The sequence below is a fragment of the Pseudomonas palmensis genome (assembly GCF_049942755.1).
Classification (GTDB): Bacteria; Pseudomonadota; Gammaproteobacteria; order Pseudomonadales; family Pseudomonadaceae; genus Aquipseudomonas; species Aquipseudomonas palmensis.
Map to the genome: position 1 here is coordinate 3,943,677 of NZ_CP187958.1, position 57,671 is coordinate 4,001,347.

The window sequence follows — 57,671 nt, forward strand, 5'->3', positions numbered from 1 at the left end:
TCGCCCAGCGGCAGCGGCATTCACGGGCTGGTCTACAGCGCCGCGCAGGGCGAGGCCGGGCGGCGCCTGTCGCGCTACCGGCTGGTGCTGCGCCCGCAGCTGGCGTACCTGGCACACCGCATCAACCAGCGCATCTTCCAGCACAAGACGGTGCCGCAGATCATCGCCCAGGTGCTCGAGGAGCACGGCATCCTCGCCAGCGACCACCGCTTCGTGCTCGGCGCGGTGTACCCCGAGCGGGTGTACTGCGTGCAGTACGACGAGTCCGACCTGCACTTCATCCAGCGCCTGTGCGAGGAGGAGGGTATCCACTACCACTTCCAGCACAGCCCGCAGGGCCATGCGCTGGTGTTCGGCGACGACCAGACCGTATTCCCCACACTGGCCCCGGTGGCCTACCAGCAGGACACCGGGCTGGTGGCCGACGTGCCGGTGATCAAGCGCTTCGGCCTGCGCCTGGCCACGCGCACCAGCCGCACCACGCGGCGCGACTACGACTTCACCAAACCGCGCATCCAGCTTGAAAGCGACGCCGACAGCGGTGCCGCGCCGGACCTGGAAGACTACGACTACCCGGCCCGCTTCAGCGACCGCGCGCGCGGCAAGCACCTGGCCACCCGCGCCCTGGAGCGCCACCGCAGCGACTACCGCCTGGCCGAGGGCCGCAGCGACCAGCCGAGCCTGGTCAGCGGGCATTTTCTGAGCCTGACCGAGCATGCCAACCCGGCCTGGAACGACCTGTGGTTGCTCACCGAAGTGCTGCATGAAGGCAAGCAGCCGCAGGTGCTCGAGGAGGTGATCAGCAGCGACGTCACCGACCTCAAGGATGACTTCCACCAGGGCTATCGCAACCGCTTCTGCGCCACGCCGTGGGACGTGCCCTACCGTCCGCCGCTGAGGCATCCCAAGCCCAAAGTGCTGGGTGCACAACGTGCGGTAGTGACCGGCCCCGAAGGCGAAGAGATCTATTGCGACGAGTACGGCCGGGTCAAGGTGCAGTTCTTCTGGGACCGCGAAGGCCAGTCGGACGACAAGACCACCTGCTGGATGCGCGTGGCCTCCAACTGGGCCAGCCAGAGCAGCTTCGGCGCCATCTCGCTGCCGCGTATCGGCATGGAGGTGCTGATCACCTTTCTGGAAGGCGACCCCGACCAGCCGCTGATCACCGGTTGCCTGTACCACGGCGCCAACCTGCCGCCGTACCGGTTGCCCGACTTCAAGACCCTGGCCACGGTCAAGAGCAAGGAATACAAGGGCAGCCGCAGCAACGAGCTGCGCATCGACGACACCACCAGCGAGATCAGCATCGCGTTGCGCAGCGACCACGGCGCCAGCGCGATCAACCTGGGCTACCTGACCCATCCGCGCCCCTCGGGCGGCCAGCCGCGGGGGGAGGGTTTCGAACTGCGCACCGACCGGCATGGGGCAGTGCGCGCGGCGGCGGGCCTGCTGCTGACCACCGAGCCGCGCCATCACGAAGCCAAGCACCACAAGGACCTGCCCGAGACCGCCGAACGCCTGGCTACTGCCAGCGAGCAGCAGGACGGCTTCGGCCAGCAGGCGCGCGAGGTGCAGGCGCAGGAGTCGGGCGATCAGGACGAGGTGGCCAAGGCCCTGCATGCGCAGCACCAGGGCATCGTCGGCAGCGGCCCGACCAACCAGAGCGCCAACGAGTTTCCCGAGTTCAGCGAACCGCACCTGGTGCTGGCCAGCCCGGCGGGCATCGCCCTGACCACGCCGCGCTCGACGCATGTCGCGACCGGTGAACACCTGGCGTTGAGCAGCACCGGGCATACGAGCCTGTCGATCGGCAAGCGGCTGCTGGCCAGTGCCAGCCAGGGCATGCGGTTGTTCGTGCAGAACATGGGCTGGCGGCTGATCGCCGTATCAGGAGATATCGACTTCCGTGCCCTGAAGAACAGCATCAACCTGCTGGCCAAGCTCGACATCACTGCCAATGCCGACCGCATCACCCTCACCGCCAAGACCGAACTGGTGGTGCAGGGTGGCGGCAGTGCCACCACCTACAACGCCAGTGGCATCACCCACGTGACCACCGGGCCGTACACCGCGCACGCGGCGAACTTCGCCCATGTGGGGCCCAAGAGCCTGGCCGGGACCTTTCCCGAGCCGCCCAAACCGGGCAAGGGCAACCTGGAGCTGTTCAACCTGTACGCCAATGCCAAGGGCATCCAGGCCGGCGATTACGAAGTGACCGATGCGCTGGGCACGGTGCTCGAGGGCAGCCTCGATGGCCAGGGGTTCAATGCCGTGTCGGGGGTTGCGCCGGGGCCGGCGTGGGTCAGGTTTGGTCTCGATACGGTCAACACCTGGAGCCTTGGCAGTTTTACCAAGGGCCTGCCCTGGCCGAGCCTGTCGGCCTTCGAAGAGGGCACGCCGTCGATGCTCGGTGCGATGCTCGACAAGCTCAAGCCTGATCCTGGCGGCAGCCTGATCGAAGAGGCCAAGCAACTCGCCGGCAAGGGCATGCATGCAGCAAAGGCCGGCAGTGACTTGCTCAACACCGGCCAAAGCGCGCTCCAAGGCATGCAGCAGATGCGGGGCGCAATGCAGGGCGGCATGGGTGGGCTGGCACAGCGGGTCAGCGCTTCCAGTGCAGTCGGTTCTACGCTGCCTGCCGCCTCGGCGGCGCTGAGTGCGGCGGGCCTGGCCGGCCTGCCAAGGTTGCCAGTACCCAAGCTGGCTGAACTCAAGGCTCACAGCCTGAACACTGTTACCGATTTGCTGCCAGGTGAACTGATCTCATGACTGAACATACCTACGCTTGCGACGACCACTCCCGCGCCTCGCAGGTAGCCATCACCCCGCTTCGCGAAATCCAGATAGAGGACGTTGGTCGTGGCGCCGTGGTCTTCGATGCCTGGCTACGTGAGGTCAGTGCCAGTTTTGCCACCCTTGAGCGCATCAGCGGTGTCGCCGGCAGTGTGCCCATGGCAGGCAATATCATTGCCTTGGTCGACGCGCTGGGGGATGTTGTCGCGCTGGCGCGCAGCAACGTACCTGAGCCCTTTGATTGCGCGAGCTTCGGGCTCAACCTGATCGGTCTGGTGGCTTCCCCTGCGAGCATGACCGCAGCACGCATGGCCTTGCGCCCGATGCTGTTCATCGTGCGCCAGGAGGGCAAGCGGGCGCTGGGTGATGCGCTGATGGAGCTGATGGCGGGCCACTTGAATGCTGACATCGTCGGTAGCCTGGATGACTTCGTCGAGCAGTCCCAGGGCAATCTCAAGGAGGCGTTGGCCCAGGCAGCAATCCTGGGCGAACAGATCATTCTCGACATCGCCTCAGGCCTCGGTGCTTTGGTTGCCGGCACTGCTGTGGGTGTGGCCAGCCCGGTCTCGGCGCCAGCTGGAAGCCGGCTTGTCCACGACCCGACGGCGAGCATCGACAACTATCTCCGGGCAGCCTTTGATGCCTACAAGGCGGCCGGCAAAGGCATGACCAGTGCTGCTGTCAGCGTTGCACTGGGGGACGAGGGCAAAGCTGGCCTACTGGCGCAGATTGCGCGCCTGCGGGAACTGGCGCCACAGGTGCGTGCTGAAATCCTTGAACTTTCCGATCCCGGCCGCCCTTGCTCCATTGAAGGCCTGCGCATGAAGCTGGCCAGCAGCGTAGAGCAATGGCGCACGCGCAACCCCCAGGTTGTGGTGGCCAACGTCAAGACCGCAGCCATCAGCACGGCCCAGCACCAGGCTGCCGACGGTAAGGTCGAAACGCAGAAGATGCAGAGCCCGGCGAGCCTGGAGGCCAACCAGTGCAAGAATGGCGCGCCCACCAGCACGTGCAACCGCATCAACTTCGCCTCGGGTAGCGAGACGCTTCAGCACACCGACTTCAGCCTGCCGGGGCCGTTTCCGATCGTGTGGACGCGTACCTATCATTCGCGCCTCGATGCCCTCGACAGCGCCAGCCTGGGCGCACGCTGGATCACCGAGTTCACCACGTGCATCGATGTGCTGGATGACGGCGTGCTGTTCCACGACGTGGATGGCCGCAGCCATGCCTACCCGCTGCCCAAGATCGGTATGTCGCACTATGACCCGGTGGAGTACAACGCCCTGGTACGCACCACCGACAGTCAGCTGATTCTCATGCGCGGGCTGGGGCGCAAGGAAACCTATGAGCGGGCAGGGGAGCGCTTCCTCCTCACGCATATCGTGCTGCGCAGTGGCGCAGGAGCCACGCTGCATTACGAGCACCGTCATCAGGGGCGCCCGGTACTCTCGGACATCAACACCTACCAGGAGAATGACCCTGCCAAGGTACACCTGCAACTCGGCACCATGCTTGACGGGCATGGCCGTATCCAGGGGCTCTGGCAGGTGGTCGATGGCAAGCCGCTGCGCCAGCTCTGCGCTTATCACCACGATCGGCTTGGCGACCTGGTAAGCGCCCAGGACGAGCATGGCGCTGCCTGGCAGTACGCGTACCAGCACCACCTGATCACGCGCTATACCGACCGTACCGGTCGTGGTCTCAACTTGCGCTGGGACGGCAGCGGCCCTCGCGCCAGGGCCGTGCACGAATGGGCAGACGACGGCAGCTTCGAGACTCGTCTCACTTGGGATGAACACATTCGCCTGACAACGGTGACTGACGCGTATGGCCAGCAGACCCGTCACTATTACGATGCGCAGGGCTACACCTATCGTATCGAGTACCCGGATGGGCGCTCGGAGTGGCTGTTTCGCGACCAGCGCAAGAACCTGATTCGCCACCTTCATGCCGACGGCAGCCAGGATCGTTTTGCCTACGACGAGCGAAGCAACCGGCTGCAACACATTCGTGCCGACCATAGCGTGGTGCATTACGCGTACAGCGACGATGATCAGCTGATCAAGGTTCGGGATGCTGAAGGTGGGCTGTGGCGACGGGACTACGACGAGCGCGGCAACCTGGTAGAGACGGTCGACCCGCTGGGCAACAAGACCGAGTTTGCCTACACCGCCACAGGCCAGGTCAAGGCAATCAAGGATGCTCACGGCAACGAGAAGAAACTCGGGTACAACGAGGCTGGGCAGATGCTCGAATACACCGACTGTTCGGGCAAGACCAGCCAGTGGCACTACAACGAATTCGGGCAACTGGTGGAAACCGCGAATGCGGCGGGCGACAAGACGCAGTACGAATACAAGGCGGGGCAGTTGGCCAAGGTGATTCATCCAGACAAAACCGAAGAGCGCTTCGAGCGTGATGCCGAAGGGCGCTTGCTCGCGCACCTGGATGCGCTGGATCGCTGTACTACCTGGTCCTATACGGCTGCCGGTCTGTTGGCTGAACGGGTGGATGCGAAGGAGCACACGTTGCGCTACCAGTGGGACAGGCTGGGGCGGTTGCTCAGCCTGGAGAACCAGAACGAGCAGTGCGCGTTTTACCAGTACGATCCCATGGGACGTCGAGTGGCAGAAACCGGCTTCGATGGTGTGACCGTCCGTTATCGGTACGACCCCTGCACTGGGCGCCTGGCGAGCAGCCAGGTGGGGCAGCGCCGCATCGATTTGCACCACGACCGCATGGGCCGGTTGATCGAGCGCACAGCGCACCTTGGCGATCAGCGCCAAACAGAGCGCTTTGCCTACGACGGCAATGGCAAGGTGCTGCAGGCGATCAACGACTCCAGCACACTGCAATGGTTCTATGACGACGCGGGCAACCTGACCCGTGAGCACCAGCATTACCTGGCAACGGGTACGCCGATGGTAGCGGTGTGGCTGCACGAGTACGACGCACTCAACCAGCGAATCGCCACCACGCGCCCGGATGGCCACAAGGTCAGCTGGCTGACTTACGGCAGCGGCCATCTCTTGGGCATGCGACTTGACCAGCACGAAATACTGGCTTATGAGCGCGACGATCTGCATCGCGAAGTCGCCCGCCATCAGGGCAACAAACTGACGCAAACGCAGGTATGGGACGCGCTAGGGCGTCCGCAAGAACAGTTGCTCACCAGTCATGACGGCCAATCCATTCTGTGCAAGCGCGAGTATCAATACGACCCGACCGGTCAACTGACAGACATCCTCGATACCCGTCGTGGTCACCTGGCCTACCAGTACGATCCGCTAGGCCGCCTGCTGCAGGCCAACAGCCGCCTGGGTGAAGAAACCTTTGCCTTCGACCCGGCCGGCAACCTGACGGACAAGGCGCGGCAACTGCATCGCCCGCTGGATAACGATGCCAGCTCCCACAAGGTGATGGACAACGTGCTGCGCGAATACGCGGGCAACCACTACACGTATGACGAGCGCGGTAACCTTGTGCAACGCTTGCACAACGGTGTGCCTGCCCACTTCAGCTGGGACTTGTTCAATCGCCTGGTGCGCTACAGCGACGACAGGCTCAGTGTGGAATACAGCTATGACGCCCTTGGTCGGCGGTTACACAAGCATGCCGTCGCCCATTACAAGGACAAGCCCGAGGCCGGCACCGGCTGGAATGCAATGCAGCGCAGCAAGCGTCAGCGCGAGCTGCACTGCGGTTCCACGCTGTACGGATGGGACGGCGAAACCCTGGCCTGGGAAAGCGCATTGCCCCTCGACGAGGGCGACACAGGCCGTACCGTTCACTACCTCTACGAACCGGGTCGCTTCGTGCCGGTGGCTCAAGCGTTGCACAAGCGCTCGATACGCCTGCTCAGGCAACCCGACTGGCAGGGCCGTCAATACGACATCGACCAGGACCCGCTCTGGCAGGCACTGCCCACTGCGCCAGCGTTCGACGTCATTGCCTGGTACCACTGCGACCACCTGGGCACGCCAATGGAGATCACCGACCACAACGGCAATGTTGCCTGGACGGGGCAGTACAAGGTGTGGGGTGAGGTTCGTGAAGAGCGCTCGTCGTGGGCCGCGCAGCATGGCGTGGGCAATCCGATTCGTTTTCAGGGGCAATACCACGACCCTGAAACGGGGCTGCATTACAACCGATTCCGTTACTACGAACCCCGCATGGCGCGCTATGTGTCGAGAGACCCGATCGGGATGCTGGGTGGGTTGAACGTGTACAGCTATGTGAGCAACAAGCCTGTTATGCGGGCTGACCCGTTGGGGCTGTTCGACCTGAACATGCCCGGCGTCGCGGAGCGCGCTTCACTGGGAAGTTGGATGTTGCAGAATGGTGCGACACCGGATGAGGTTTCCCGGGCGATGGCGCCGCCGCGGGCCAAACCTATTATGACTGGGGAGTGTAGGGCTTCTGCTACTGCTGCGGTAGGCACGGGCGTCTCGTTCGGTATGAGTGCAAACGAAAAAACCGGTGCGGCGGGGCAGGTGGCTATACCCGTTATGAGTGTAGGTGCTCGTGCGACTGCTAGTTGCGGTTTCAAATTCTCTGATCCTGACTCGAAGTCGTTGCCGGCGGCGGCGGGAGTTGGGGTAGCGCTAGGTATCATCCAGATTGATGTCACGCAGACCTCGACGTGGCCAGAACTGTATGTAGGTTTCGGGGCAGGAGTGGGGCCTGAGATCAAGACGCCTGCCAGCCCCGCTGTTTCAATTCCATTGTTCTAGGTGGTTTATGTGTGATGTATTGCAGTTCTTCCGTATTTTTTTATTTGTCCTCGGTGGGGTGTTTGTGGCGGCATCCGTCATTTATGCCAATCATTGTTGCAAGAAAAAAGGTATCAATATGAATACCTTTTCAGGCCTTTTTGAAATGTGGGGCATGGTCTTTAGGTTTGAAAACAAAAAACTGTCGATATTGATGCTGACAGCCGCCTTTGGGGGGCTGTGCGTAGCAGTCATTATTCTCGTGTTAACTTTGTGGGGGCAGAGCCAGGGGTGCATTTTTCCAATCAATGACAGATCAATGCGTTAAGCATATGGACCGGAAGCCATCATGTGGTTTGGAGTTTTCTGATCCTGATGCAAAGGAGTCAACGTAGGTGTGGGAGTAGGAATGGCGTTGATTCAGGGTTGTTTTAGGCAACCCTCAACCAGTCCGAGATTTATGTTTATAGGGGTGGCCCTGAAGTTAAAGCTCCTGCCGGCCCAGGTGTTACGTTTTTTAGGTAGTAGGTTATGTGCGGCGTAATACAGTTCGTTCGGATTTTTTTGTTTGTTATTTGTTGGGTTTTGTTGGTTTCTGCTGTGTTGTATGCAAGCGCGTACAGTAAGAAAAATGGCATCAACATGAATACGTTCTCAGGTATGTTAGAGGTGTGGGGCAAGGTTTTTAAGTTTGAGAGCAGGAAGCTGTCCATCCTCCTGCTGACTGCGGCCTATGGGGGGGCAGCTATAGGTATCGTTATTCTTGCGTTGACAATATGGGGGCAGAGCCATGGGTGTGATTTTAAAATTAATTATAGATAAATACGGTAAGCAGGGTGCGAGATATTGACAGGGCCTGTAAAGCGGGCGTCGTACTTGCAAGGGAGTTACCGATCCTGTGCAAGCTTCAATTCAGCGTGAGGTGAATCTGGAGTGTGCGTTAGCTCGTAATGCTGTAAATAATCGATATTTCGCTGTTGGGGATAAACAGCACCGAGATGAAGCAATCAAAGCGTGGGAGAGTGTAGCGCTATGCGAGAAGAAGATTCCATGAAAATGGAACGGCGCAGAATTCGAGAACAAATAAAACTCGCTTTTAAGTGTACAGCGCCGCCGGAGGCCTCTCAGATTGTAGCGTCTTCTTATCCTGAGCCCCTTCAGATCAGGGATTTTTTCAAGGGTCGGAATTGGTGGGATGTTACGCTAGATATATTGGTAGATGAATATGTTGGAGATGCATCTGCATGTTTGTCATTTATGGCCCCCGTCGGGATGAGGTATTATTTGCCAGCTTACCTTTTTATCGCATGTGAGCAATATGATGAAGGTGATGTAATTTCCAAGGAACTGCCATCAAGGCTGCTGATGTATGCCAGAGATGATGATCTTTATAAGATAAAATGTATGGATGACGCGAAGCAGGCGGCGGTTGCGCAGGTGCTTGAGTTTCTGGTTCAGGCCTATGACGATGAGGATGCTTACGAAGCGTTAGAGTTTTTTTGGGGTAAGTTTCTATGATAGTTGAGCATGCCATTGGTGAAGGCTGGTGGTTTATGATTCAGTTTGTTTAGTTGATTATGAGGTCGCGGTGAGTCAGTCGCGCGTTTTGTTAGGTGTGAAGCTCGCTCTCGCTGTCATGGTAGTAATTGCCTATCTTGCTTTCTGTTTACTTGCACTGCTCGCGGGTCTGGATTCACCCACACCTATTGAAGTAATTCGGCATGCTATTTTTGTGACGGGCTTGGTTCCACTGTGTGCTTGGTTGCGGGTTATTTTTGTGCTAAGCGTCAAGGGTGATGAAAATGTTTCCGCTCGTGATGACTATCACGTTGTATCACTTCGTGCTTTTTGCAGTGTCAGCCCACTAGGATGGCTTTTCATACTGGGGGCCCAGCTTGGCGAGTTCGCACTGTCGTGGGGGCGCAGTGTAAGGCGAAAAACGAGAATGTTTTGTCTGTCGTGATGTACCAGCCCCATTATTCTAGGTGAGTTATGTGCGACACGATTCAGTTTTTCAGAATTTCCTTGTTTGCTTTTTGTGGTGTTTCAATGGCGGCGGCGGTGATTTATGCAAATCAATTTTGCAAAAAGAGAGGCGTCAATATGAACACTTTTTCTGGCATGTTTGAAATGTGGGCGATGGTTTTCAAGTTTGAGCATAAAAAGCTGTCATTCATCATGTTGACTGCAACCTATGGCGGGGCACTCATGATTGTCGCTATTTTCGTACTGACCCTTTGGGGGCAGAGTAAGGGATGTGTCTTTCCGATCAATGACAGGACGATGCGTTAAGCAAAGGACTTCATACATGGCAATGAGGGCATCAGGGGTACCGCGTCGAAGGCGCAACGCATTAAACTGCCGCCGACAACCGCCACAGCGACATAATCAAGGGACCCTAAAATGACGACATTCACTCACCAGGACGGCCAGTACGTCGAAGTTGCCGGGGCACGCCTCTATTGTGAACAGCAAGGCAACCCACAGGGCCCGGTACTGGTTTTTCTGCACGGTGGCTTTGGCGACATCGAAACCTTCAATGCCATCACGCCAGCTCTGGCCGAACGTTATCGCCTGATCGGCATCGACAGCCGCGGCCAGGGCAAATCGACCCTGGGGCACCTGCCGCTGACCTACCAGCGCTTGCAACTGGATGTGGAGGCGGTTGCCCGGCAGTTGGGGCTTGAGCGCTTCAGCCTCGTCGGCCACAGCGATGGCGGCATTGCAGCGCTGCGCATCGCGGCTGCCGGGAGTGCTGGCATCGACAAACTGGTGACGATCGGTGCCCACTGGCAACTGAAAGCGGATGATCCCGTGCGCGGCATGTACAGCCGCGTGACCGGCGCGCGCTGGCGTGAGCTGTTCCCGCACAGCTACGAGCGCTACCTGCAGTTGAACCCCGAACCCGATTTCGACCGCCTGGCCGTGGCGTTGCGCGAGCTGTGGCTGGATTCAGGCGAGCAGGGCTACCCGAATGAAACGGTGTGCGGCATCACCGCCGATTTGCTGGTGATTCATGGCGATGAAGACCGCCTGGTAACGCGGGCCAACGCCTGCGAGCTGGCCGATCGGGTGGCGAATGCGCAACTGCTGAACATCCCGTTTACCGGGCATTCGCCGCACGAGGATCACCCCCAGTGGGTAATGCCTGCGCTCAAGGCACTGCTGGGCCTGTAACATGACGCTGCCGTTTGCGCGCCGCGCGGCTTGATCCGGCCTTAAGTGTCAAGGAGCACCCACCATGCGAGGCTTCCATTGCGCCACCTGTGGCGAGTATCACGACGAGCTGCCCACCACCTTCGGCGCGCCAGCCCCTGCCGCCTGGTATGACCTGCCGGAGGCAGAGCGCGAGCAGCGTGCGCCACTGTCCAGCGATCAGTGCATCATCGATGACACCCACCACTTCGTGCTCGGGCGCCTGGAAATCCCGATCATCGGCTCACCCGAGCCGTTCGTGTGGCTGACCTGGGTGGCGGTCAGCGAGGCGGATTTCTACCGCACCAGCGAACTGTGGGAAACCCCAGGTCGCGAGCGCGAACCACCTTATGCGGCACGTGTGCAAAGTGAGTTCCCCTATGAGGTTTCGACGCTCAACCTCAAGGCTACGCTGCAGACCCAGGCCCTGGGCGAGCGCCCGCTGGTGTTCGTGGACGCGGGGGATCACCCGCTCACCCTGCAGCAAAACACCGGCATCACCCACGATCAGGCTCGGCAACTGGCCGAACGCTGCCTGCATCCGTGAACAGGCCAGCGCCCCACGCACTGTCAGTTACGGTCATTAACTTGTAACTTTCGGTCATTGAGCCTCACTTCCAGGCGCATTACTGTCCCTCACAGATAACCGACGGGCCCCGCTGCACGCAGCGAGGCGCCCGCATTCCGTGATCAGTTCGCTGTGGAGTTCACCATGACCGCCGCTCAATACCCGCACCTGCTTGCCCCGCTGGACCTGGGCTTCACCACCCTGCGCAACCGCACCCTGATGGGCTCGATGCACACCGGCCTGGAAGAGAAACCCGGCGGTTTCGAGCGCATGGCGGCGTACTTTGCCGAGCGCGCCCGTGGTGGCGTCGGCCTGATGGTCACCGGCGGCATCGGGCCCAACGAAGAGGGCGGGGTGTACTCCGGCGCGGCCAAGCTGACAACGGCCGAAGAAGCGCAGAAGCACCGTATCGTTACCCAGGCGGTGCACGAGGCTGGCGGCAAGATCTGCATGCAGATCCTCCACGCCGGGCGCTACGCCTACAGCCCCAAGCAGGTGGCCCCCAGCGCGATCCAGGCGCCGATCAACCCGTTCAAGCCCCGCGAGCTGGACGAAGAGGGCATCGAGAAGCAGATCCAGGACTTCGTCACCTGCGCCACGCTGGCCCAGAGCGCCGAGTACGACGGCGTCGAGATCATGGGGTCCGAAGGCTACTTCATCAACCAGTTCCTGGCCGCCCACACCAACCATCGCACCGACCGCTGGGGGGGCAGCTACGAGAACCGCATGCGCCTGGCCGTGGAGATCGTGCGCCGGGTGCGCGAAGCGGTCGGCCCGAACTTCATCATCATCTTCCGCCTGTCGATGCTCGACCTGGTGGAAGGCGGCAGCAACTGGCAGGAGATCGTGCAGCTGGCCCAGGCCATCGAGCAGGCCGGCGCCACGCTGATCAACACCGGCATCGGTTGGCACGAGGCGCGGATCCCGACCATCGCCACCAAGGTGCCGCGTGCCGCGTTCAGCAAGGTCACCGCCAAGTTGCGCGGCGCGGTGCAGATCCCGCTGATCACCACCAACCGCATCAACACCCCGGAAGTCGCCGAGCAGATCCTTGCCGAAGGCGACGCCGACATGGTGTCGATGGCACGCCCGTTCCTGGCCGACCCGGACTTCGTCAACAAGGCCGCCGCCGGGCGCGGCGACGAGATCAACACCTGCATCGGCTGCAACCAGGCCTGCCTGGACCACACCTTCGGCGGCAAGCTGACCAGTTGCCTGGTCAACCCGCGGGCCTGCCATGAAACCGAACTCAACTACCTGCCGGTGGCCCAGCCCAAGCGCATTGCCGTGGTCGGCGCCGGCCCGGCCGGCCTGGCCGCCGCTACCGTGGCCGCCGAGCGTGGCCACCAGGTGACCCTGTTCGACTCGGCCAGCGAGATCGGCGGGCAGTTCAACGTGGCCAAGCGCGTGCCGGGCAAGGAGGAGTTCTTCGAGACCCTGCGCTACTTCAAGCGCAAGCTGCAGACCACCGGCGTGGAGCTGTGTCTGAACACCCGCGTCAATGTCGAGCAACTGGTGGAGGGCGGCTACGACGAGATCATCCTTGCGACCGGCATCGCGCCTCGCCTGCCGGCCATCGACGGTATCGATCACGCCAAGGTGCTGAGCTACCTGGACGTGCTGCTGGCGCGCAAGCCGGTGGGGCAGAAGGTCGCGGTGATCGGTGCCGGCGGCATCGGCTTCGATGTGTCGGAGTTCCTGGTGCACCAGGGCGTTGCCACCAGCCAGGACCGCGAGGCGTTCTGGAGGGAGTGGGGCATCGACACCCGGCTCGAAGCGCGCGGCGGCGTGGCGGGCATCCAGGCCGAGCCCCATGCTCCGGCGCGCCAGGTGTACCTGTTGCAGCGCAAGAAGACCAAGGTTGGCGACGGGCTGGGCAAGACCACCGGCTGGATCCACCGCACAGGCCTGAAGAACAAGCGGGTGCAGATGCTCAACAGCGTCGACTACCTGAAGATCGACGACGCCGGCCTGCATATCCGTATCGCCGAAGGCGAGCCGCAGGTACTGGCGGTGGACAACGTGGTGATCTGCGCCGGCCAGGACCCGCTGCGCGAGCTGCAGGATGGCCTGCTGGCCGCCGGGCAGTCGGTACACCTGATCGGCGGCGCGGACGTCGCCGCCGAGCTGGACGCCAAGCGCGCGATCAACCAGGGTTCACGCCTGGCGGCCGAGCTGTAAAGCGGTGGCGGGGGTGCGCTGGTAGACTGCGCGCTCCCGTCCTGCCGAGCCTGTTCGATGTCTGCCGCTTTCGATGACCTGCCACTGGCACCCCTGCAACCGCTGGCCCTAGGCTGGCTGGCGCGCGCCGGGGTCGAGGTGGCAGTGCTGCGTCTGGACCTCATCGACCCGCTGATCAGCGGCAACAAATGGTTCAAGCTGCAGGGGCACCTGCGCCTTGCCCATGCCCGTGGTGCCCCGGGGGTGATCAGCCTGGGCGGCGCCTATTCCAACCACCTGCATGCCCTGGCGGCGGCCGGCAAGCGCTTCGGCTTTGCCACGGCCGGGCTGTTGCGTGGGCACCCGCACAGCAACCCCACCGTGCACGACCTGCAAGCACTGGGCATGCACCTGCACTGGCTGGGGTACGCCGGTTACAGGGCGCGGCATCAGGCGGATTTCTGGCAGCCCTGGCAAGCCCTCTACCCGGCATGGCATTGCGTGCCCGAAGGCGGCGCGGGACCACTGGGCACCGAAGGCTGCGCACAGATCGTGACCCAGGCGCGGGCGCAGCTGGCGGCCGTGGGCTGGGCCGATTACGACGCCTGGTGGCTGGCGGTGGGCAGCGGTACCACGCTGGTGGGGCTGGCCCAGGCCGAAGCGGGCGCCCACCCGGTGCACGGCGCGCTGGCCGTGCCGCCGGGGCATGGGGTGGAAGGTGAGGTCGAGGTGCTGGCGCCGGGCACTTACCGCCTGCACGACGCCAGCCGGGGCGGCTTTGCCAAGGTCGACCCGGCCTTGCTGGCATTCATCCAGGCCAGCGAGGCCGAATCGGGCCTGCCACTGGAACCGCTGTACACCGGCAAGGCGTTGTTGGCCCTGCAGGAGCGTGTGCTGGCTGGCGCGTTCGTGGCCGGCACGCGGCTGATCTTCGTTCACACCGGCGGCTTGCAGGGCCGCCGCGGGTTCGCCTAGTCAGTTACCTTTTTGCGGCAGCATGCGCAGCAGGGTGTTATCGCGGACCACGTAGTGATGGTAGAGGCCGGCCAGTGCGTGCAGGCCGATCAGCCAGTAGCCCAGTGCGCCGAACCACTCGTGCCAGCCCTTGACGAACTTGGCCAGGTCGGTGTCCGGTGCTACCAGGGCGGGCAACTCCAGGCCGAAGAACGGGATCGGCTTGCCAGCCGCGCTGAGGATCACCCAGCCGGCCAGCGGCAGGCCGATCATCAGGGCGTACAGCGCCCAGTGCATCAGGTGCGCAAGACCCGTCTGCCAGGCCGGCGGCTTGGGTTCGATGCGCGGGGTGGGGTGGGTGACCTTCAGGATCAGGCGCAGCCATACCAGCACGAACACGCTCAGGCCGAGCATGAAGTGCAGGCTTTTCATCAGGTCGCGCTCGGCGCTGTCCTTGGGGAAGATGCCGCGCAGTTCGATGCAGGCGTATACCACCGCCAGCAGAATCAGCATCAGCCAGTGCAGGGCGATCGACAGGCTGCCGTAGCGTGCCTGCGTATTGGTCAGGGTCATGGTGGTTCCTCATATCGGTCAATCAGGTCAATGGCCGCGCTCTTGATGGCGCTGTGCGGATAACTCTAATCGCTTGCGCGTGCCCTGCACCTGCGCTGGGGCAAAAAAGTGTGCTAGCGGGCCTTCAGACCCTTGCCGAGCAGGTAGTCGACCAGTTGCGGGTCCTCGATACGGATGGCCAGGTCCATCAGGTCGCTCCTGTCGTCGGCCAGGCAGTAGGGTTTGTGCGGGTCGCAGTAGGTGCCGGTGCTGCTCATGCCGCGCTCGAGCAGCACGCTGAGGATGTCGTAGCTCACGTGCGGGGCGTCGGGCCCGTCGCGACCCTGGCGCGAAAGCTCGACCAGGATCGCTTCCATGGTTTCGCTGCCGGCCTCGGGCAGTGGCAGATGGCGGGCGACGGCCCGGCGCGTGGTGCTGTGCTCGGTCAGCACTGCGGCGTCGAAGGCGTCCATGTTGCTGTCGCTGCGCGTGAAGTAGGAGGTGTCGGCGCCGGCCTTGACCAGGGCGTCGATCAGCGAGGCATCGGCGCCCTGGGCGATGGCCAGCAGCAGCGGGCGTGGGTTGTGGTAGTCGCCGGCTTCCACCGGCGCGCCCTGGGCCAGCAGCCATTCGATGGTGGCAGTGGGGTGGTTGTGCTTGATGGCCGTGGACAGCAGCGATTCGGGGTAATCGCCGAGCCCGACCATGGCCGGTAGCGCGGCACGCAGGTGTTGCAGCATGGCCAGCGAGGCGTTGTTTTCGAGTGCGAGGTGAAAGGCCGTGGTATTGCGGGTGACCACACCGGGTGGATACTCGCCGGGTTGGCTGCGCGGGGCCAGCCACGTGTCCAGGTCGGTGGGCGTCGCCTGGCGCCAGAAGCTGTCGCTCAGCAGGGCGAGGTCGTTGTCCTGGTCCAGACCTGGGGCAGGCGCTGCGCTGGCATTTGCGGGCCAGACCAGGGTGACGGCGAGCGCCAGGGCGAGAAGATTGCCGGGCACGGGTGGGTTCCTTGTGCGGGTGCTGGGTGAGGGGGGGCGAGGTTAGCAGAATGTTGTCAGCGCTGGCCCCTTCGCCGGCAAGGCCGGCTCCCACGGGGGCGTACGTTCATGTGGGGGCCGGTACAGCCAGTGCATGCTAACCCGCCAGGTTCGGCCAGGCATCGGCCACCAGAAACAAGCGTTGAGCCTCTACCCAATCCCCGCTATCCCCAGGCACCAGCCGCACCAGCAACTGCGCGGGGGCCATCGGGTCCAGCGCTTGCAGCCAGGCCTGGAACTGTTCCGTGCCCCAGGCCTGTTCCTGCGTGTACCGCGCCGGCGCCAGCCATGCCTGGCGCGGCAACGGCTGCCAGCGCCCGGGGTCGGCCTGCGCCGCAAACCGGGCCCAGTCGCGCTGATGCAGCCAGCGCCCGCGCAAGTGTTGTGGGTGCGCACCCGCCGGAGGCTGCGCCGGCCCCGGCCATGGATACAGCAGATACCCGCCCAGCCAAAGCTGAGCCGTGAAGCTGTCTATGTGCAGCGCCGCCAGTGCCTCGCGCCCCTCGGCCCGCGCCGAAATCGGCAGTTGATGGTCGTTCAGGTGCGCCAGCTTGCGGTCCAGCCGGTCATGGCAGCCAGGCCCAAGCCACTGCGCCGGGTTACGCCCGTCACCGTGCTGCGGGCCCAGGTACAGCTTGATGGCCAGCTCCAGGTGATGCACCCCGTCGCGGTCACGCAGCAGGATGTCCAGCTCGCCCAGGGTGTGCCCGCCGTCGCGGATCGGCAGGTTGGCCGCCAGCAGCTCCACCCCCGGAGCATGGCGCAACGCGAACTGCCACAGCCGCTCGTAGTACAACCCCAGGCGCCGGCTGGCGGCCTGTGCCAGCCAGGCCTGCAGGTCACGGCTGTCGTGGTCCAGCGCCAGCAGCCAGTCGCGCAGCAACGCCGGTGCGGCCACCCAGTCGCTGCCGGCCAACGGGTGGCGTTGCGGCCAGGGCGTCACTGCGAGCATGGGGGGCGCAAGGATTACCCACGCCAGGTCCCGCACCGGGGGCTGGCGCAGGCGGTTGGGCAGGTCGCAAAGGTCGGTAAAGGGCATCATCCTGCGAGCATAGCCGCCCGCCCCGGCGCCTTGTGCAAAAAACTGCGGCGTTTGCCGCTGCCCGGCGCTTTCGCCCATAATCAACGCTTTGGCCAACCGGCCCATTCAACGCCGCAGTGCCCCGCAGGAGCCCCATGGAGCAATTTCGCAATATCGGTATCATCGGCCGCCTTGGCAGTTCGCAGGTGCTCGATACCATTCGCCGACTGAAAAAATTCCTGCTCGAGCGGCACCTGCACGTGATCCTCGAGGACACAATTGCCGACGTGCTGCCCGGCCACGGCCTGCAGACCTCCTCGCGCAAGCTGCTGGGCGAGGTGTGCGACATGGTCATCGTGGTCGGCGGCGACGGCAGCCTGCTGGGCGCCGCCCGCGCACTGGCGCGCCACAACATCCCGGTACTGGGCATCAACCGCGGCAGCCTGGGGTTTCTCACCGACATTCGCCCCGACGAGCTCGAGGTCAAGGTGGCCGAAGTGCTCGACGGCCACTACCTGGTGGAGAACCGCTTCCTGCTGCAGGCCGAAGTCCGCCGCCACGGCGAGGCCATCGGCCAGGGCGACGCGCTCAACGACGTGGTGCTGCACCCTGGCAAGTCCAACCGCATGATCGAGTTCGAGATCTACATCGACGGCCAGTTCGTGTGCAGCCAGAAGGCCGACGGCCTGATCGTCGCCACACCGACCGGCTCGACCGCCTACGCGCTGTCGGCCGGCGGACCGATCATGCACCCCAAGCTCGACGCCATCGTGATCGTGCCCATGTACCCGCACACGCTTTCGGGACGCCCGATCGTGGTCGATGGCAACAGCGAGCTGAAGATCGTGGTATCGCGTGACCTGCAGCTGTACCCGCAAGTCTCGTGCGATGGCCAGAACCATTTCACCTGTGCCCCCGGCGACACCATCACGGTGAACAAGAAGCCGCAGAAGCTGCGCCTGATCCACCCGCTGGACCACAACTACTACGAGGTCTGCCGGACCAAGCTCGGCTGGGGCAGCCGTCTGGGTGGTGGAGGCGACTGATGCTCGATCCCGCGCGCAGTTACGACCTGATCGGCGATGTCCACGGCTGTGCCCACACCCTGGAGCGTCTGCTCGACGCCATGGGGTACAAGCGTCAGGGCGGGGTGTGGCGGCATGCGCAGCGTCAGGCGATCTTCCTTGGCGACATCATCGACCGCGGCCCGCGCATTCGCGAGGCCCTGCACATCGTGCACGACATGGTCGAAGCCGGTCAGGCCCACTGCATCATGGGCAACCACGAATTCAGCGCACTGGGCTGGACCACGCCGGCGCTGCCGGGCAGCGGCAAGCAGTTCGTGCGCGAGCACAACCCGCGCCATGCGCGGCTGATCGAAGAGACACTGACCCAGTTCGCCGACCACCCCCACGACTGGCACGACTTTCTCGGCTGGTTCTACGAGCTGCCGCTGTTCATCGATGCCGGACGCTTTCGCGTGGTACATGCCTGCTGGGACGCGCGCCTGATCGAGCCGCTGCGCCAGCAGCATCCGGACGGGCGCATCGACGAGCATTTCGTGCAGGCCTCGGCCGTGGCCGGCAGCTTTGCCCACACCGTGTGCAACCGGCTGCTGCGCGGCACCGACATGCGCCTGCCCGACGGCCTCACCCTGACCGGCGGCGACGGCCTGACCCGCGCATTCTTTCGCACCAAGTTCTGGGAGGAAGACCCGCAGACCTACGGCGATATCGTGTTCCAGCCCGATGCGCTGCCGGCCGAAGTGGCCAATGCGCCGCTCAGTCGCAGCCAGAAGAACGCGCTGCTGCGCTACGGTGACGACGAGCCGCTGCTGTTCGTCGGCCATTACTGGCGCAGCGGCCGGCCCGCACCCATCCGCGCCAACCTGGCGTGCCTGGACTACAGTGCGGTGCTCTACGGGAAGCTGGTGGCCTATCGGCTGGATGATGAAACCCGCATCGACCCGCACAAGTTCGTATGGGTGGATGTCGAACGGCCGGAGGCCAGTCAATGAGTGCGGCAATGGTGATGCGCCTGCCCCTGAGCGTCGACCTCAGCGGCTTTGTCGAGCTGCTCAAGCGCCTGCAGGTGCCGCACCGGGTCTCGGAGGAGGGCGAGGAGCAGGTACTGTGGACCGCCGACTACCTGGTGGAAGATGTTCGCCAGCTGTACCAGCGCTTTCCGGAGGGCAATGCCGATGTGCAACTGCCGCCCCTGGCGCAGCCCCCGGCCTCACCGCGCCCGAGCCTGGCCGCGCAGGCGAAGGCCAGCAAGGCCACTGCAGCGGTGTTGCTGCTGTGCGTGGTGGTGGCGGCACTGACCGGCCTGGGCGACAACTTCGCCACCTTGAGCTGGCTGACCTTCCTGGATTTTCGCGTGCAGGGCGACTACCTGTATTTCACCCCGTTGCTGACCAGCCTCGATGCAGGCCAGTGGTGGCGCCTGTTCAGCCCGATGCTGGTGCACTTCGGCATCCTGCACCTGGCCATGAACGGCCTGTGGTACTGGGAGCTGGGGCGGCGCATCGAGCTGCGTCAGGGCACCCTGGCCTTGCTGTCGCTGACCCTGCTGTTCAGCCTGGTGTCGAACGTGGCGCAGTTCGTGTTCGGCGGGCCCAGCCTGTTCGGCGGCTTGTCCGGGGTGCTGTACGGCCTGCTCGGGCACATCTGGCTGTACCAGTGGCTGGCGCCGAACCCGGTGTATCGCATGCCGCGTGGCGTGCTGGTGATGATGCTGGTATGGCTGCTGCTGTGCCTGTCCGGGCTGATCACCCTGCTCGGCTTCGGCGCGATCGCCAACGCCGCCCACGTGGGTGGGCTGTTGGTCGGCTGCCTCAGCGGGCTCTTGGGCGGGGCACTGGCTCGGCGTAAACTGTCAGCTTGATTTTTGGAGACGCTATGTCCACTTTTGCGCAAATGATCGAAAACATCACCCCGGAGATCTACGCCAGCCTGAAACTGGCCGTGGAAATCGGCAAATGGTCCGATGGGCGCAAGCTCACCGCCGAGCAGAAGGAGCTGTCGTTGCAGGCCGTGATCGCCTGGGAGATGCAGAACCTGCCCGAAGACCAGCGTACCGGCTACATGGGCCCGCAGGAATGCGCCTCCAAGTCCGCGCCGGTGCCCAACATCCTGTTCAAGTCGGACGCGATCCATTGATCGAACTCGGCCGTGGTTCCATCAGCAAGATGACGGCGCGCCTCGAGCAGCCGGTCGTGCAATACGCGTTTCGCCTGGGCGACGTCGAAGTGCCGGTCAACCCCCTGCTGGGCAAGACCGTGCGTCTCGAATACCTGGGCGCGATCCACTGTACCCACTGCGGGCGCAAGACCAAGACCAGCTTCAGCCAGGGTTACTGCTACCCGTGCATGACCAGGCTGGCGCAATGCGACACCTGCATCATGAGCCCCGAGCGCTGCCACTACGAGCACGGCACCTGCCGTGACCCGGCCTGGGGCGAGCAGTTCTGCATGACCGACCACGTGGTGTACCTGGCCAACTCGTCGGGTATCAAGGTCGGCATCACCCGCGCCACCCAACTGCCCACGCGCTGGCTCGACCAGGGCGCCAGCCAGGCCCTGCCGATCGTGCGGGTGGCCACCCGGCAGCAGTCCGGGCTGGTCGAGGACCTGTTCCGCAGCCAGGTGGCCGACCGCACCAACTGGCGCGCACTGCTCAAGGGCAACGCCGAGGCGGTCGACCTGGTGGCCGTGCGCGAGCAGTTGTTCGACAGCTGCAGTGAAGGTTTCAAGGGCCTGCAGGACCGCTTCGGCCTGCAGGCGATCCAGCCGCTGACCGACGTCGAGCCGATTGAAATCCGCTACCCGGTAGAGGCGTACCCGAGCAAGATCGTGAGCTTCAACCTGGACAAGAACCCTGTCGCCGAAGGCACCCTGCTGGGGATCAAGGGCCAGTACCTGATTTTCGATACCGGCGTGATCAATATTCGCAAGTACACGGCCTACCAGCTGGCCGTGCATCAGTAAAAGGACCGCCACATGCGTACCGAACAGCCGCAAGTGATCTACCTCAAGGACTATCAGGCACCCGAGTACCTGATCGACGAGACGCACCTGACCTTCGAACTGTTCGAGGACCACAGCCTGGTCCACGCGCAGCTGGTCATGCGCCGCAACCCGGCGCGCGGTGCCGGCCTGCCGGCGCTGGTGCTCGACGGCCAGCAGCTGGAACTGCTCAGCGTGGCGCTGGACAACCAGCCGCTGGGCGCTGACGACTACCAGCTCGACGACAGCCACCTGACCCTGCAGCCCACTGCCGAGCGCTTCACCCTGGACACCAGCGTGAAGATCCACCCCGAGACCAACACCGCGCTCGAGGGCCTGTACAAGTCCGGCGGCATGTTCTGCACCCAGTGCGAGGCCGAGGGCTTTCGCAAGATCACCTACTACCTCGACCGCCCGGACGTGATGAGCACCTTCACCACCACGGTGATCGCCGAGCAGCATCGCTACCCGGTCCTGCTGTCCAACGGCAACCCCATCGGCAGCGGGCCGCAGCAGGACGGTCGGCACTGGGCCACCTGGGAAGACCCGTTCAAGAAACCGGCCTACCTGTTCGCACTGGTGGCCGGCGACCTGTGGTGCGTCGAAGACACCTTCACCCGCCAGTCGGGGCGCGACGTGACCCTGCGCATCTATGTCGAGCCGGAGAACATCGACAAGTGCCAGCACGCCATGGTCAGCCTGAAGAAATCCATGCGCTGGGACGAAGAGGTGTATGGCCGCGAATACGACCTGGACATCTTCATGATCGTGGCGGTCAACGACTTCAACATGGGCGCCATGGAGAACAAGGGCCTCAACATCTTCAACTCCAGCTGCGTGCTGGCGCGTGCCGAGACCGCCACCGATGCCGCGCACCAGCGGGTCGAGGCGGTGGTGGCCCACGAGTACTTCCACAACTGGTCGGGCAACCGCGTGACCTGCCGCGACTGGTTCCAGCTGTCGCTCAAGGAAGGCTTCACGGTGTTCCGCGATTCCGAGTTCAGCGCCGACATGAACTCGCGCACGGTCAAGCGCATCGAGGACGTGGCCTACCTGCGTACCCACCAGTTCGCCGAAGACGCCGGCCCCATGGCCCACGCCGTGCGCCCGGACAGCTTCATCGAGATTTCCAACTTCTACACCCTGACCGTGTACGAGAAGGGCTCGGAAGTGGTGCGCATGGTGCACACGCTGCTGGGTGCCGAGGGCTTTCGCAAGGGCAGCGACCTGTACTTCGAACGCCATGACGGCCAGGCCGTGACCTGCGACGACTTCATCAAGGCCATGGAAGACGCCAACGGCGTCGACCTGACCCAGTTCAAGCGCTGGTACAGCCAGGCCGGCACGCCGCGCCTGAACGTCAGCGAGGCGTACGACGCCGCTGCCCAGACCTACAGTCTGACCTTCAGCCAGAGCTGCCCGGCAACCCCGGACAAGGTCGAGAAGCAGCCGTTCGTGATCCCGGTCGAACTGGGCCTGCTCGATGCCCAGGGCAACGACATTGCCCTGCGCCTGCAAGGCGAAACGCAGGCGGGCGCGACCACGCGGGTGCTGTCGGTGACCGAGGCCGAGCAGACCTTCACCTTCGTCGACGTGGCCGCCAGGCCGTTGCCGTCGCTGCTGCGCGGCTTCAGTGCGCCGGTCAAGCTGAGCTTCCCGTACGACCGCGACCAACTCATGTTCCTGATGCAGCACGACAGCGATGGCTTCAATCGCTGGGAAGCCGGCCAGCAACTGTCGGTTCAGGTCTTGCAGGAACTGATCGCGCAGCATCAGCGCGGTGAAGCCCTGGTGCTCGATCAGCGCCTGGTCACTGCCCTGGGCAGCGTGCTGGCCAACGAGGCACTCGACCAGGCCATGGTCGCCGAAATGCTCTCGCTGCCGAGTGAGGCCTACCTCACCGAAATCAGCGAAGTGGCCGATGTGGACGCGATTCACGCGGCCCGCGACTTTGCCCGCCAGCAACTGGCCGAGCAACTGTTCGACGGGCTGTGGGCGCGCTACCAGGCCAACCGTGCGGTCTCGCGCGAAACCGCCTATGTGGCCGAGGCCGAGCACTTTGCCCGGCGCAGCCTGCAGAACATCGCGCTGTCGTACCTGATGCTCACGGGCCGGGCGCAGGTGCTGGAGGCGACGCTCGAGCAGTTCGAGGCGTGCGACAACATGACCGAACGCCTGACCGCACTGGCCGTGCTGGTCAATTCGCCGTTCCAGGACGAGCGCGCCAGGGCACTGCAAAGTTTTGCCGAGCACTTCAAGGACAACCCGCTGGTGATGGACCAGTGGTTCAGCGTGCAGGCGGGCAGCCCGTTGCCGGGCGGCCTGGCGCGAGTGCGGGCGTTGATGGAGCACCCGGCGTTCACCCTGAAGAACCCGAACAAGGTGCGCGCTTTGATCGGTGCGTTCGCCGGGCAGAACCTGGTCAACTTCCACGCGGCCGATGGCTCGGGTTATCGCTTCCTGGCGGACCTGGTGATCGAACTGAACGGCTTCAACCCGCAGATCGCCTCGCGCCAGCTGGCGCCGCTGACCCGCTGGCGCAAGTACGATGCCGCGCGCCAGGCGCTGATGAAGGCCGAGCTGGAGCGCATCCGCGGCTCGGGCGGGCTGTCCAGCGATGTGTTCGAGGTGGTGAGCAAGAGCCTGGCCTGAGGTTGAGGGCAGGTTGAACAGGGGGCTGGCCTTTTCGGGGCAGCCCCCTTTTTTATGATGAAGGTGCGGGCGAACAACGCGACATCCACGATCCAGAGGCCGCGCTTAACAAAACATAACGCGTTGTACGTTGTCATCCATTTCCAAAGCCTGCTAGCTTGAGGCCAGCATTCGCGGGGCTCTAGATTGCCGCTTCCAGCCCCGCCAGTAGCACCGAATAACAATAATGTGGGAGAGGACTATGAATGTATTCACGGCCAGCGTCTTGCTGAGCCTGGGCCTGGGGCTGTTCGCCGCAACCGCCGGGGCTGCCGATGACGGCCCGACACCGCAGACGGTGTATTCACAGACCTCGAACAAGGCCTCCCACAGCCTGCTGATCGACATCGCCAAGGCCGGGCCGCGCCTGGTGGCGGTGGGCGAACGCGGGCATATCCTCTTCTCCGACGACCAGGGCCAGAGCTGGACCCAGGCCCGCGTCCCCAGCCGCCAACTGCTCACTGCCGTGTACTTCGCCGATGCCAAGCACGGCTGGGCGGTGGGCCATGATGCGCAGATCCTCGCCAGCAGCGACGGCGGCGCCACCTGGAGCAAACAGTTCGAAGACCCGTCCCGCGAATCCCCGCTGCTGGATGTCTGGTTCCAGGACACCCGGCACGGGCTGGCCGTGGGGGCCTATGGCAGCCTGTTCGAAACCACCGACGGCGGCGCGCACTGGCAGGACGTCGCAGAGCGCCTCGACAACCCCGATCAGTACCACCTCAATGGCATCGCTGCCGTGAAGGACGCGGGCCTGTTCATCGTGGGCGAGCAGGGCAGCATGTTCCGCTCCCGCGATGCCGGGCAGACCTGGGAACACCTCGACGGCCCCTACGAGGGCTCGCTGTTCGGAGCGATCGGTACCGCCCGCGCCGATACCCTGCTGGTCTACGGCCTGCGCGGCAACCTGTACCGCTCCAGCGATTTCGGCAGCACCTGGCAGGCCATCGCGCTCCAGGGCGAGCGCGGTGCGCTCGAATTCGGCCTGGCAAGCGCTACGCTACTCGAAGACGGCAGCCTGGTGCTGGTGGGCAACGGCGGCAGCGTGTTGCGCAGCACCGATGACGGCCAGAGCTTCAGCGTGTTCAACCGGCCCGACCGTATCGCCCTTTCGGGCGTGAGCGGCCAGGCCGATGGGCAGCTGATCCTGGTCGGCCAGGGCGGGGCACGCCTGGCTACCGCCACCGGCGCCGCGAGGGCGCAACCATGAGCAGTCAGGAGTCGTTCAACATGCAGCACAACCAGGACAAGGCGAGCCTGCTCGAGCGCCTGATATTCAACAACCGCCCGGCGGTGATCGGCATCTGTGTGCTGGTGAGCCTGTTCCTGTTCTGGCAGGCCATGCTGATTCGCCCGTCCACCAGCTTCGAGAAGATGATTCCGCTGGAGCATCCGTTCATCCAGAACATGATCGAGCACCGCAACGACCTGGCCAACCTGGGCAACACCGTGCGGATCTCGGTGGAGGCCAAGGACGGTGACATCTTCAGCAAGGCATACATGGAGACCCTGCGCCAGATCCACGACGAGGTGTTCTACATTCCTGGCGTCGATCGTTCGGCGCTCAAGTCGCTGTGGAGCCCCAGCGTGCGCTGGACCGAGGTGACCGAGGAGGGCTTCGCCGGTGGCGAGGTGATCCCGCAGACCTACGACGGTTCGCCCGACAGCCTGGAGCAACTGCGCAACAACGTGCTCAAGTCCGGTCAGGTCGGCCGGCTGGTGGCCAACAACTTCAAGTCGAGCATCGTCGATGTGCCGCTGCTCGAATCCTACCCCGACCCCAACGACCCGGGGCGCCAGATCAAGCTCGACTACCAGGCGTTCTCGCACCAGCTCGAAGACCTGATCCGCAACAAGTTCGAGGCGCAGAACCCCAACGTCAAGATCCACATCGTGGGCTTTGCCAAGAAGGTCGGCGACCTGATCGACGGCCTGATGATGGTGGTGATGTTCTTCGGCATCGCCCTGGTGATCACCTGGGTGCTGCTGTACTGGTTCACCTGGTGCATCCGCAGCACCATTGCCGTGCTCATCACCACCCTGGTGGCGGTGGTGTGGCAACTGGGGCTGATGCACGCGGTGGGCTTCGGGCTCGACCCGTATTCGATGCTGGTGCCGTTCCTGATCTTCGCCATCGGCATCTCCCACGGGGTGCAGAAGATCAACGGCATCGCCTTGCAGTCCAGCGAGGCCGAGAACGCGCTGACTGCGGCGCGGCGTACCTTCCGCCAGCTGTTCCTGCCGGGCATGATCGCCATCCTGGCCGATGCGGTGGGCTTCATCACCTTGCTGATCATCGACATCGGGGTCATCCGTGAACTGGCCATCGGTGCCTCGATCGGCGTGGCGGTGATCGTGTTCACCAACCTGATCCTGCTGCCGGTGGCGATCTCCTATGTGGGCATCAGCAAGAAGGCCATCGAACGCAGCAAGAAGGATGCAACCCGCGAGCATCCGTTCTGGCGCCTGCTGTCCAGCTTCGCCAGCCCCAAGGTGGCGCCGGTGTCGGTGCTGCTGGCGCTGGCGATGTTCGGTGGCGGCCTGTGGTACAGCCAGAACCTGAAGATCGGCGACCTCGACCAGGGTGCGCCGGAGCTGCGTCCGGATTCGCGCTACAACAAGGACAACGCCTTCATCATCGACAACTACTCCACCAGCTCCGACGTGCTGGTGGTGATGGTCAAGACCCCGACCGAAGGCTGCTCGGTGTACAAGACCATGGCGCCGGTCGACGAGCTGATGTGGAAGATGGAGAACACCCCCGGGGTGCAGTCGGCGATCTCGCTGGTGACCGTGTCCAAGCAGATGATCAAGGGCATGAACGAGGGCAACCTGAAATGGGAAAGCCTGTCGCGCAACCCGGACATCCTCAACACCTCGGTGTCGCGTGCCGAGGGCCTGTACAACGCCGACTGTTCGCTGGCGCCGGTGCTGGTGTTCCTCAACGACCACAAGGCCGAGACCCTCGACCGCGTGGTGGATGCGGTCAAGGCATTCGCTGCCGAGCATGACCAGGAGGGCCTGGAGTTCCTGCTGGCGGCGGGCAACGCAGGGATCGAGGCGGCCACCAACGAGGTGATCCGGTCGGCCGAGCTGACCATCCTGATCCTGGTGTACCTGTGCGTGGCGGTGATGTGCATGATCACCTTCCGCTCGTTTGCTGCCACCCTGTGCATCGTGCTGCCGCTGGTGCTGACCTCGGTGCTGGGCAACGCGCTGATGGCGTTCATGGGCATCGGCGTCAAGGTCGCGACCTTGCCGGTGGTGGCGCTGGGCGTGGGCATCGGCGTGGACTACGGGATCTACATCTACAGCCGCCTGGAGAGCTTCCTGCGCGCCGGCCTGCCGTTGCAGGAGGCCTACTACCAGACGCTGCGCTCCACCGGCAAGGCGGTGCTGTTCACCGGGTTGTGCCTGGCGATCGGGGTGTGCACCTGGATCTTCTCGGCCATCAAGTTCCAGGCCGACATGGGCCTGATGCTGACCTTCATGCTGCTGTGGAACATGTTCGGCGCGCTGTGGCTGTTGCCGGCGCTGGCACGCTTCCTGATCAAGCCGGAGAAGATGGCGGGCACCCAGAGCAAGTCGATTTTCGCGCACTGACACACTGCGTCGTTTTCATCGCGGGTCAAGCCCGCTCCCACAATGGCTACCGCGGTCCTTGTGGGAGCGGGCTTGACCCGCGATGCTTTTAAGGTTGGGGTATCATGCGTGTTTAATCAGGGATACCCCCCATGACCACCCTTGCCCAAGCCCTTGAATCCTGCGACATGCTGTTGATCGATGGCCTGCACGCATTCGACTTCACCTTCGACGATACGGGCCTGCGCATCGAATTGATGGACGGCCGTGCGTTGAAGAAATGGCAGTTCAGCCCCGAGCAGATCGGCAACGCGACGCTTGCCGGCGAGCACTGGCAGCTCAGCGACGACACGGGCGAGCATCAACTAGTCTGCATGAGTGCCTTGCGCGCTTCTGAAGAGGACGACGATGAAACGCCAGCTGATGTCCCTGCTGACCGCTAGTGCCATGGCACTGACGCTCAACGCCCACGGCCATGAACTGCTGGTGGGCACCCATGACGGGATCTACCGCTACCGCTTCGACAGCCAGCGCGGCCAGCTCGACCCCACGCCCCTGCAAGTGCTCAGAAGCAGCAACCCGTCCTGGCTGACGCTGTCGCCGGACCGGCGCAACGTGTTCGCGGTGAACGAGAACGGTGACGGCCAGGGCCAGGTCAGCAGCTTTGCCCGGGCGCATGACAGCGGTGAACTGAGCCTGTCGAGCCAGGTGTCCAGCGACGGTGACGAACCGACCCACTCGAGCCTGAGCCTGGATGGGCGTTATCTGTTCGTGGCCAACTACGGCGTCAAGCCTGAGCCGGGCGGCAGCCTCAGCGTGTTGCCGGTCGCCGCCGATGGCCGTTTGTCGGCGTCGGTGCAGCAGGTGCGCCATGTGGCCAGCGGGGTGAACCCCGAGCGCCAGGCCGGGCCGCATGTGCATTCGGTGGTGCCGTCCCCGGACGGGCGATACCTGTTTGCCAGCGACCTTGGCGCCGACCAGGTGATCGGCTACCGCTACCAGCCCCAGACCCCGACCCGGCCACTGGGCGCGGCAACCCCGGTCGTCCTGCCGCCGGGCAGCGGGCCGCGTCACCTGGCGTTCGGTCCAAACGGCAAGCATGCCTACCTGACCCTGGAGATGAGTGCACAGCTGGTGGTGTTCGACTACCACGACGGCACGCTGAGCCAGCGCCAGATCCTGCCGTTGACCGAACAGGCCGATGCCGCGGCCAAGGCGGCCAGCGCGGTGCATGTGTCCGCCGACGGGCGCTTCGTGTACGTGAGCAACCGCGGCACCCGCAACGAACTGATCGTGTTCGCCATCGACCGTCAGGATGGCAGCCTGCGCCAGGTGCAGCGCCGTTCGGTGGAGGGTGATCACCCGCGCGAGTTCACCCTGGACCCGACCGGGGGCTACGTGCTGGTCGGCAACCAGCAGAGCAACCAGATCGTGGTGATCCGGCGCGATGCGCAGACCGGCCTGCTGGGCGAGGTGGTGCAGACGCTGGCACTGCAATCGCCTTCGGACCTCAAGTTCGTCGACTGAACTATCAATCGCCTTGATATTCGCTACTGGCGCAATGAATTTTTCAGTGCGCCGGCAGCGGCGTAGGTTTGAACCACGGCCCAACCGGCCACTTCAACCTGACGCTTTCGAGGGCATTGCCATGAACTTCAATCTTTTTTCGGTTATCGCGGCTTCGGCCATTTCTGCCTCCGTGGTGCTGCCTGCCGGCGCCCAGGTCGAGATCCGCGAGAAAAAATCCTCCACCCCGAGCTACACCCAGAAGTACCTGCAGCAAAGCGCGAATTTCTATGCGGCGCTGGATCACAAGGTCCAGCACTGATCGTTTCCGGTGCTGACCTTGTAGCGTCAGTACCGGCCCCTTCGCTGGTCAGCGTGCCATGATCGCGTTGAACAGCGCCGACTCCAGCCACCCCTGCAACCACACGCGCAAGCGCGGGTAGGGCGCTGTGGCAAACCAGTCAGGCTCGACCCCGGCAAACTGGCGAACGAATGGCATCAGCGCCACGTCCGCAATGCTCGGGTGCGCCGCCACCAGGTAGGCCTGCCGCTCGAGGCGCTGTTCCAGGTCCAGCAGTACCGCCTCGGCCAGCGCACGATACGTCTCGCGCGACTGCTCCGGGTAACGCTCGGCATACTTGTAGTGATTGAGCTGCTGCTTGAACAGCGTGTCATTGCGCTCGATCAGTTGCGTGGCCTGCTGCGCTGCGTTCGGGTCGTCCCGCAGCGCCCAGTTTTGCGGATCATGCCGGGCCAGCGCCCAGTGCATGATCTGCAGGCTTTCCTCCAGTACCTCACCGTCCACGCTCAACACCGGCACCGTGCCCTTGGGCGACAGCGCCAGCATGTCGGCCGGCTTGGCCTTCAGGCTCACTTCGCAGATCTGCACCGGGCAACCGGCGTAGCGCAAGGCCATGCGCGCACGCATCGCGTAGGGGCAGCGGCGGAACGAATACAGGATCATCCGCTGACCTCCACCGTGCTCAACCCATTGCCCTGGCGCCGCACCTGGATCTGCACCGGGATCCGCTCATGCATTTCCTGCACGTGGGAGATCACCGCCACCTTGCGGCCCTGGGCCTGCAGGCCGTCCAGCGCGTCCATGGCCAGTTGCAGCGACTCCGGGTCGAGGCTGCCGAAGCCTTCGTCGATGAACAGCGACTCGATGCGCAAGGTGCTCGAGGCCATCGAGGCCAGGCCCAGCGCCAGCGCCAGCGACACCAGGAAGGTCTCGCCGCCGGACAGCGAGTGCACCGAACGCAGTTCGTCGCCCATCTCGGTATCCAGTACCAGCAGCCCCAGCGCGCTGCCGCCACGCTTGAGCCGGTAGCGCCGCGCCAGCTGGCGCAACTGGGCATTGGCGTGGTGCACCAACAGATCGAGGTTGTAGCCCTGGGCGATCTTGCGGAACACGTCGCCGGTGGCCGAGCCGATCAGCGCGTTCAGGCGTGCCCAGCGCTGCCACTGGGCATAGGCCTGGGCGATGCGCTCGGCCAGGGCCTGGTTGGCCAGTTGCCGGCGCTGGTCGTCGGCCTGCTCGGCGCGCAGTTCGGCGCACTGCTGTTCGCTGATCACCAGGTGTTGCTGCAGCTCGCTCAGCGCCTGCTCCAGCTGCTCGGCGGGTACCTCGCCGCTGGCCTGGGCCTGATGCTGCTGCAGGCGCTGTTCGCGCTCTGCGACGAGCACGCCGGCCTGCTCGATGGCCTTTTCTGCCTGTTGCAGGCGCTGGCGCAGTTGACTGACCTGCTCGTCATCCACCGCCAGCAGCTGGTCCAGCCCGGCATCGTCGAGTTCCGGGTGACCCTGGCGCCATTGCCCGATGGCGTGGTCGAGCTGCTGGCTTTCCTGCTCCAGGGCGCCCAGACGCTGTTCGTCTGCCTTGAGTTCGGCAGCTCGCTCGATGGCCTGGGCCTGGGCCTGCTGCAACTGCTGGCCGGTCGTTGCCTGCGCGCTGCGCGCTGCCTCCACCTGCTGTTCCAGGTGCTGCTGCCAATGCTCGGCACCGGCATGCTCGCCAATCAGCGCGGTCAGGGCGTCGCGGGCCTGTTGCTGCTGGGTGCGCAGTGCATCGACCTGCTGCTGCACGGCCTGATGGCTGAGTTCGAGCGCCTGTTGCTGCACCTGGGTCTTTTCAAGCTGCTGCTGACGCTCGGCGTGCTCCTGCTGCTCGTCCTTTTGCCGGTCCAGCAGCTCCAGACGCTGGGCCAGTTGCTGGTCCAGTTGCAGGAAGGTCGCGGCGGGCTCCTGGCGCAAGGCGTCGAGAATGTCGCCTGGCAGCAGCGTGGCGAAGCCGGCCAGCGCCTGCTCCAGGTGTTCGTCGTCGGCCTGCAGCGCATGCTGTTGCTGGCTCAGGTGCTGCGCGGCCTGCTGGTTCGCCTCGACGCTCGCCTGCACCTGCTGCTGCACACGGGCGGCGTCTTTCTGCAGGGTCAGCAGGGTAGCGAGGCGTTGCTCGTCGCGGGCGATGTCGTCGTTCAGGCGGCGTAGCTGATGCTCCAGCCAGGCCGAGCGCTCGCCCACATCCTGTGCCGAGAGCTGCGCATACAGCGCGTGCGCCTCCAGGCCAGGAGCCAGTGCCTGCTGCTGGAGGGCCAGTTGTTCGTGCTGGTGCAGGTACTCCTTGATCTGGCCATTCACGCCGCCCAGGGTGCTGCGCAGTTCGTCGAGCTTGAGCTTGAGCGCCTCCACCGCCTGCAGGGCGCCGGCCTCTTCAGTCTGGTCGTGCCGGCCGAGGCTTTGCAGCAGGGCTTCGGGCTGGTGATAGGGGTGCTCCTGGCTGCCACACACCGGGCAGGGCTGGTCGTCCTGCAACTGCGCGCGCAGTTCCTCGACGCTGGCGCTGCGGGCCAGGCGCTGACGTTCGAGCACCTGGCGGGTGACCTGCAGGGCCTGTTCGGCGGCGGTCAGCTCGGTCTTGCCCTGCAGGCCTTCGGCGATCAGGCCTTCACGCTGTTGCTGGGCCGCCTGCTGGCGCTCGCGCAGGGCCTGGGCGCGTTGCGTCAGCTCCTGCTGGCTGGCCCACAGGCGGGACAGCTCTTCGACGGCGCGCTGCTGCTTGCGGTTGTCCTGCAGCAGGGTGCCGAGCAGGTCGATCTGTTCGGCCAGCGCCTCGGGCTCGGCGCCGGCCTCGTGGTAGAGCAGGGCCAGGCTTTCACGGTGTGCCTGCAACTGGCGTGCGCACTCATCGGCGCGCTGCTGCAGGCCGGGCAGTTCCTCGCGGCCCTGGCTGAGGCGGTTGCCGACCAGCATCAGTTGCTGCAACTGGGCGCGGTAGGCGTTCCAGGCATCACCGATGCTGGCCAGGTGAGCGCTCTGGCTCAACTGCTCGTCGATCTGCGCCAGGCGCTGGTGGGTGAGTTGCTGGCGCTCGATCAGCGCCTGGATCTGCTGCTGGCCTTGGCGACTGGCTTGCTCGGCCTGCTGACATTGAACGTTGCGCTGGTCAAGCTCCTGCTCCAGGCGCGCCAGCGTCTGCTGCTCGGCGAAGGCCTGGCGCAGCAGCGGCGCGCACTCGGTCTGCCGGGCCAGGGCCGTGGCCAGGTGCTCACCGGCGGCTTGCTGCGCCTGTTCAAGCTGCTGCAGGCGTTGCTGCAACGCGGCCTGCTGCTGGCGTTGTTGCTGGATGCTCGCTGCCAGTGGGCTGAGCTGGCTGGCCAGCTCCCGCTGGCGGGCGAACTGATGGCGCTGCGGGGCGAGCTGTTCGAGGCGGCTCAGGTTCAGGCGTTCGCCCTGCAACTGCGCCCACTGTTGCTGGGCGCTGTGCAACTGCTCGCTGGCGGCGGCCTGCTGGTCCTGCAGCTGCTTGAGTTCGGCGAACCAGCTGCGCTGCTGTTCGAGCAGGCGCAGGCGGGCCTGTTCGGCCTTGAGCTGGCGCTGCGCCTCGGCGAGGCGCTGGTCGAGCTCGGCGCGTGCCTCGTCGGCCATCGGCATCACGCCCTGGGCCTGGTCGGTGAGCGCCTTGTGCGCCTCTTCGGCCTCCTTGCTCTTGCTGTAGGCGCGCCGGCCCAGCTGGCTGTAGATGGCGGTGTTGGTGAGCTTTTCGAGCAGTTCGCTGCGTTCCTTGTCGTCGGCCTTGAGGAACGCGCTGAATTCGCTCTGCGCCAGCATCACGGCGCGGGTGAACTGTTCGAAGTTCAGGCCCAGGCGGGCCTCGATCATCTGCTCGTATTCGCGCTTGCTCTGGTTGCTCAGCAACTGGTTGCTGTCCAGGTCGTGCAGGCTCTGGCGGCTGCCCTGCAACTTGCCGGTGGGTTTGTCACGGGCGCGGTTGGCTTCCCAGCGGGCGCGGTAATGGCGCCCGTCGATGCCGACGAAGTCGACTTCGGCAAAGCCGCTGCCGGTGCCGCGGCGCAGCAGGGTGCGCGGGTCGCTGGTGAGTATTTCGCTGTCGACCTCGGGCAGCTTGGTCTCGCGGCCGATGTTGTTCAGCCGCGGCACCGCGCCGAACAGCGCCAGGCACAAGGCGTCGAGCAGGGTGCTCTTGCCGGCCCCGGTCGGCCCGGTGATGGCGAACAGGCCGGCGCTGGCCAGCGGCTCGCAGGTGAAGTCGATCTCGAACGGGCCGGCCAGGGAGGCGAGGTTCTTCAGGCGAATGGCAAGAATCTTCATGGCTGTTCCTCCTCCTGCTGCACGTCCTGCAACAGCAGGGCGAAGTCGGCCAGGGTCTGTTCGTCGACGCTGGTGCCGTAGGCCTGTTCCCAGGCACGGCTGAACAGGTCGTGGGGGCTGAGCTGGCCCAGCTCGATCAGGCGGGTGTCGTCCTCGCCGTCGCTGGCGCCGGTGCCGGCGTATTCGGCGGCGATGCGTACCAGGCGCACGGCCTTGCCTTGCAGGCAGGCTTCGAGCTGCTGGCGCAGGTCGGGCTGCGGTTCGTCCAGGCGCACCCGCACCTCCAGCCAGGGCTGGCGCTGCGGGTCGTCGAGCAGGTCGACCTGGGGCAGTTGCCCGAGTTGTTCGAGAATCTCCACCAGCGGCGCCGGGCCCAGGCGTTGCAGGGGCACGGCACGCGGTATCAGGCGCGGTTCGACACTGGTCAGGGTGGCGCCGTCGAGTTCGACTTCGAGGATCTGGTGCTGATAGCCGATTTCGGAGAACGACAGCGGAATCGGCGAGCCGCTGTAGCGGATGCGGTCTTCGCGGTTGACCTTCTGCGGCTTGTGCAGGTGGCCCAGGGCGACGTAGCTGATCTGGCTGCCGAACAGGCTGGCGGGCAGGGCCTCGGCATTGCCGATGATCAGGCTGCGCTCGGAGTCTTCCGATACCGAGCCGCCGGCCATGTGTGCGTGGCTCACGGCGATCAGCGCCTGGCCAGGCTTGCGTTGCTTGAGGGCGGCCTCGATCAGCCATTCGTGCACCTGGCCGATGCCGCGCAGGTAGTCGTCACCCAGGTGCGCACCGGTGACTTCGGCCGGGCGCAGGAAGGGCAGGGCCAGGCACCAGGCGGTCACCTTGCCCTTGGCGTTGGTCAGCGGCACCAGCAGGCGCTCGCTGTCGAGCTGGCCGTCGTCGAGCCAGTGCACGCGACCCAGGGCGTAGGTCCTGAGACGGCGCATCAGCGGTGCGGGCAATTCGATGCGCGAGCCGGAGTCGTGGTTGCCGGCGATCATCACGATGTTCAGCCTGGGCTGCTGTTCGTGGGCCTGCACGATGAAGTCGTAGAGGCGCTCCTGGGCTTTGACCGGCGGGTTGACGGTGTCGAAGATGTCGCCGGCGATCAGCAGCGCGTCAGGCTGGCGCAGCTTGAGCTGGCCGAGCAGCCAGTCGAGAAAGCAGGCATGTTCGAAGTCGCGCTCCTGGCCATGCAGGGTTTGCCCCAGGTGCCAGTCGGAGGTGTGAAACAGACGCATTGGAAGTCCCGTGAAGGTCGAGCCGGTAGCCGGCTATGGTAACGCGGGTGGCAGGTTTTGGGGGCTGCGATGACCCCTGCGCAGGCGCCGCGTTATTTGGGATAGAGCGGCGGCAGGCTGCCGTTCTCGGCGGCGCTCGGCTGCGCCTGTTCGGCTGCGGGAATGGTGCCGATCGCCCGCCACAGTTCATCGCCCTGCCAGTATTGCCCGCTCTCGCTGTACAGCGCGCCGTTGAGCCCGTCCAGCGCATCCGACAGCGGCACGAAGCGCGCCGCCATCTCGGCCAGGGTCTCGGGCTGCTGGCGGGCCCAGGCATCCAGCGCCTGGCGGGTGGCCTGCGGGTCGTTGGCCTGGCAGGCACGCTTGAGGTCGTCGAGCAGGGTGCGCGGGCTCGGCCCGCTCTGCGCCGCACGCATTACCGCCGGCTGCGAGCGTGCGCGCCACCACAGGGCGAAGCCGAGCAGGGTGGTCAGGGCCAGCAGCAGCGTGCTCAGTTGCCACGGCCATAGCGGCCGGTTCTCGAGGTTGACGACGCTGGCCGGGGTGTCTGCCGTGAGGGCAGGGTTGTCTTCGATCTTCAACCCGCGCGCCGGCAGGCTGGTGCGCTCCACGTGCTGTTCGCGGGTGTTCCACCACACCACCTCGAGGCTCGGCAGTTCCAGTGCGCCACTGTGGGTCGGCACTAGCGCCTCGCGTTCCTCGCGCAGGCCTACCAGCCCGCGTTCGCTGACCTCTTCGCGCAGTTGCGGCTGATCCGGGTAACGGCGCAGGCCGTTGACTTCGGTGGCGGGCAGCGGTGGCAGTTGCGCACTGGACAGCCCGTCGGCGCTGAGGATCACGCTGCGCGTCAGCGAGTCGCCGATCTGGGTCGGGGTCTGCGCAGGGTCCGGGCTCCAGCGTTCCTCAAGGCTCAGGCTGCGTGCCGGCAGCCACGGCTGGTCGGCGGGGTACTCGGCCGGTATCGGCAGCACCTGCAAGGGCAGCGGCGTGGAACTGACCCGTACCTGCTTGCCACGTGCCGCGCCGCTGTCGCCCTGGGCCGGCTCGTCGGCGCTGGTGGCGCTGAAGGTCAGGGCGGGTATGCTCAGTGCGCCGCTTTGCTGGGGGAAGATCGCGTAGCGCATCTCGATCACGCCAAAGCGCACGCCGTTGATCAGTTTTTCATAGGTGCGCGACTCGCCCAGCGGTTCGACCCGGGCATTGGCAATTACTAGCGGGCTGAGGCTGCTGTCATCGTAAAGCGACACCGAGTGGTAGATGCGCAGTGTCAGTACGGCCTGGGCCTGCACGTACACGCTGTCTGCGTCCAGGCTGGCATCGATGCTCACCGGCGCCTGGCTGATGTCGCTGGCCGCCTCGGCCGGCAGTACCTGCAACGTCACCGGCTGGCTCTGCGCCTCGCCCAGGTGCAGCACCGGCACCTGGACCGTGCCGCTCTGGCGCGGGCGCAGGGTGATGATCCAGCGGGTATTGGCCTGGGTCTGGCCGTCGAGGCTCTTGAGGCTGTTGACCTGGCGCGTGTCGCGCACTTCGAAGTCGGCCTGCAGCGGGGTCAGGTCGGGCTTGCCGAACTGGGTCACGTCTTCGATTTCCAGGGTCAGCTCCAGGGTTTCGCCCGCGATCAGGCGGCTGCGGTCGACGCTGGCGAGCAGCGTCGCCGCCTGCACCTGCAGGGCGAACAAGAAGCTGAAAACCAGGGCGCAGACGCGGATCATTTGGGGCTTTCCTGATGCAGTTGCTGTTCGTACCAGAACTTGCGGCGCAACAGCTCGGACGGGTTGTCCGGGATCTGGCGCAGCCATTGTTCCAGGGCCTGGCGCTGCTCGGCATCCAGGCTGCTGTCGACGGGGCGCTGCGGTGGCCGGGTGGTGTCTTCGTCCGGCGGCTCGCTGGCGTTGTGCGCGTGCTCTGGCGCGGTGGCGGTGTCTTCGCCGGCGCCGGCCTTGGCATCGCCCTGGCTGCTGTCGCTGCTGTTCGATTGCTGGCCGTTGCTGGCCGAATCGGTCGGCAGGTCGGGCCGGCCCTGAGGCGGGTCTTCGGTGGCCGGCGGTTGCTGGGGCTGTTCGGGCTGGCGGCGCAGCAGCTGCTCGACCAGATCCTTGTTGGCCTGGGCCGCTTCCAGCTCGGGTTCCAGCTCCAGGGCCTGCTCCCAGGCATCCACGGCCGCCTCCAGTTCGCCGCTGCGGGCCAGGGCATTGCCGCGATTGTAATGGGCGCTGGCGTTGCTGGCCCGTGCGAATTCACGGGCGGCGCCAGCATAGTCGCCAGCCTGGTACAGCGCCATGCCTTTCCATTGCGGGTCTTCGAAGTGGCGGGCGGCCTCGGCCGGACGCTGCTGTTCGAGCAGGCGCTGGCCCTGCTGGTCGGGACGCAGCCACAGGTCGTTGAAGGTGAAGGCATGGCTCGGTTGCGGCAGCAGGCCGAGCAGCAGCGGCAGGCAGAACAGCCAGCCACGCCGGCCAGCGCACGCGGCCAGCAGCAGTAGCGGGATCAGCAGCCAGTAGCCCTGGTCGGCCCAGCTGTCCAGTTGCAGGGTCTGGCCGTCGGCGCGCAGCGCCTGGGGATTGTCGAACAGGCCCAGGCCGCGCAGGTCGAGGTCGTCGATGCGCGCCTTGCGGTAACGCCCGCCGGTACTGTTGATGAAGGCCTTGAGCTCGGCGCTGTCCAGGCGCGGAACCAGGATTGCCCCGTCCGCGTCCTTGAGGTATTCGCCGTTGGTCTGCCTGACCGGCGCGCCTTCGGGGGTGCCCACGCCCAGCATCAGCAGCTTGGGACCATGACGCCCCAGTGCCTGGGTGATGCCCTGACGTTCCTGCGGGCTGAGCGAGGAGCCGATCAGCAGCAGGCGCCCCTGGCCCAGCGCGCCCTGGGCCAGCAGTGCCAGCGCCTTGCGTACCGCCAGGTCGGCGCGCTGACCAGGTTGCGGCATGATGGCGGGGTCCAGGGCGTCGAGCAGGTTGCGGCTGGTGGCCAGGTCGTCGGACAGCGGCACCAGGGTGTGTGCGCTGCCGGCATACACGATGATCGCGGTCTGGCTATCGCGGCGGTGTTCGAGCAGGTCGAGCAGCTTGCGTCTGGCCTGCTGCAGGCGGTTGGGCGGGGTGTCGTCGGCGAGCATCTGCGGGGTCAGTTCGAGCATGACCACCAGCGGGTCGGCGGCGCGCTGGCGGGTCTCTTCCAGGCGCTCCCAGCTGGGGCCGACCAGGGCCAGCACGGCCAGCAGCCAGGCCAGGCCCAGGGCGATCCACGGCAGCTTGCTGTCGCGGCCATTGCCGCCGCCCAGCAGCACGGCATGGAACGCCGCGGGCAGGATCATCTGCCAGCGTCCGGCGCGCTTTTGTCGGTGCCACAGCTTCCACAGCAGCCAGCCGAGCAGCGGCAGCAGCAACAGCCAGGCCGGGCGCAACCATTGGGGCCAGAGCTCGATCATCGACGCCTCCGCAGGCGCAGGCGCTTGAGGCGCTCGCGCCATTCGGGGTGCGGCTGCAGAAAGTGCGGCCGGCGCAGCAGGCGTTGCAGCAGGTTGTCGGGCCAGCGATCGCGCACCACCAGCAGTACGCTCAGGCCCAGCGCCAGGGCCAGCGGCCAGCTGTACAGGGCATGCGCGGTACGCGCCTGGGTCGGTTGCTGGGCTACCGGCTCGAGGCGGTCGAGGGTCTGGCCGATGGCGTTGAGTTCGTTGCCGTCGCGGGCGCGGAAGTAGGCGCCGTGGGTGACCTCGGCGATCTCCCTGAGCGAGGCTTCGTCCAGGTCCAGGCTCGGGTTGAGCCCGAGCATGCCGGCGGTGCCGGTTTCGTCCGGGTCGGCGCCGATGCCGATGGTGTAGATCCTGATGCTTTCCTGGGCGGCCAGGCGCGCGGCGGTCAGCGGGTGGATCTGCCCGCCGTTGTTGGCGCCATCGGTCAGCAGAATCAGCACGCGGCTTTGCGCAGGGCGCATGCGCAGGCGCTTGACCGCCAGGCCGATGGCATCGCCAATGGCGGTGTTCTTGCCGGCGATACCGATCTGCGCTTCGTCGAGAAAGCTGCGCACGGTGCGTCGGTCGAACGTCAGCGGGGCCTGCAGGTAGGCCTGGCTGCCGAACAGGATGAGCCCCACGCGGTCGCCTTCACGCGCTTGCAGAAAGTCGCCCATCAGTTGCTTGACCAGGGTCAGGCGGCTGACGTCCTCGTCGTCCCAGCGCATGTCGGGGAAGTCCATCGAGCCGGACACGTCCACCGCCACCAGCAGATCGCGCCCACTGGCGGCCACCGGCAGCGGCTCGCCCAGCCATTGCGGGCGTGCGGCGGCGCACAGCAACAGCAGCCACACCAGCACGAACGGCGCCTGCTGGCGCCAGGTCGGGAGGTTGAGCCGCGCGCGGCGCCCGGCCAGGCCTTCGAGTTCGTCCAGAAAGCTCACCTTGAGCACCGGTTCGCCGCTGTCGGCGGCCGGCAGCAGCAGACGGGCCAGCCACGGCAGCGGCAACAGCGCGAAGACCCACGGCCAGGCCAGTTCAAACATGTTTGCGAATCCAGGTGTCGACCGCCTGGTTGAGCCCGGCGATGGCCTTGTCGTCAAGCCGGCACTCGGGCTTGTAGGCGCCTTCCACCAGTACCATCCAGCGGGTCAGGCCGGCGGCCGGGCAGCGGTTGTCGAGAAACGCCAGCCACTTGCGCCCGTTGAGGGTGTGACTGTGGCTGTCGGGATAGTGGTTGCGGCACAGGCGTTTGAGCAGGGCGTTGATCTGCTGCAGCCAGGCACCGGCCGGTGCGCCGTCGTAGGGCTTGGGCAGCGCCGCCAGCTCTGCCAGGGCGGCGATGCGGATCGGTTCCAGCGGTTGTTCGGCGCGTGGCAGCGGAGCCTTGCGCGGGCGCCAGTGACGCAGCCGCCACAGGCCCCAGGCGAGCACGGGCAGCAATGCCAGCAGCACCCACCAGCCCGGCGCGGGCGGCCACGCGCCGATGGGGGCGGGGGCGATCAGCGGTTGCAGTGCGTCCAGTGGGTTCATCGGCTTTTACCCGAACGTTGCGGGTCGAGGTATTCGCGCAGTTGCTCGATCATTTCGCTCTGGGTGCTCAAGGGCATCAGCACCACGCGCAGTTTCTGGGCCAGCAGTTCCCAGCGTTCGATGCGTGCCTCGCTCTGCTGGCGATAGCTCTTGCGCAGGTTGGCATCCAGGGTATCGAGCTCCAGCTGTGCGCCGCGCTGGGCAAAGCGCAACAAGCCGGCGGCGGGCAGGGCGTGGTCGAGTGGGTCGGACACCGGCAGCAGCAGCAGGTCGCAGTGGCGCGCCAGCAGGCTCATCTGTTGCTCCACCCCGGGGGTGAGCGCGCGTTCGTCGCAGATCACGATGGCCAGGCTGCCCGGGCGCAGCACTTCGCGGGCGCGGCGCAGGGCGATGTTGAGGTTGTCGCCCTGGGGCTGGGCCTCGGTGTGCAGCGACTGGTTGACCCGCGCCAGGCGGTTGAGCAGTTGCAGCAGGCTCTGCTTGCTGCGCCGTGGCTTGATTTCATAGTGCTCGTTGTCGCCGAACACCAGGCCGCCGATGCGGTCGTTGTGGCCCAGCGCGGCCCAGCCGATCAGGGCGGCGGCCTGGGCGGCAAGTACCGACTTGAACATCAGCCCGGAGCCGAAGAACAGGCGTCGGCTCTGTTCGACCAAAATGAAGATAGGCCGCTCGCGCTCTTCGTGGAACAGCTTGGTGTGGGGTTCCTGGGTGCGGGCGGTGACTCGCCAGTCGATGTTGCGCACATCGTCGCCGGCCTGGTAAACGCGCACCTGGTCGAAGTCCACGCCGCGCCCGCGCAGGCGCGAGTGATGCAGGCCCACCAGCGGGCTGCGTTGCCCGGGTGCGGAGAACAGCTGCACCTCGCGCACGCGATGACGCATCTCGATCAGCTCGGAAAGGCCGATGCGGATGCCGGGTTCGGCCTGCGCTGAAAGAGGCATGGCTTCAGGCCACGGCGACGACGTCGAGGATGCGCTGGATCACCCGGTCCTGGTCGATACCGGCCGCTTCGGCCTCGAACGAAAGAATGATGCGGTGGCGCAGCACATCGAACAGCACCGCCTGGATGTCTTCGGGGCTCACGAAGTCGCGTCCGGCCAGCCAGGCGTGGGCGCGTGCGCAGCGGTCCAGGGCAATGGAGCCGCGCGGGCTGGCGCCGTAGGCGATCCAGTCGCCGAGTTCGGCGTCGTACTTGGCACCGGTGCGGGTGGCCATCACCAGTTGCACCAGGTACTCCTCCACTGCGTCGGCCATGTACAGGCCGAGGATCTCCTTGCGTGCGGCGAAGATCGCCTGCTGGCTGACCCGGCGTTCGGGCTTGGTTTCGCCGTTGAGCGCCTCGCCGCGCGCCTGCTGCAGGATGCGCCGCTCCACGGCGGCATCGGGAAAGCCGATTTTCACGTGCATCAGGAAACGGTCGAGCTGGGCTTCGGGCAGCGGGTAGGTGCCTTCCTGCTCGATGGGGTTCTGCGTGGCCATCACCAGGAACAGGGGCGACAGCTCGTAGGTGCTGCGCCCCACGCTGACCTGGCGCTCGGCCATGGCCTCGAGCAGGGCAGACTGGACCTTGGCCGGGGCGCGGTTGATTTCGTCGGCCAGCACCAGGTTGTGGAAGATCGGACCCTGCTGGAACACGAAGCTGCCGGTTTCAGGGCGATAGATTTCGGTGCCGGTGATGTCGGCGGGCAGCAGGTCGGGGGTGAACTGGATGCGGTGGAACTGCGCCTCGACGCCTTCGGCGAGTTCCTTGATGGCCTTGGTCTTGGCCAGGCCCGGCGCACCCTCCACCAGCATATGACCATCGGCGAGCAGCACGATGAGCAGGCGCTCGACCAGTTTTTCCTGGCCAAGAATCTGGGTGGAGAGAAAGGTGCGCAGCGCGATGAGCGCTTCACGATGTTCCATCGGGACGGTTCCTGGGCGTGCGCCCGGGGGGAGGGCAACAACGCCCGGGCAGGGGCTGATACTTTAATCCATCCGGGGGTGCGGCGACTAATGGTGGGTGGGTAAATTTGAGCGCAGATCACAAATCATCGGTGCCGCCATCGCGGGTCAAGCCCGCTCCCACAAGGTCGGCGCTGTTCTTGTGGGAGCGGGCTTGACCCGCGATGATTAGCCAGGCGAGTCAGTTCTTGAAGCTGGAGTGCTTGCGCCCCTGGTCACACAGGGCGAACACCACCACGAACACTGCGGCAATCGCCAGGATCGCCACCACGCCGTCGGTCGAATGGGTCGGCGAGCTGGCCACCAGTGCCAGGCCGCCCAGTGGCGCCAGGCCACCGGCCACCGCGGTGCCGATCTCGCGCCCGGTGCCAAAGCCCGAAGAGCGCGTGGCCGTGGGGAACTGGCGGCTGAGGAACGAACCCTGCGGGGCGAACATCATCGGCGCCAGCAGGCCGGTACCAATGGCGATGGCGATGTAGATCATCAGCGGCTCGGCGGTGTTGAGCAGGGCCATGAACGGGTACGCGAACAATACCGAGAACAGACCGCCCATGATCAGCACGGCCTTGCTGCTCCATTTGTCGCACAACCAGCCGAAGCATGGCACCGCCACGATCGCCACCAGGCTGGCAATGGTCACCGACAGCGAGGTCACGTGGGCCTCCACACCCTTGAACTGGGTCAGGTAGGCCAGCGAGAAGGTCTTGAAGATGTAGCTCAGGGCGTTGTAGCCGATGGCCACGAAGAACACCACGGCCAGGCCCTTGAGGTCGTTCTTGAACAGCGCCTTGAGCGGCGACACCTTGGCTTTTTTCGGCGCCTGCTCGAGTTCGGCGAACTGCGGGGTTTCCGGAATGCTGCGGCGTACCCAGAAGCCCACGCCCACCAGCACGATGCTGCAGATGAACGGGATGCGCCAGCCGCCCGAGAGCAGGAAGTCGTTGCCGTTCATGGTCAGCAGGTACACGGTCAGCGACGACAGCAGCAGGCCCAGGTTGAGCCCCAGCGCAGGCCAGGCACCCTGACTGCCGCGCTTGCCTTCGCTGGCATGTTCGTAGCTGGTCACGGCCGCGGCGGATAGCTCGGCGCCCGCGCCCAGGCCCTGGATGATGCGCACCAGCACCAGGATGATCGGCGCCCAGATGCCAATGCTGGCGTAGCTGGGGATCAGGCCGATCAGGGTGGTGCACAGGCCCATCATGCAGAAGGTCACCACCAGTACCTGCTTGCGCCCGAAACGGTCGCCCAGGTAGCCGAACAGCACGCCGCCGAACGGGCGCGCGATAAAGCCGATGGCAAAGGTGGAGAAGGCCAGCAGCGAGGCAACCTGAGGGTTGCTGGCGTCGAAGAAGATCTTCGAGAACACGATGGCCGCCATGGTGGCGTACAGGTAGAAGTCGTACCACTCCAGCATCGAGCCGAAGATGGTGGCCGCCGCGACCTTGCGCAGGCGCTTCCTGTTCTGTTCCGGGGTTTCGGTTGCGGTGGTGACCGCTTCATGTACCGACATCGAGAGATTCCTTGTTGGTCTTTGTAGTTATTTTCAAGCGGGCGGCGGGCGCCCGTGCAGCAATGCGGATCAGCGTGGTGTGAGCAGGCGGTCGGCGATCATTTCGCCGATCGGGATGGCCGAGGTGGCTGCCGGCGACGGTGCGTTGCACACGTGGACCATGCGCGGGGTCTCGGCGAACAGGAAGTCGTGCACCAGGGTGCCGTCACGCATCACCGCCTGGGCGCGGATGCCCGCCTCGTAGGGCAGCAGGTCGTCGACCTCGAGCGAAGGGCAGTATTTGCGGCACTGTTCCAGGTAGCCGCGCTTGAACAGCGAGTTCTTCATCTCGGTGGTGCCCGAACCGAGGTTGTTCCACAGGGTTTTCCAGAAGCCGGGGAAGCGGGCGTACTGCGCCACGTCGCGCCAGTTGATCGAGAACTTGCCGTAGTTCTCGCGGCCCAGGCCCAGCACCGCATTCGGCCCGACAGTGACGCTGCCGTCGATCATGCGGGTGAGGTGCACGCCCAGAAACGGCAGCTCCGGGTCGGGGATCGGGTAGATCAGGTGATTGACGATCTGGTTCTTGGTGGCTGGCAGGCGGAAGTACTCGCCGCGAAACGGGATGATCTGGTGGTCGATCCTGACCCCGGCCAGCGCCGCCAGGCGGTCCGACTGCAGACCGGCGCAGGCGACCAGCTGCCTGGCGCGCCATACGCGGTCTTCGCTGCTGATGGTGACGCTGTCGCCGCTTTCGGCGATCGCCGCCACGCGGGTGTCCAGGCAGATCTCGCTGCCGGCGGCCTGGATGACCTTGGCCATGGCCTGGCACACCTGCTTGTAGTCGACGATGCCGGTGGCATCGAGGAACAGCCCGCCCAGGCCGACGATGTTCGGCTCACGACGGCGCAGTTCGGCGGCATCCAGGCGCTCGACCTTCAGCCCGTTCTGTTGCGAGCGCTCGTACAGCGCCTGCATGCGTTGCACCTCGAGCGGGTTGGACGCCACCAGCAGCTTGCCGCACACCTCGTACTTGATGGCGTGGGTGTCGCAGAAGTCTTTGGTGGCCTGGGCGCCGCGCTTGCACAGGTCGGCCTTGAGGCTGCCGGGTGCGTAGTAGATGCCGGCGTGGATGACCCCGCTGTTATGGCCGGTCTGGTGCCGGGCCAGTGTGGTTTCCTTCTCCAGGATGACCAGCGAGGCGCCAGGCTGGCGCTTGAGCAGCGCCATGGCGGTGGCGAGGCCGACGATGCCGCCGCCGATGATGCAGTAGTCGTAAATCATGCAGGGGTCACCTTGGTATTCTTATCTGGTTATCAGGTTGTCAGACTAAGTAGTGCGAAGAAAAGGGCGCTGATCCGCAGCGCCCGTCACGTGATGTTCATTCCATGGCTGGCAGGTCCAGCTTCAGGCGCTTGGCCGAGGCCCGCAGGTGCGCTTCGGCGCAGGCCGCGGCGCGCTGGCGGTCACCGTCGGCAATCGCCTGGTACAGCGCCTGGTGTTCGCGATTGGCGTCGGCCGAGCCGCCTACCGAATGCGCCGCCGAGTTCTCCCACGCGGTCTTGCGCGCGGCAGCCAGCTGGCCGCGCAGAAAGTCATGGAAGGCGACGAAGTAGTCGTTCTTGCTGGCTTCGGCAATTGCGCGGTGAAACTCCACGTCGGCAGCCGCGGCCACGTCGAACTGGCTGCGCTTGTCGATCATTTCCTGCAGGGCCTTGGCCATGCGCGCCAGGTCTGCCTGGTCGCGGCGCTGGGCGGCAATCGAAGCGGCCTGGGTTTCGATCCACAGGCGCACTTCGAACATCTGCACCAAGTCGGCACTGCGCCCGTTGTTGCTGGGGAAGCGGAACACCGTGCCGGTCGGGTTCTGCGAAATGTACGAGCCCAGCCCGCGCCGGGCGATCAGTACACCATCGGCCTTGAGCTGGGAGATCGCCTCGCGCACCACCGAGCGGCTGACATTCAGCTGTTCGGCCAGTTGCTGCTCGGTGGGCAGGCGTGCTTCGGCGGCCAGGCGCCCCGAGTCGATCTCGGTGCGGATGGCGCTGACGACGCGTTCCACCAGGGTGTCGGGGCGTTGAAGCTCGAGCATGAAGGATAAAGCCAGTAGGTCAGGTTGTCAGACAATGCCCGTGCAGTTGCATGTTGTCAAGAATGTGCCTGGGGTTGCAGGCGATAGAACGCCCGTGCGTTACCCCACAGCACGCGCTCGACACTGGTGCTGCCCAGCGTGTGGCGGATCAGCTGGATATCGGCCGGGTCGAACGGGCGCGGTGCGCGGGTGGAGGGCAGGTCGCTGCCGAACATCAGGGCGTGGGGGTTGGCGGCATCGATGTCGCGCAAGGCAGCGGCCACATCGAAATCGACCCGGCCAAAGCCGCAGGCCTTGATGCGCACACCTGCCTCGGCCAGTTGTAGCAGCGCCGGCAGGCCTTCGCGGCGCAGGCCCAGGTGGTCGATGCTCACCGCCGGCAAGCGGCGCAGCAGCGGGGTCAGCTCGCCCAGCTCGCGCGAATCGACGTACAGCTCGACGTGCCAGCCGGCCAGTTCGAACACGCGCAGGGCCATGGCTTCGAGCTGATCGGCCGGCGCCGAGCCGCCGCGCTTGAGGTTGAAGCGCAGCGCACGCACGCCGGCGGCATCCAGCGCGAGCAGCTCGGCATCGCTGATGCCGGCCGGCACCTGTGTCACCCCCACGTAGCCTGGGCCCAGCTGTTTCAAGGCGGCCAGCAGGTAGCCCTGGTCGAAGGCCTGGAACGAGCCCGACACCACCGCGCCGCCGCAGATGCCCAGCGGCGTGACGGCCGCCAGGTAGTCTTCGGTGGTGAAGGCCTCGGGCAGGTAGCCGTTGTTGGGCACCAGCGCGAAGCGCGGGTCGATGATGTGGCAGTGGGCGTCGAAGATCGGCTGGGGCATGGGGGCTCCTTGACGGGGTTACAGCTCGCTGACGTAGGTGCCGGTGCCCTTGAGGATGTTCTGCAGGGTCTGCTCGACTTCGGCGAGGTCGGTGCCGTCGCTGCTGAGGGTGATTTCCAGATGATCGGCGCCGTTGAACACGTCGGCGTCTCCCGGTGCCACTTCGATCAGCAGGCGCCTGGCACTGAGGGTGACCTTGATGCCGTCCAGTGTGCTCGGTTCGTCATCCAGGGTGATGTCCACCGTGTCTTCGTCCGGGTAGCGGGTCATGAGGAACATCTGGCCCTTGTCGCTGTGGCAGCACAGGGTGGCCATGTTGTCTTCTTCATCATCGCAGGGGGTGGCGAAGAGCAGGGGGGTGGTCAGTTGCATGGACGGCTCGGTGGTCAAGAAGTGAAACGCGAGTGTGCCAGTCTTCGGTCAATGGATAAATCGCCGCCTGCCGCTGATTGACCGAATATGTCGCAGCATCGCAAGCAGGGGTGACCGGCCAGTCGTTAAGCTGCCCTGTCGATGGACAACCCGACGACACCCAGCGTGTGGTTGGCTATGGTTGATCCGAGCATGACGGCATGTGCGCGACGCTTCACTCAATAACAAGCCCAAGCGGAGTACCACAGATGGCGTTTTTCACCGCAGCCAGCAAAGCCGACTTCCAGCATCAACTGCAGGCGGCCCTGGCGCAGCACATCGGGGAACAGGCACTGCCACAAGTGGCGCTGTTTGCCGAGCAGTTCTTTGGCATCATCTCTCTTGACGAATTGACCCAGCGTCGCCTCTCCGACCTGGCCGGCTGCACCCTCTCGGCCTGGCGCATCATCGAACGCTTCGACCACACCGAACCCCAGGTTCGGGTCTACAACCCCGATTACGAACGCCACGGCTGGCAGTCCACCCACACGGCCGTGGAAGTGCTGCACCATGACCTGCCGTTTCTGGTCGACTCGGTGCGTACCGAGCTCAACCGCCGCGGCTACAGCATCCATACCCTGCAGACCACCGTGCTCAGCGTGCGTCGCGGGGCCAAGGGCGAGCTGCTGGAGATTCTGCCCAAGGGCACCCAGGGTGAGGGCATCCTGCAGGAATCGCTGATGTACCTGGAGATCGACCGCTGCGCCAATGCCGCCGAGCTCAACCTGCTGGCCCGCGAGTTGGAGCAGGTGCTGGCCGAAGTGCGCGTGGTGGTGGCCGATTTCGAGCCGATGAAGGCCAAGGTGCGCGAGCTGCTCGAGCTGATCGACCACACGGCCTACGCCCCGGCCGCTGCCGAGAAGGACGAGGTCAAGAGCTTCCTGCAATGGCTGGTGAGCAACCATTTCACCTTCCTGGGCTACGAAGAGTTCGTGGTCAAGGCCGACGCCCAGGGCGGCCAGCTGGAGTATGACGAGCAGTCCTTCCTCGGCCTGACCCGCCGCCTGCGCAGCGGCCTCAGCGCCGACGACCTGCGCATCGAAGACTACGCCGTCAATTACCTCAACGAGCCGCTGCTGCTGTCGTTCGCCAAGGCCGCGCACCCCAGCCGTGTGCACCGCCCGGCCTACCCGGACTACGTGTCGATCCGCCAGCTGGACGCCGACGGCAAGGTGATCAAGGAATGCCGCTTCATGGGCCTGTACACCTCGTCGGTGTATGGCGAAAGTGTGCGGGTGATCCCGTACATTCGCGGCAAGGTCGCCGAAGTGGAGCGCCGTTCGGGCTTCGACGCCAAGGCCCACCTGGGCAAGGAGCTGGCCCAGGTACTTGAGGTGCTGCCGCGCGACGACCTGTTCCAGACCCCGGTGGACGAGCTGTTCAGCACCGTGATGTCGATCGTGCAGATCCAGGAGCGCAACAAGATTCGCGTGTTCCTGCGCAAGGACCCCTACGGGCGCTTCTGCTACTGCCTGGCCTATGTGCCGCGCGACATCTATTCCACCGAGGTGCGCCAGAAGATCCAGCAGGTGCTGATGGAGCGCCTGAAGGCCAGCGACTGCGAGTTCTGGACCTTCTTCTCCGAGTCGGTGCTGGCCCGCGTGCAACTGATTCTGCGAGTCGACCCGAAAAACCGCATCGACATCGACCCCCAGCAGCTGGAAAACGAAGTGGTGCAGGCCTGCCGTTCGTGGCAGGACGACTATGCCAGCCTGACCGTCGAGAGCTTCGGCGAGGCCCAGGGCACCAATGTGCTGGCCGACTTCCCCAAAGGCTTCCCGGCCGGCTACCGCGAGCGCTTTGCCGCGCATTCGGCGGTGGTGGACATGCAGCACCTGCTGACCCTGTCCGACAGCAAGCCGTTGGTGATGAGCTTCTACCAGCCGCTGACCCAGGCCGGCAAACAGCAACTGCACTGCAAGCTGTACCACGCCGACACCCCGCTGGCGCTGTCGGACGTGCTGCCGATCCTGGAAAACCTGGGCCTGCGCGTACTGGGCGAGTTCCCGTACCGTCTTCGCCACAGCAATGGCCGCGAGTTCTGGATTCATGACTTTGCCTTCACCTACAGCGAAGGCCTGAACCTGGATATCCAGCAGCTCAACGACACCCTGCAGGACGCCTTCGTGCACATCGTCAACGGCGACGCCGAAAACGATGCGTTCAACCGTCTGGTACTGACCGCCGGCCTGCCGTGGCGCGACGTGGCGCTGCTGCGCGCCTATGCCCGCTACCTCAAGCAGATTCGCCTGGGCTTCGACCTGGGCTACATCGCCAGCACCCTGAACAACCATACCGACATCGCCCGCGAGCTGACCCGGCTGTTCAAGACCCGCTTCTACCTGGCGCGCAAGCTGGCCGGGGATGACCTGGACGACAAGCAGCAACGCCTGGAACAGGCGATCCTGACCGCGCTGGACGACGTGCAGGTGCTCAACGAAGACCGCATCCTGCGTCGCTACCTGGACCTGATCAAGGCCACCCTGCGCACCAACTTCTACCAGACCGACGCCAATGGCCAGGCCAAGTCGTACTTCAGCTTCAAGTTCAACCCAAGGCTGATTCCCGAGCTGCCCAAGCCGGTGCCCAAGTTCGAGATCTTCGTGTATTCGCCGCGGGTCGAGGGCGTGCACCTGCGCTTTGGCAACGTGGCACGCGGCGGGCTGCGCTGGTCGGACCGCGAAGAGGACTTCCGTACCGAAGTGCTGGGCCTGGTGAAGGCGCAGCAGGTGAAGAACTCGGTGATCGTGCCGGTGGGTGCCAAGGGTGGCTTCCTGCCGCGCCGCCTGCCGCTGGGCGGCAGCCGCGACGATATCCAGGCCGAAGGCATCGCCTGCTACCGCATCTTCATTTCCGGCCTGCTGGACATTACCGACAACCTCAAGGACGGCGTGCTGGTGCCGCCGGTCAACGTGGTGCGTCACGACGATGACGACCCGTACCTGGTGGTGGCGGCCGACAAGGGCACCGCGACCTTCTCGGACATCGCCAACGGCATCGCCATCGACTACGGCTTCTGGCTGGGCGACGCCTTTGCCTCGGGCGGCTCGGCCGGCTACGACCACAAGAAGATGGGGATTACCGCCCGTGGCGCGTGGGTTGGCGTGCAGCGCCATTTCCGCGAGCGTGGCATCAACGTGCAGCAGGACCCGATCACCGTGGTCGGTGTGGGCGACATGGCCGGCGACGTGTTCGGCAACGGCCTGCTGATGTCCGACAAGCTGCAACTGGTGGCTGCCTTCAACCACCTGCATATCTTCATCGACCCGAACCCGGAGCCTGCCAGCAGCTTTGCCGAGCGCAAGCGCCTGTTCGACCTGCCGCGGTCGGCCTGGAGCGACTACGACACCAGCATCATGTCCGAAGGTGGCGGGATCTTCTCGCGCAGTGCCAAGAGCATCGCCATCAGCCCGCAGATGAAGGAACGCTTTGCCATCGAGGCCGACAAGCTGACCCCGACCGAGCTGCTCAATGCGCTGCTCAAGGCGCCGGTCGACCTGCTGTGGAACGGCGGTATCGGCACCTACGTCAAGTCCAGCGAAGAGAGCCACGCCGATGTGGGCGACAAGGCCAACGACGCGTTGCGCGTGGACGGCAACGAGCTGCGCTGCAAGGTGGTGGGCGAGGGCGGCAACCTGGGCATGACCCAGCTGGGTCGGGTCGAGTTCGGCCTCAACGGCGGCGCGACCAACACCGACTTCATCGACAACGCCGGTGGCGTGGACTGCTCCGACCACGAGGTCAACATCAAGATCCTGCTCAACGAGGTGGTGCAGGCCGGTGACATGACCGAGAAGCAGCGCAACCAGTTGCTGGGCAGCATGACCGACGAAGTGTCTGCGCTGGTGCTGGGCAACAACTACAAGCAGACCCAGGCACTGTCGCTGGCGGCGCGCCGGGCGCGTGAGCGGATTTCCGAGTACAAGCGCCTGATGGCCGACCTGGAAAGTCGCGGCAAGCTGGACCGGGCCATCGAGTTCCTGCCTACCGAAGAGCAACTGGCCGAGCGCATTGCGGCCAACCAGGGCCTGACCCGGGCCGAGCTGTCGGTGCTGATCTCGTACAGCAAGATCGACCTCAAGGAAGCCCTGCTGCAGTCGCTGGTGCCGGATGACGACTACCTGACCCGCGACATGGAGACGGCCTTCCCGCCGTCGCTGGTGAACAAGTTCGCCGAGGCCATGCGTCGCCATCGCCTCAAGCGCGAGATCGTCAGCACCCAGATCGCCAACGACCTGGTCAACAACATGGGCATCACCTTCGTGCAGCGGCTCAAGGAGTCCACGGGCATGAGCCCGGCGAACGTGGCCGGTGCCTACGTGATCGTGCGCGACATCTTCCACCTGCCGCACTGGTTCCGCCAGATCGAGGCGCTGGACTACCTGGTGCCCGCCGAAGTGCAGCTGACGCTGATGGACGAGCTGATGCGCCTGGGCCGCCGGGCCACCCGCTGGTTCCTGCGCAGCCGTCGCAACGAGCAGGATGCCGGGCGTGACGTGGCCCACTTCGGGCCCAAGATCGCGGCGCTGGGGCTCAAGCTGGACGAACTGCTGGAGGGGCCGACCCGCGAGCGCTGGATGACCCGCTACCAGGGCTTCGTCGAAGCCGGCGTGCCGGAGCTGCTGGCGCGCATGGTGGCTGGCACTACGCACCTGTACACCCTGTTGCCGATCATCGAGGCTTCCGATGTGACCGGCCAGGACCCGGCCGAGGTGGCCAAGGCGTTCTTCGCCGTGGGCAGCGCGCTGGACCTGACCTGGTACCTGCAGGAAATCAGCAACCTGCCGGTGGAGAACAACTGGCAGGCACTGGCACGTGAAGCGTTTCGCGATGACATCGACCTGCAGCAGCGCGCCATCACCATCTCCGTGTTGCAGATGGTCGATGCGCCTGCCGACATGGATGCGCGGGTAGCCTTGTGGCTGGCGCAGCATGCGGTGATGGTGGAGCGCTGGCGCGCGATGCTCGATGAGCTGCGTGCGGCCACCGGCACCGATTACGCCATGTACGCGGTGGCCAACCGCGAGCTGGTTGACCTGGCGCTGAGCGGGCAGTCGGCAGCGGTGCCGTCGTGAGCGTGTAGCAGATAAAAAGAAGCCCCGGCCTGTGCCGGGGCTTTCTTTTGGCGGGGTGGGCCGTTGTGCCGGCAAGGCCGGCCGGGCGGCTTACTTGAAGCGCCGCTCCACGCCTTTCTCCACCAGGATCTTGGCGGATATCTCTTCCACCGAAAAATGCGTGGAGTTGATGTTGGGAATGTTCTCGCGCCGGAACAGGTTCTCCACCTCGCGCACCTCGAACTCGCACTGGGCAAAGCTGGCGTAGCGGCTGTTGGGCTTGCGCTCGTGGCGAATGGCAGTGAGGCGGTCGGGGTCGATGGTCAGGCCGAACAGCTTGTGCTGGTGGTTCTTCAAGGCCGGTGGCAGCTGCAGGCGCTCCATGTCGTCTTCGGTCAGCGGGTAGTTGGCTGCGCGAATGCCGAACTGCATGGCCATGTACAGGCAGGTGGGGGTCTTGCCGCAGCGCGATACGCCCACCAGGATCAGGTCGGCCTTGTCGTAGTAGTGGGTGCGCGCACCGTCGTCGTTGTCCAGGGCGAAGTTCACCGCCTCGATGCGCTCCATGTAGTTGGAGTTGCCGCCGATCGAGTGCGATTTGCCCACCGAATACGACGAATGGGCGGTCAGCTCCTGTTCCAGCGGCGCCAGGAAGGTCGAGAAGATGTCGATCATGAAGCCGTTGGAGGTGGCCAGGATCTCGCGGATATCCTGGTTGACGATGGTGTCGAAGATGATCGGGCGCACGCCGTCGCGTTCTGCGGCGGTATTGATTTGCTGTACCATGGTGCGCGCTTTGTCCACGGTGTCGATGTACGGTCGCGTGAACTTGTTGAACCCGATGCTCTCGAATTGTGCCAACAAGCTTTGTCCCAGCGTTTCGGCAGTGATGCCGGTGCCGTCGGAAATAAAGAAAGCAGATCGTTTCATTTGCGCCTTGGGCCTTAAGCTGGTGACGATTCTTGGATATGATACGTTCGGTTTGCCGAACATCCCTGGTCGGCATTCTCACTTATTTTCCAGGTCCAGGCCACAAACGCCCGGTACGGTCACAGCGAACTGACCGGCGTCATGAGCTTTTCCAACACAGTTAGTGGAGAGATCACCTTGGTAGAGTACGTAGTTTCCCTCGATAAGCTCGGCGTCCATGATGTAGAGCATGTGGGGGGCAAGAACGCATCCCTCGGAGAGATGATCAGTAATCTCGCGGGCGCCGGTGTATCGGTCCCCGGCGGCTTTGCCACTACGGCTCAGGCGTATCGTGACTTTCTCGAGCAGAGCGGCCTGAACGCCCAGATCCATGCCGCCCTCGACGCGCTGGATGTGGATGACGTCAATGCCCTGGCCCGCACCGGCGCACAGATCCGCCAGTGGATCATGGAAGCCGAATTCCCCGAGCGGTTGAACACCGAAATCCGTACCGCCTTCGCCGAAATGTCCCAGGGCAACGCGAACATGGCTGTCGCCGTGCGTTCCTCGGCCACTGCCGAAGACCTGCCGGATGCCTCGTTTGCCGGGCAGCAGGAAACCTTCCTGAACATCCGCGGCGTGGACAACGTGATCCGCGCGGCCAAGGAAGTGTTCGCCTCGCTGTTCAACGACCGCGCCATTTCCTACCGCGTGCACCAGGGCTTCGACCACAAGCTGGTGGCCCTGTCGGCCGGCGTGCAGCGCATGGTGCGTTCCGAAACCGGCACCGCCGGCGTGATGTTCACCCTGGACACCGAGTCGGGTTTCCGTGACGTGGTGTTCATCACCGGCGCCTACGGCCTGGGCGAAACCGTCGTGCAGGGCGCAGTCAACCCCGACGAATTCTACGTGCACAAGGGCACCCTGCAAGCCGGGCGCCCGGCCATCCTGCGCCGCAACCTGGGCAGCAAGGCCATCAAGATGATCTACGGCGACGAGGCCAAGGCCGGTCGTTCGGTCAAGACCGTCGATGTCGACAAGGCCGACCGCACCCGTTTCTGCCTGAGCGACGAAGAGGTCAGCGAGCTGGCCAAGCAGGCCATGATCATCGAGCAGCACTACAAGTGCCCGATGGACATCGAGTGGGCCAAGGACGGTGACGACGGCAAGCTGTACATCGTGCAGGCGCGCCCTGAAACCGTGAAGAGCCGCGCCCAGGCCAACGTCATGGAGCGCTACCTGCTCAAGGAAACCGGCACCGTGCTGGTGGAAGGCCGTGCCATCGGCCAGCGCATCGGTGCCGGCAAGGTGCGGATCATCAAGGACGTGTCGGAGATGGACAAGGTCCAGCCCGGCGACGTGCTGGTGTCCGACATGACCGACCCGGACTGGGAACCGGTGATGAAGCGCGCCAGCGCCATCGTCACCAACCGTGGCGGGCGTACCTGCCACGCCGCGATCATTGCCCGTGAACTGGGCATTCCGGCGGTGGTCGGGTGCGGCAACGCCACCCAGCTGCTCAAGGATGGCCAGGGCGTGACCGTGTCGTGCGCCGAAGGCGATACCGGCTTCATCTTCGAAGGCGAGCTGGGCTTCGACATTCGCCAGAACTCGGTGGATGCCATGCCCGACCTGCCGTTCAAGATCATGATGAACGTCGGCAACCCGGATCGCGCATTCGATTTTGCCCAGCTGCCCAACGCCGGTGTCGGCCTGGCGCGCCTGGAATTCATCATCAACCGCATGATCGGCGTGCACCCCAAGGCACTGCTCAACTATGCCGGCCTGCCGGCCGAGCTCAAGGAAAGCGTCGACAAGCGCATTGCCGGCTACGGCGATCCGGTCGGTTTCTACGTCGAGAAGCTGGTCGAGGGCATCAGCACCCTGGCCGCAGCGTTCTGGCCGAAGAAGGTCATCGTGCGCCTGTCGGACTTCAAGTCCAACGAGTACGCCAACCTGATCGGCGGCAAGCTGTACGAGCCGGAAGAAGAAAACCCGATGCTGGGCTTCCGTGGCGCCTCGCGCTACATCAGCGAATCGTTCCGTGACTGCTTCGAGCTCGAGTGCCGTGCACTCAAGCGCGTGCGCGACGAAATGGGCCTGACCAACGTCGAGATCATGGTGCCGTTCGTACGGACCCTGGGCGAAGCCAGCCAGGTGGTCGACCTGCTGGCCGAGAACGGCCTGGGCCGTGGCGTCAACGGCCTGCGTGTGATCATGATGTGCGAGCTGCCCTCCAACGCGATCCTGGCCGATGAGTTCCTCGAGTACTTCGACGGGTTCTCCATCGGGTCCAACGACCTGACCCAGCTGACCCTGGGCCTGGACCGCGACTCCGGCATCATTGCGCACCTGTTCGACGAGCGTAACCCTGCGGTCAAGAAGCTGCTGGCCAACGCCATCCAGGCCTGCAACAAGGCCGGCAAGTACATCGGTATCTGCGGCCAGGGCCCGTCCGATCACCCTGACCTGGCCAAGTGGCTGATGGAGCAGGGCATCGAAAGCGTCTCGCTGAACCCTGACTCGGTGCTCGAAACCTGGTTCTTCCTGGCCGAGGGCCAGGCCCAGGCCTGATGCGCTGAAGAGGAGCGGCCGCCAGCCAGGAGGCGTCGGGCGGCCGCTTCAACGGATTTTCAGGGCGTGATCCAGTGATGGGCTCGCCCTTTTTTGTGCAAGTAACCTATGCAAAGCAGCAGTACTCTTTTTCCCGTTGCCCTGCTCAGTGCCGAGCGGCGCGGCGACCTCAGCGAAGATGTGTATCGGCTCAAGGCCGGCAACAGCCCCGACCGTACGGTCGAGCTGGCGCTGACACGCCTTGGCATGGCCGACCAGAGCGAGGTGCGCGGTGCCCCGGTCATCCTGTTGCATGGCAGCTTTTCCAACCGGCGCTTCTGGTTCTCGCCGCGCGGTATCGGCCTGGGCGCGACCCTGGCACGCGCCGGTTTCGACGTGTGGATACCGGAAATGCGCGGCCATGGGCTGTCACCCCGCAACCGCGACTACCGCCACAACCGTGTGGCGGACTATGCCCGTTACGATCTGCCGGCAATTGCCGCGTTCGTGTGCGAGGTGAGCGGGCGCACCCCGCACTGGCTTGGCCACTCGCTGGGCGGTACCACGCTGGCGGCAGCATTGGGCGGGGCTTACCTGGCCCAGGAGCAGGTCGCCAGTGCGGCCTTTTTCGGCACCCAGGTCAGCCGAACCTACTGGCCATTGAAAATCCCACCGGTGGAGTGGGGCGGGCGCCTGCTGCTCAAGCGCTTTGCACACCTGTCAGGTTCGCGGCTCAAGCGCGGGCCCGAAGATGAGCCCATCGGCCTGGCGCTGGAAAGCATGCGCTGGTTCGGCCTGTTCGGACGCTTTGGCGACAAGCAGAGCGACTGGTGGGCCGGGCTTGCCGAGGTGCGCGTGCCGGTGCTGGCGGTGGCTGGGGCCGGAGATCACCAGGACCCGGTGTGGGCCTGTCGCAAGTTGTTCGAGCAAATAGGCAGCGAGCACAAGCGTTTCGTGCGGCTGGGGCGCGAGGAAGGCTTCGACAATTTCGGTCATGTCGATATGCTGGTCAGCAAACCGGCCCAGGCCCAGGTGTGGCCGCTGGTGGAGCGCTGGCTGAGCGACCCGCAGGCCATGCTGGCCCCGGCCGAGACAGGTGACCCGCAGCCCGTCGGCGTGTAGCCTTGGTTAAACGCCGGTGCGCCGGCTTCGTCTTTTCAGTGAACGTGTGAAATCCGCTTTCCATTCAATTGGCCATCGACAGGAGTTTCCCATGCATTACCTTACCCCCGACTTGTGTGACGCCTACCCGGACCTGGTGCAGGTGCTGGAGCCGATGTTCAGCAACTTCGGCGGCCGCGATTCGTTCGGCGGTCAGATCGTCACCGTCAAGTGCTTCGAGGACAACTCGCTGGTAAAGGCGCAAGCCGACCTGGATGGCAAGGGCAAGGTGCTGGTGGTCGACGGCGGCGGTTCGCTGCGCCGGGCGCTGCTGGGTGACATGATTGCCGAGAAGGCCGCCAAGAATGGCTGGGAAGGGCTGGTGATCTACGGTTGCGTGCGTGACGTGGATGCGCTGGCGCAAACCAATCTGGGTGTGCAGGCGCTGGCCAGCCACCCGATGAAGACCGACAAGCGCGGCATTGGTGACCTGAATGTGGTGGTCACGTTCGCTGGTGTGACCTTCCGGCCGGGGGAGTACGTGTACGCTGACAACAACGGTGTCATCGTGTCGCCCAGCCCGTTGAAGATGCCCGAGTAATTTTCGCTGACGGTGCGTGGGGTAGGGATGTTCGAGGAAGAAAACGCGCAGTGGGGGCTGGTGCATGCCCTGGTACTCGATGGCAAGGGCGGTGCGCGTTCGATCGCTCGAACCGAACTGGACGATCTGCAGTTGCAGCCGGAGCAGAGCCTGTGGCTGCACTGGGATCGCAGCCACCCGCAAACCCAGACCTGGCTGCGCCATGACAGCGGCCTGAGCCCCTTCGCCTGTGACCTGCTGCTGGAGGAAAACACCCGGCCGCGCCTGGTGCCTTTACCGGATGCGCAGATGTTGCTGTTTCTGCGCGGGGTCAACCTCAACCCGGGCGCCGAACCCGAAGACATGGTGTCGGTGCGCATCTTCGCCCAGGCGCAGCGGGTGATTTCGCTGCGCCTGCGGCCGCTGCGCGCCACCGACGAGCTGCTTCAGCAACTGGACGAGGGACGTGGCCCGACCACGGCCTCCGAGCTGTTGCTGAGCCTGGCCCAGTTGCTGACCGAAAAGGTCCAGGCGCTGGTGTCGGACCTGTCCGAAGTGGTGGATGAAGAGGAAGAAAAACTCGAATCCGACGAACGGTATACGCCTGAGCACGGCAGCCTGCAGCAGATGCGGCGGCGCGCCGCCGGCCTGCGTCGGTTCCTGGCGCCGCAGCGGGAAATCTATGCGCAGCTGGCGCGCAACAAATGGCCATGGTTCGCGCCGGACGATGCCGACTACTGGAACGAGCTCAACAACAGCCTGATCCGCTACCTCGAAGAGCTGGAACTGACCCGCGAGCGCGTGGCGCTGGTGCTTGAAAGCGAGGACCGGCGCCTGAGCGAACGCATGAACAAGACCATGTACCGCTTCGGAATCATCACCTGTATCTTCCTGCCCATGAGCTTTCTGACCGGCTTGCTGGGCATCAACGTGGGGGGCATTCCGGGTTCGGAAAACCCCTACGGCTTCCTTTATGCCAGCTTGCTGGTGCTCGTGCTGGCCCTGGGCCAATGGTGGCTGTTTCGCCGTCTTCGCTGGGTATAGGGGCACTTTCTTGAAATTTCCTACAACATTTGCGCAGATTGTTCATGTGACCCG

General features: G+C 64.8%; 44 protein-coding genes (1 of these 44 only partly in view). 26 read left to right on the forward strand and 18 right to left on the reverse strand.

Annotated elements, in window-relative coordinates:
• The 10 genes from ACPRTJ_RS18355 to ACPRTJ_RS18400 all read left to right on the forward strand — a co-directional run.
• Positions 1–2,769, forward strand: the 3' portion of a protein-coding gene (locus tag ACPRTJ_RS18355) for a type VI secretion system tip protein VgrG (protein ID WP_426427165.1). It extends 189 nt beyond the left edge of the window; only the last 2,769 of its 2,958 coding nucleotides appear in the window; its start codon lies off the left edge, out of view; its stop codon occupies positions 2,767–2,769.
• On the forward strand, positions 2,766–7,529 hold the full coding sequence (locus ACPRTJ_RS18360) for an RHS repeat-associated core domain-containing protein (RefSeq protein ID WP_104572791.1): 4,764 nt from the start codon (positions 2,766–2,768) through the stop codon (positions 7,527–7,529). Before ACPRTJ_RS18355 ends, ACPRTJ_RS18360 begins: the two co-directional genes overlap by 4 nt.
• A 7-nt stretch (positions 7,530–7,536) precedes the next feature.
• Positions 7,537–7,836, forward strand: coding sequence for a hypothetical protein (locus ACPRTJ_RS18365; RefSeq protein ID WP_146095030.1), 300 nt, complete (start codon positions 7,537–7,539; stop codon positions 7,834–7,836).
• 722 nt (positions 7,837–8,558) lie between these two features.
• Complete coding sequence (locus ACPRTJ_RS18370) at positions 8,559–9,026, forward strand: DUF6714 family protein (protein ID WP_146095029.1); 468 nt, start codon at positions 8,559–8,561, stop codon at positions 9,024–9,026.
• A 28-nt stretch (positions 9,027–9,054) separates the two neighbouring features.
• Complete coding sequence (locus ACPRTJ_RS18375) at positions 9,055–9,471, forward strand: hypothetical protein (RefSeq protein ID WP_146095028.1); 417 nt, start codon at positions 9,055–9,057, stop codon at positions 9,469–9,471.
• 29 nt (positions 9,472–9,500) lie between these two features.
• Entirely contained in the window at positions 9,501–9,800 is a 300-nt protein-coding gene (locus ACPRTJ_RS18380; protein WP_146095027.1) for a hypothetical protein, read from the forward strand.
• A 111-nt stretch (positions 9,801–9,911) separates the two neighbouring features.
• Positions 9,912–10,685, forward strand: a complete 774-nt coding sequence (locus tag ACPRTJ_RS18385) for an alpha/beta fold hydrolase (RefSeq protein ID WP_104572789.1) — start codon at positions 9,912–9,914, stop codon at positions 10,683–10,685.
• 64 nt (positions 10,686–10,749) lie between these two features.
• Positions 10,750–11,250 (forward strand): DUF2199 domain-containing protein, encoded by a 501-nt coding sequence (locus tag ACPRTJ_RS18390; protein ID WP_104572788.1) that lies wholly within the window; start codon positions 10,750–10,752, stop codon positions 11,248–11,250.
• Positions 11,251–11,415: 165 nt separating this feature from the next.
• Positions 11,416–13,452, forward strand: a complete 2,037-nt coding sequence (locus ACPRTJ_RS18395) for an NADPH-dependent 2,4-dienoyl-CoA reductase (protein WP_054916686.1) — start codon at positions 11,416–11,418, stop codon at positions 13,450–13,452.
• 57 nt (positions 13,453–13,509) lie between these two features.
• The gene (locus ACPRTJ_RS18400; protein WP_054916685.1) at positions 13,510–14,406 is read left to right on the forward strand and encodes a 1-aminocyclopropane-1-carboxylate deaminase/D-cysteine desulfhydrase; all 897 of its coding nucleotides are present in this window, start codon (positions 13,510–13,512) and stop codon (positions 14,404–14,406) included.
• Here the strand turns inward: ACPRTJ_RS18400 and cybB are convergent, their stop codons facing one another.
• The 3 genes from cybB to ACPRTJ_RS18415 all read right to left on the reverse strand — a co-directional run bounded on the left by cybB (position 14,407) and on the right by ACPRTJ_RS18415 (position 17,016).
• Positions 14,407–14,958 carry a cytochrome b561 gene (gene cybB / locus ACPRTJ_RS18405; protein ID WP_104572787.1) on the reverse strand — a complete coding sequence of 184 codons (552 nt, stop codon included), beginning with the start codon at positions 14,956–14,958 and terminating at the stop codon, positions 14,407–14,409.
• Between the two features lie 113 nt (positions 14,959–15,071).
• Complete coding sequence (locus ACPRTJ_RS18410) at positions 15,072–15,935, reverse strand: hypothetical protein (protein ID WP_104572786.1); 864 nt, start codon at positions 15,933–15,935, stop codon at positions 15,072–15,074.
• A 136-nt stretch (positions 15,936–16,071) separates the two neighbouring features.
• Positions 16,072–17,016: a DUF1853 family protein gene (locus ACPRTJ_RS18415; protein ID WP_100633405.1), complete on the reverse strand. Its 945-nt coding sequence runs from the start codon at positions 17,014–17,016 to the stop codon at positions 16,072–16,074.
• A 134-nt stretch (positions 17,017–17,150) separates the two neighbouring features.
• Here ACPRTJ_RS18415 and ACPRTJ_RS18420 point away from each other — a divergent pair, with 134 nt between their 5' ends.
• From ACPRTJ_RS18420 to ACPRTJ_RS18470, 11 genes are all read left to right on the forward strand, one after another.
• A complete protein-coding gene (locus tag ACPRTJ_RS18420; protein ID WP_043864641.1) occupies positions 17,151–18,041 on the forward strand; it encodes an NAD(+) kinase in 891 nt (296 codons plus the stop codon).
• On the forward strand, positions 18,038–19,012 hold the full coding sequence (locus ACPRTJ_RS18425) for a metallophosphoesterase (protein ID WP_173925093.1): 975 nt from the start codon (positions 18,038–18,040) through the stop codon (positions 19,010–19,012). Before ACPRTJ_RS18420 ends, ACPRTJ_RS18425 begins: the two co-directional genes overlap by 4 nt.
• Positions 19,009–19,881 (forward strand): rhomboid family intramembrane serine protease, encoded by an 873-nt coding sequence (locus tag ACPRTJ_RS18430; RefSeq protein ID WP_054916682.1) that lies wholly within the window; start codon positions 19,009–19,011, stop codon positions 19,879–19,881. Before ACPRTJ_RS18425 ends, ACPRTJ_RS18430 begins: the two co-directional genes overlap by 4 nt.
• A gap of 14 nt (positions 19,882–19,895) precedes the next feature.
• Positions 19,896–20,156, forward strand: a complete 261-nt coding sequence (locus tag ACPRTJ_RS18435; protein ID WP_054916681.1) for a YeaC family protein — start codon at positions 19,896–19,898, stop codon at positions 20,154–20,156.
• Complete coding sequence (locus ACPRTJ_RS18440; RefSeq protein WP_058541350.1) at positions 20,153–20,983, forward strand: DUF2797 domain-containing protein; 831 nt, start codon at positions 20,153–20,155, stop codon at positions 20,981–20,983. The genes ACPRTJ_RS18435 and ACPRTJ_RS18440 overlap by 4 nt, the downstream gene beginning before the upstream one ends.
• A 12-nt stretch (positions 20,984–20,995) precedes the next feature.
• Positions 20,996–23,653 (forward strand): aminopeptidase N, encoded by a 2,658-nt coding sequence (gene pepN, locus ACPRTJ_RS18445; RefSeq protein ID WP_104572785.1) that lies wholly within the window; start codon positions 20,996–20,998, stop codon positions 23,651–23,653.
• A gap of 241 nt (positions 23,654–23,894) precedes the next feature.
• Positions 23,895–24,902 (forward strand): WD40/YVTN/BNR-like repeat-containing protein, encoded by a 1,008-nt coding sequence (locus tag ACPRTJ_RS18450; RefSeq protein ID WP_229590342.1) that lies wholly within the window; start codon positions 23,895–23,897, stop codon positions 24,900–24,902.
• On the forward strand, positions 24,899–27,295 hold the full coding sequence (locus ACPRTJ_RS18455) for an efflux RND transporter permease subunit (RefSeq protein ID WP_043864634.1): 2,397 nt from the start codon (positions 24,899–24,901) through the stop codon (positions 27,293–27,295). Before ACPRTJ_RS18450 ends, ACPRTJ_RS18455 begins: the two co-directional genes overlap by 4 nt.
• A gap of 131 nt (positions 27,296–27,426) precedes the next feature.
• Positions 27,427–27,717: a DUF5629 family protein gene (locus tag ACPRTJ_RS18460; RefSeq protein WP_058541348.1), complete on the forward strand. Its 291-nt coding sequence runs from the start codon at positions 27,427–27,429 to the stop codon at positions 27,715–27,717.
• Entirely contained in the window at positions 27,683–28,801 is a 1,119-nt protein-coding gene (locus ACPRTJ_RS18465; RefSeq protein WP_100633147.1) for a lactonase family protein, read from the forward strand. Before ACPRTJ_RS18460 ends, ACPRTJ_RS18465 begins: the two co-directional genes overlap by 35 nt.
• Before the next feature lie 121 nt (positions 28,802–28,922).
• Positions 28,923–29,102 (forward strand): hypothetical protein, encoded by a 180-nt coding sequence (locus ACPRTJ_RS18470; protein ID WP_043864631.1) that lies wholly within the window; start codon positions 28,923–28,925, stop codon positions 29,100–29,102.
• Between the two features lie 48 nt (positions 29,103–29,150).
• Here ACPRTJ_RS18470 and ACPRTJ_RS18475 read toward each other — a convergent pair whose 3' ends face one another.
• From ACPRTJ_RS18475 to ACPRTJ_RS18540, 14 genes are all read right to left on the reverse strand, one after another.
• Positions 29,151–29,744, reverse strand: a complete 594-nt coding sequence (locus ACPRTJ_RS18475; protein ID WP_426427166.1) for a glutathione S-transferase — start codon at positions 29,742–29,744, stop codon at positions 29,151–29,153.
• Positions 29,741–33,388 carry an AAA family ATPase gene (locus ACPRTJ_RS18480; RefSeq protein ID WP_104572783.1) on the reverse strand — a complete coding sequence of 1,216 codons (3,648 nt, stop codon included), beginning with the start codon at positions 33,386–33,388 and terminating at the stop codon, positions 29,741–29,743. The genes ACPRTJ_RS18475 and ACPRTJ_RS18480 overlap by 4 nt, the downstream gene beginning before the upstream one ends.
• Positions 33,385–34,626 (reverse strand): exonuclease SbcCD subunit D C-terminal domain-containing protein, encoded by a 1,242-nt coding sequence (locus tag ACPRTJ_RS18485; protein ID WP_078479577.1) that lies wholly within the window; start codon positions 34,624–34,626, stop codon positions 33,385–33,387. The genes ACPRTJ_RS18480 and ACPRTJ_RS18485 overlap by 4 nt, the downstream gene beginning before the upstream one ends.
• A gap of 92 nt (positions 34,627–34,718) precedes the next feature.
• Positions 34,719–36,341: a BatD family protein gene (locus ACPRTJ_RS18490; RefSeq protein WP_088514246.1), complete on the reverse strand. Its 1,623-nt coding sequence runs from the start codon at positions 36,339–36,341 to the stop codon at positions 34,719–34,721.
• A complete protein-coding gene (locus tag ACPRTJ_RS18495) occupies positions 36,338–38,056 on the reverse strand; it encodes a vWA domain-containing protein (RefSeq protein ID WP_104572781.1) in 1,719 nt (572 codons plus the stop codon). Before ACPRTJ_RS18495 ends, ACPRTJ_RS18490 begins: the two co-directional genes overlap by 4 nt.
• Positions 38,053–39,129 (reverse strand): vWA domain-containing protein, encoded by a 1,077-nt coding sequence (locus tag ACPRTJ_RS18500; RefSeq protein ID WP_054916214.1) that lies wholly within the window; start codon positions 39,127–39,129, stop codon positions 38,053–38,055. The genes ACPRTJ_RS18495 and ACPRTJ_RS18500 overlap by 4 nt, the downstream gene beginning before the upstream one ends.
• A complete protein-coding gene (locus ACPRTJ_RS18505; protein WP_043864624.1) occupies positions 39,122–39,616 on the reverse strand; it encodes a DUF4381 domain-containing protein in 495 nt (164 codons plus the stop codon). The genes ACPRTJ_RS18500 and ACPRTJ_RS18505 overlap by 8 nt, the downstream gene beginning before the upstream one ends.
• Positions 39,613–40,557, reverse strand: coding sequence for a DUF58 domain-containing protein (locus ACPRTJ_RS18510; protein ID WP_054916213.1), 945 nt, complete (start codon positions 40,555–40,557; stop codon positions 39,613–39,615). The genes ACPRTJ_RS18505 and ACPRTJ_RS18510 overlap by 4 nt, the downstream gene beginning before the upstream one ends.
• A 4-nt stretch (positions 40,558–40,561) precedes the next feature.
• A complete protein-coding gene (locus tag ACPRTJ_RS18515; protein ID WP_043864622.1) occupies positions 40,562–41,521 on the reverse strand; it encodes an AAA family ATPase in 960 nt (319 codons plus the stop codon).
• Positions 41,522–41,741: 220 nt separating this feature from the next.
• Complete coding sequence (locus tag ACPRTJ_RS18520) at positions 41,742–43,070, reverse strand: MFS transporter (protein WP_043864621.1); 1,329 nt, start codon at positions 43,068–43,070, stop codon at positions 41,742–41,744.
• 69 nt (positions 43,071–43,139) lie between these two features.
• A complete protein-coding gene (lhgO, locus tag ACPRTJ_RS18525; protein WP_426427167.1) occupies positions 43,140–44,333 on the reverse strand; it encodes an L-2-hydroxyglutarate oxidase in 1,194 nt (397 codons plus the stop codon).
• 97 nt (positions 44,334–44,430) lie between these two features.
• Entirely contained in the window at positions 44,431–45,141 is a 711-nt protein-coding gene (locus ACPRTJ_RS18530) for a FadR/GntR family transcriptional regulator (protein ID WP_043864619.1), read from the reverse strand.
• A gap of 56 nt (positions 45,142–45,197) precedes the next feature.
• A complete protein-coding gene (locus ACPRTJ_RS18535) occupies positions 45,198–45,965 on the reverse strand; it encodes an amidohydrolase family protein (RefSeq protein ID WP_426427168.1) in 768 nt (255 codons plus the stop codon).
• An 18-nt stretch (positions 45,966–45,983) separates the two neighbouring features.
• Entirely contained in the window at positions 45,984–46,337 is a 354-nt protein-coding gene (locus ACPRTJ_RS18540) for a hypothetical protein (protein ID WP_043864617.1), read from the reverse strand.
• Positions 46,338–46,585: 248 nt separating this feature from the next.
• On the opposite strand from ACPRTJ_RS18540, the gene ACPRTJ_RS18545 reads away from it, so the two are divergent.
• The gene (locus ACPRTJ_RS18545) at positions 46,586–51,451 is read left to right on the forward strand and encodes an NAD-glutamate dehydrogenase (protein WP_116055061.1); all 4,866 of its coding nucleotides are present in this window, start codon (positions 46,586–46,588) and stop codon (positions 51,449–51,451) included.
• 90 nt (positions 51,452–51,541) lie between these two features.
• On the opposite strand, the gene ppsR is transcribed toward ACPRTJ_RS18545, so the two are convergent.
• On the reverse strand, positions 51,542–52,360 hold the full coding sequence (ppsR, locus tag ACPRTJ_RS18550) for a posphoenolpyruvate synthetase regulatory kinase/phosphorylase PpsR (RefSeq protein WP_043864615.1): 819 nt from the start codon (positions 52,358–52,360) through the stop codon (positions 51,542–51,544).
• Between the two features lie 177 nt (positions 52,361–52,537).
• Between ppsR and ppsA the strand changes: the two genes are divergently transcribed.
• The 4 genes from ppsA to ACPRTJ_RS18570 all read left to right on the forward strand — a co-directional run bounded on the left by ppsA (position 52,538) and on the right by ACPRTJ_RS18570 (position 57,617).
• Positions 52,538–54,913 carry a phosphoenolpyruvate synthase gene (gene ppsA / locus ACPRTJ_RS18555; protein WP_350488904.1) on the forward strand — a complete coding sequence of 792 codons (2,376 nt, stop codon included), beginning with the start codon at positions 52,538–52,540 and terminating at the stop codon, positions 54,911–54,913.
• 108 nt (positions 54,914–55,021) lie between these two features.
• Positions 55,022–56,014, forward strand: coding sequence for an alpha/beta fold hydrolase (locus ACPRTJ_RS18560; RefSeq protein ID WP_043864613.1), 993 nt, complete (start codon positions 55,022–55,024; stop codon positions 56,012–56,014).
• Between the two features lie 91 nt (positions 56,015–56,105).
• Complete coding sequence (gene rraA / locus ACPRTJ_RS18565) at positions 56,106–56,594, forward strand: ribonuclease E activity regulator RraA (RefSeq protein ID WP_043864612.1); 489 nt, start codon at positions 56,106–56,108, stop codon at positions 56,592–56,594.
• 27 nt (positions 56,595–56,621) lie between these two features.
• On the forward strand, positions 56,622–57,617 hold the full coding sequence (locus tag ACPRTJ_RS18570; protein WP_043864611.1) for a zinc transporter ZntB: 996 nt from the start codon (positions 56,622–56,624) through the stop codon (positions 57,615–57,617).
• Positions 57,618–57,671: the final 54 nt, after the last annotated feature.

Coding starts and splice junctions, on each gene's coding strand:
- ACPRTJ_RS18360 (WP_104572791.1), top strand. CDS start 2,766: ATGACTGAACATACCTACGCTTGCGACGACCACTCCCGCGCCTCGCAG.
- ACPRTJ_RS18365 (WP_146095030.1), top strand. CDS start 7,537: ATGTGTGATGTATTGCAGTTCTTCCGTATTTTTTTATTTGTCCTCGGT.
- ACPRTJ_RS18370 (WP_146095029.1), top strand. CDS start 8,559: ATGAAAATGGAACGGCGCAGAATTCGAGAACAAATAAAACTCGCTTTT.
- ACPRTJ_RS18380 (WP_146095027.1), top strand. CDS start 9,501: ATGTGCGACACGATTCAGTTTTTCAGAATTTCCTTGTTTGCTTTTTGT.
- ACPRTJ_RS18385 (WP_104572789.1), top strand. CDS start 9,912: ATGACGACATTCACTCACCAGGACGGCCAGTACGTCGAAGTTGCCGGG.
- ACPRTJ_RS18390 (WP_104572788.1), top strand. CDS start 10,750: ATGCGAGGCTTCCATTGCGCCACCTGTGGCGAGTATCACGACGAGCTG.
- ACPRTJ_RS18395 (WP_054916686.1), top strand. CDS start 11,416: ATGACCGCCGCTCAATACCCGCACCTGCTTGCCCCGCTGGACCTGGGC.
- ACPRTJ_RS18400 (WP_054916685.1), top strand. CDS start 13,510: ATGTCTGCCGCTTTCGATGACCTGCCACTGGCACCCCTGCAACCGCTG.
- cybB (WP_104572787.1), bottom strand. CDS start 14,958: ATGACCCTGACCAATACGCAGGCACGCTACGGCAGCCTGTCGATCGCC.
- ACPRTJ_RS18415 (WP_100633405.1), bottom strand. CDS start 17,016: ATGATGCCCTTTACCGACCTTTGCGACCTGCCCAACCGCCTGCGCCAG.
- ACPRTJ_RS18420 (WP_043864641.1), top strand. CDS start 17,151: ATGGAGCAATTTCGCAATATCGGTATCATCGGCCGCCTTGGCAGTTCG.
- ACPRTJ_RS18430 (WP_054916682.1), top strand. CDS start 19,009: ATGAGTGCGGCAATGGTGATGCGCCTGCCCCTGAGCGTCGACCTCAGC.
- ACPRTJ_RS18435 (WP_054916681.1), top strand. CDS start 19,896: ATGTCCACTTTTGCGCAAATGATCGAAAACATCACCCCGGAGATCTAC.
- pepN (WP_104572785.1), top strand. CDS start 20,996: ATGCGTACCGAACAGCCGCAAGTGATCTACCTCAAGGACTATCAGGCA.
- ACPRTJ_RS18450 (WP_229590342.1), top strand. CDS start 23,895: ATGAATGTATTCACGGCCAGCGTCTTGCTGAGCCTGGGCCTGGGGCTG.
- ACPRTJ_RS18455 (WP_043864634.1), top strand. CDS start 24,899: ATGAGCAGTCAGGAGTCGTTCAACATGCAGCACAACCAGGACAAGGCG.
- ACPRTJ_RS18460 (WP_058541348.1), top strand. CDS start 27,427: ATGACCACCCTTGCCCAAGCCCTTGAATCCTGCGACATGCTGTTGATC.
- ACPRTJ_RS18465 (WP_100633147.1), top strand. CDS start 27,683: ATGAAACGCCAGCTGATGTCCCTGCTGACCGCTAGTGCCATGGCACTG.
- ACPRTJ_RS18470 (WP_043864631.1), top strand. CDS start 28,923: ATGAACTTCAATCTTTTTTCGGTTATCGCGGCTTCGGCCATTTCTGCC.
- ACPRTJ_RS18475 (WP_426427166.1), bottom strand. CDS start 29,744: ATGATCCTGTATTCGTTCCGCCGCTGCCCCTACGCGATGCGTGCGCGC.
- ACPRTJ_RS18480 (WP_104572783.1), bottom strand. CDS start 33,388: ATGAAGATTCTTGCCATTCGCCTGAAGAACCTCGCCTCCCTGGCCGGC.
- ACPRTJ_RS18485 (WP_078479577.1), bottom strand. CDS start 34,626: ATGCGTCTGTTTCACACCTCCGACTGGCACCTGGGGCAAACCCTGCAT.
- ACPRTJ_RS18490 (WP_088514246.1), bottom strand. CDS start 36,341: ATGATCCGCGTCTGCGCCCTGGTTTTCAGCTTCTTGTTCGCCCTGCAG.
- ACPRTJ_RS18495 (WP_104572781.1), bottom strand. CDS start 38,056: ATGATCGAGCTCTGGCCCCAATGGTTGCGCCCGGCCTGGCTGTTGCTG.
- ACPRTJ_RS18500 (WP_054916214.1), bottom strand. CDS start 39,129: ATGTTTGAACTGGCCTGGCCGTGGGTCTTCGCGCTGTTGCCGCTGCCG.
- ACPRTJ_RS18505 (WP_043864624.1), bottom strand. CDS start 39,616: ATGAACCCACTGGACGCACTGCAACCGCTGATCGCCCCCGCCCCCATC.
- ACPRTJ_RS18510 (WP_054916213.1), bottom strand. CDS start 40,557: ATGCCTCTTTCAGCGCAGGCCGAACCCGGCATCCGCATCGGCCTTTCC.
- ACPRTJ_RS18515 (WP_043864622.1), bottom strand. CDS start 41,521: ATGGAACATCGTGAAGCGCTCATCGCGCTGCGCACCTTTCTCTCCACC.
- ACPRTJ_RS18520 (WP_043864621.1), bottom strand. CDS start 43,070: ATGTCGGTACATGAAGCGGTCACCACCGCAACCGAAACCCCGGAACAG.
- lhgO (WP_426427167.1), bottom strand. CDS start 44,333: ATGATTTACGACTACTGCATCATCGGCGGCGGCATCGTCGGCCTCGCC.
- ACPRTJ_RS18530 (WP_043864619.1), bottom strand. CDS start 45,141: ATGCTCGAGCTTCAACGCCCCGACACCCTGGTGGAACGCGTCGTCAGC.
- ACPRTJ_RS18535 (WP_426427168.1), bottom strand. CDS start 45,965: ATGCCCCAGCCGATCTTCGACGCCCACTGCCACATCATCGACCCGCGC.
- ACPRTJ_RS18540 (WP_043864617.1), bottom strand. CDS start 46,337: ATGCAACTGACCACCCCCCTGCTCTTCGCCACCCCCTGCGATGATGAA.
- ACPRTJ_RS18545 (WP_116055061.1), top strand. CDS start 46,586: ATGGCGTTTTTCACCGCAGCCAGCAAAGCCGACTTCCAGCATCAACTG.
- ppsR (WP_043864615.1), bottom strand. CDS start 52,360: ATGAAACGATCTGCTTTCTTTATTTCCGACGGCACCGGCATCACTGCC.
- ACPRTJ_RS18560 (WP_043864613.1), top strand. CDS start 55,022: ATGCAAAGCAGCAGTACTCTTTTTCCCGTTGCCCTGCTCAGTGCCGAG.
- rraA (WP_043864612.1), top strand. CDS start 56,106: ATGCATTACCTTACCCCCGACTTGTGTGACGCCTACCCGGACCTGGTG.
- ACPRTJ_RS18570 (WP_043864611.1), top strand. CDS start 56,622: ATGTTCGAGGAAGAAAACGCGCAGTGGGGGCTGGTGCATGCCCTGGTA.